This window comes from Bradyrhizobium sp. NP1 (assembly GCF_030378205.1).
Classification (GTDB): Bacteria; Pseudomonadota; Alphaproteobacteria; order Rhizobiales; family Xanthobacteraceae; genus Bradyrhizobium.
In genome coordinates, this window is record NZ_CP127385.1 from 6403948 (window position 1) to 6461618 (window position 57671).

The 57671-nt window shown below is 65.2% G+C and carries 43 protein-coding genes (2 of these 43 only partly in view); 26 read left to right on the top strand and 17 right to left on the bottom strand.

All coding sequences use genetic code 11. The annotated features are described in order from the left end of the window. Positions 1-612, bottom strand: partial view of a mandelate racemase/muconate lactonizing enzyme family protein gene (locus QOU61_RS31055; RefSeq protein WP_289655006.1) — the 5' portion only. The gene continues 558 nt to the left of window position 1, outside the view; 612 of the gene's 1170 nt are visible here — the first part of the coding sequence; it begins with the start codon at positions 610-612; the stop codon falls past the left edge of the window. Between the two features lie 267 nt (positions 613-879). Here QOU61_RS31055 and QOU61_RS31060 point away from each other — a divergent pair, with 267 nt between their 5' ends. After that, positions 880-1641, top strand: a complete 762-nt coding sequence (locus QOU61_RS31060) for a bestrophin-like domain (protein ID WP_289655007.1) — start codon at positions 880-882, stop codon at positions 1639-1641. 109 nt (positions 1642-1750) lie between these two features. On the opposite strand, the gene QOU61_RS31065 is transcribed toward QOU61_RS31060, so the two are convergent. The 6 genes from QOU61_RS31065 to QOU61_RS31090 all read right to left on the bottom strand — a co-directional run bounded on the left by QOU61_RS31065 (position 1751) and on the right by QOU61_RS31090 (position 6568). Then, positions 1751-2011: a DUF3297 family protein gene (locus QOU61_RS31065; RefSeq protein ID WP_289655008.1), complete on the bottom strand. Its 261-nt coding sequence runs from the start codon at positions 2009-2011 to the stop codon at positions 1751-1753. Further along, positions 2008-2484, bottom strand: a complete 477-nt coding sequence (locus tag QOU61_RS31070; protein WP_289655009.1) for a glutathione peroxidase — start codon at positions 2482-2484, stop codon at positions 2008-2010. Before QOU61_RS31070 ends, QOU61_RS31065 begins: the two co-directional genes overlap by 4 nt. A gap of 11 nt (positions 2485-2495) precedes the next feature. Next, complete coding sequence (locus tag QOU61_RS31075) at positions 2496-3896, bottom strand: amidase family protein (protein WP_289655010.1); 1401 nt, start codon at positions 3894-3896, stop codon at positions 2496-2498. A gap of 66 nt (positions 3897-3962) precedes the next feature. Further along, complete coding sequence (locus QOU61_RS31080; protein WP_289655011.1) at positions 3963-4532, bottom strand: c-type cytochrome; 570 nt, start codon at positions 4530-4532, stop codon at positions 3963-3965. 167 nt (positions 4533-4699) lie between these two features. After that, complete coding sequence (locus QOU61_RS31085) at positions 4700-6136, bottom strand: PQQ-dependent sugar dehydrogenase (RefSeq protein WP_502876842.1); 1437 nt, start codon at positions 6134-6136, stop codon at positions 4700-4702. Between the two features lie 174 nt (positions 6137-6310). Beyond that, positions 6311-6568, bottom strand: a complete 258-nt coding sequence (locus QOU61_RS31090) for a DUF6894 family protein (RefSeq protein ID WP_289655012.1) — start codon at positions 6566-6568, stop codon at positions 6311-6313. Positions 6569-6873: 305 nt separating this feature from the next. Between QOU61_RS31090 and pqqA the strand changes: the two genes are divergently transcribed. The 11 genes from pqqA to QOU61_RS31145 all read left to right on the top strand — a co-directional run bounded on the left by pqqA (position 6874) and on the right by QOU61_RS31145 (position 17409). After that, a complete protein-coding gene (gene pqqA / locus QOU61_RS31095; protein ID WP_012029362.1) occupies positions 6874-6954 on the top strand; it encodes a pyrroloquinoline quinone precursor peptide PqqA in 81 nt (26 codons plus the stop codon). 305 nt (positions 6955-7259) lie between these two features. After that, positions 7260-8189 (top strand): pyrroloquinoline quinone biosynthesis protein PqqB, encoded by a 930-nt coding sequence (pqqB, locus tag QOU61_RS31100; protein ID WP_289655013.1) that lies wholly within the window; start codon positions 7260-7262, stop codon positions 8187-8189. Between the two features lie 20 nt (positions 8190-8209). Then, positions 8210-8977, top strand: a complete 768-nt coding sequence (gene pqqC, locus QOU61_RS31105; protein WP_289661937.1) for a pyrroloquinoline-quinone synthase PqqC — start codon at positions 8210-8212, stop codon at positions 8975-8977. Positions 8978-8981: 4 nt separating this feature from the next. Continuing rightward, positions 8982-9290, top strand: a complete 309-nt coding sequence (gene pqqD / locus QOU61_RS31110; RefSeq protein ID WP_289655014.1) for a pyrroloquinoline quinone biosynthesis peptide chaperone PqqD — start codon at positions 8982-8984, stop codon at positions 9288-9290. Then, entirely contained in the window at positions 9287-10453 is a 1167-nt protein-coding gene (gene pqqE / locus QOU61_RS31115) for a pyrroloquinoline quinone biosynthesis protein PqqE (protein WP_289655015.1), read from the top strand. Before pqqD ends, pqqE begins: the two co-directional genes overlap by 4 nt. After that, positions 10443-11423 carry a prolyl aminopeptidase gene (gene pip, locus QOU61_RS31120; protein WP_289655016.1) on the top strand — a complete coding sequence of 327 codons (981 nt, stop codon included), beginning with the start codon at positions 10443-10445 and terminating at the stop codon, positions 11421-11423. The genes pqqE and pip overlap by 11 nt, the downstream gene beginning before the upstream one ends. 80 nt (positions 11424-11503) lie before the next feature. Continuing rightward, entirely contained in the window at positions 11504-12157 is a 654-nt protein-coding gene (locus tag QOU61_RS31125) for a DUF4286 family protein (protein ID WP_289655017.1), read from the top strand. 85 nt (positions 12158-12242) lie between these two features. Then, entirely contained in the window at positions 12243-12608 is a 366-nt protein-coding gene (locus QOU61_RS31130; protein ID WP_289655018.1) for a hypothetical protein, read from the top strand. A 132-nt stretch (positions 12609-12740) separates the two neighbouring features. Then, on the top strand, positions 12741-14540 hold the full coding sequence (locus QOU61_RS31135; protein ID WP_289655019.1) for an FAD-dependent oxidoreductase: 1800 nt from the start codon (positions 12741-12743) through the stop codon (positions 14538-14540). Continuing rightward, positions 14510-16357, top strand: coding sequence for a 2-oxoacid:acceptor oxidoreductase subunit alpha (locus QOU61_RS31140; RefSeq protein ID WP_289655020.1), 1848 nt, complete (start codon positions 14510-14512; stop codon positions 16355-16357). The genes QOU61_RS31135 and QOU61_RS31140 overlap by 31 nt, the downstream gene beginning before the upstream one ends. Continuing rightward, positions 16354-17409 (top strand): 2-oxoacid:ferredoxin oxidoreductase subunit beta, encoded by a 1056-nt coding sequence (locus QOU61_RS31145; protein ID WP_289655021.1) that lies wholly within the window; start codon positions 16354-16356, stop codon positions 17407-17409. The genes QOU61_RS31140 and QOU61_RS31145 overlap by 4 nt, the downstream gene beginning before the upstream one ends. A gap of 108 nt (positions 17410-17517) precedes the next feature. On the opposite strand, the gene QOU61_RS31150 is transcribed toward QOU61_RS31145, so the two are convergent. From QOU61_RS31150 to QOU61_RS31160, 3 genes are read right to left on the bottom strand one after another with little or no spacing between them, the layout of a single operon-like run. After that, a complete protein-coding gene (locus QOU61_RS31150; protein WP_289655022.1) occupies positions 17518-19062 on the bottom strand; it encodes a SpoVR family protein in 1545 nt (514 codons plus the stop codon). Then, the gene (locus tag QOU61_RS31155) at positions 19059-20336 is read right to left on the bottom strand and encodes a YeaH/YhbH family protein (RefSeq protein ID WP_289661939.1); all 1278 of its coding nucleotides are present in this window, start codon (positions 20334-20336) and stop codon (positions 19059-19061) included. The genes QOU61_RS31150 and QOU61_RS31155 overlap by 4 nt, the downstream gene beginning before the upstream one ends. 19 nt (positions 20337-20355) lie before the next feature. Beyond that, positions 20356-22299 carry a PrkA family serine protein kinase gene (locus QOU61_RS31160; protein WP_289655023.1) on the bottom strand — a complete coding sequence of 648 codons (1944 nt, stop codon included), beginning with the start codon at positions 22297-22299 and terminating at the stop codon, positions 20356-20358. A 1042-nt stretch (positions 22300-23341) separates the two neighbouring features. On the opposite strand from QOU61_RS31160, the gene QOU61_RS31165 reads away from it, so the two are divergent. The 6 genes from QOU61_RS31165 to QOU61_RS31190 are packed head-to-tail and all read left to right on the top strand — an operon-like array spanning position 23342 to position 30815. Beyond that, positions 23342-26188 (top strand): bifunctional transaldolase/phosoglucose isomerase, encoded by a 2847-nt coding sequence (locus tag QOU61_RS31165; protein WP_289655024.1) that lies wholly within the window; start codon positions 23342-23344, stop codon positions 26186-26188. A gap of 11 nt (positions 26189-26199) precedes the next feature. Further along, positions 26200-27183, top strand: coding sequence for a phosphogluconate dehydrogenase (NAD(+)-dependent, decarboxylating) (gene gnd, locus QOU61_RS31170; RefSeq protein ID WP_289655025.1), 984 nt, complete (start codon positions 26200-26202; stop codon positions 27181-27183). A gap of 30 nt (positions 27184-27213) precedes the next feature. Then, a complete protein-coding gene (gene zwf / locus QOU61_RS31175; protein WP_289655026.1) occupies positions 27214-28722 on the top strand; it encodes a glucose-6-phosphate dehydrogenase in 1509 nt (502 codons plus the stop codon). 2 nt (positions 28723-28724) lie between these two features. Then, positions 28725-29468, top strand: a complete 744-nt coding sequence (gene pgl, locus QOU61_RS31180) for a 6-phosphogluconolactonase (protein WP_289655027.1) — start codon at positions 28725-28727, stop codon at positions 29466-29468. 34 nt (positions 29469-29502) lie between these two features. After that, positions 29503-30009 carry a gluconokinase gene (locus tag QOU61_RS31185; RefSeq protein ID WP_289661942.1) on the top strand — a complete coding sequence of 169 codons (507 nt, stop codon included), beginning with the start codon at positions 29503-29505 and terminating at the stop codon, positions 30007-30009. Then, positions 30006-30815, top strand: coding sequence for a Cof-type HAD-IIB family hydrolase (locus tag QOU61_RS31190; RefSeq protein ID WP_289655028.1), 810 nt, complete (start codon positions 30006-30008; stop codon positions 30813-30815). Before QOU61_RS31185 ends, QOU61_RS31190 begins: the two co-directional genes overlap by 4 nt. Positions 30816-30866: 51 nt before the next feature. On the opposite strand, the gene QOU61_RS31195 is transcribed toward QOU61_RS31190, so the two are convergent. Then, positions 30867-31859 (bottom strand): L,D-transpeptidase family protein, encoded by a 993-nt coding sequence (locus QOU61_RS31195; protein ID WP_289655029.1) that lies wholly within the window; start codon positions 31857-31859, stop codon positions 30867-30869. A 259-nt stretch (positions 31860-32118) separates the two neighbouring features. Here QOU61_RS31195 and QOU61_RS31200 point away from each other — a divergent pair, with 259 nt between their 5' ends. Continuing rightward, on the top strand, positions 32119-33861 hold the full coding sequence (locus QOU61_RS31200; RefSeq protein ID WP_289655030.1) for an adenylate/guanylate cyclase domain-containing protein: 1743 nt from the start codon (positions 32119-32121) through the stop codon (positions 33859-33861). 31 nt (positions 33862-33892) lie between these two features. Here QOU61_RS31200 and QOU61_RS31205 read toward each other — a convergent pair whose 3' ends face one another. Both QOU61_RS31205 and malQ read right to left on the bottom strand, forming a co-directional pair. Further along, positions 33893-35698: a glycoside hydrolase family 15 protein gene (locus tag QOU61_RS31205; RefSeq protein WP_289655031.1), complete on the bottom strand. Its 1806-nt coding sequence runs from the start codon at positions 35696-35698 to the stop codon at positions 33893-33895. Between the two features lie 25 nt (positions 35699-35723). Further along, positions 35724-37682, bottom strand: coding sequence for a 4-alpha-glucanotransferase (malQ, locus tag QOU61_RS31210; protein WP_289655032.1), 1959 nt, complete (start codon positions 37680-37682; stop codon positions 35724-35726). Positions 37683-38036: 354 nt separating this feature from the next. Between malQ and treS the strand changes: the two genes are divergently transcribed. From treS to treY, 5 genes are all read left to right on the top strand, one after another. After that, entirely contained in the window at positions 38037-41339 is a 3303-nt protein-coding gene (treS, locus tag QOU61_RS31215) for a maltose alpha-D-glucosyltransferase (RefSeq protein WP_289655033.1), read from the top strand. After that, complete coding sequence (glgB, locus tag QOU61_RS31220) at positions 41336-43483, top strand: 1,4-alpha-glucan branching protein GlgB (protein ID WP_289655034.1); 2148 nt, start codon at positions 41336-41338, stop codon at positions 43481-43483. The genes treS and glgB overlap by 4 nt, the downstream gene beginning before the upstream one ends. A gap of 166 nt (positions 43484-43649) precedes the next feature. Further along, entirely contained in the window at positions 43650-45725 is a 2076-nt protein-coding gene (glgX, locus tag QOU61_RS31225; RefSeq protein ID WP_289655035.1) for a glycogen debranching protein GlgX, read from the top strand. After that, on the top strand, positions 45722-47482 hold the full coding sequence (treZ, locus tag QOU61_RS31230) for a malto-oligosyltrehalose trehalohydrolase (RefSeq protein ID WP_289655036.1): 1761 nt from the start codon (positions 45722-45724) through the stop codon (positions 47480-47482). The genes glgX and treZ overlap by 4 nt, the downstream gene beginning before the upstream one ends. A gap of 1 nt (position 47483) precedes the next feature. Next, positions 47484-50270 (top strand): malto-oligosyltrehalose synthase, encoded by a 2787-nt coding sequence (treY, locus tag QOU61_RS31235; RefSeq protein WP_289655037.1) that lies wholly within the window; start codon positions 47484-47486, stop codon positions 50268-50270. Between the two features lie 187 nt (positions 50271-50457). Here treY and QOU61_RS31240 read toward each other — a convergent pair whose 3' ends face one another. Continuing rightward, complete coding sequence (locus QOU61_RS31240; RefSeq protein WP_289655038.1) at positions 50458-50769, bottom strand: polyhydroxyalkanoic acid system family protein; 312 nt, start codon at positions 50767-50769, stop codon at positions 50458-50460. Between the two features lie 167 nt (positions 50770-50936). Here QOU61_RS31240 and QOU61_RS31245 point away from each other — a divergent pair, with 167 nt between their 5' ends. Further along, positions 50937-51101 carry a DUF3309 family protein gene (locus tag QOU61_RS31245; protein WP_289655039.1) on the top strand — a complete coding sequence of 55 codons (165 nt, stop codon included), beginning with the start codon at positions 50937-50939 and terminating at the stop codon, positions 51099-51101. Between the two features lie 76 nt (positions 51102-51177). Here the strand turns inward: QOU61_RS31245 and ligD are convergent, their stop codons facing one another. Beyond that, positions 51178-53826, bottom strand: a complete 2649-nt coding sequence (gene ligD / locus QOU61_RS31250) for a DNA ligase D (RefSeq protein ID WP_502876988.1) — start codon at positions 53824-53826, stop codon at positions 51178-51180. 137 nt (positions 53827-53963) lie between these two features. Between ligD and ku the strand changes: the two genes are divergently transcribed. After that, on the top strand, positions 53964-54851 hold the full coding sequence (ku, locus tag QOU61_RS31255; protein ID WP_289655041.1) for a non-homologous end joining protein Ku: 888 nt from the start codon (positions 53964-53966) through the stop codon (positions 54849-54851). A gap of 12 nt (positions 54852-54863) precedes the next feature. Here the strand turns inward: ku and QOU61_RS31260 are convergent, their stop codons facing one another. Together QOU61_RS31260 and QOU61_RS31265 are read right to left on the bottom strand one after the other, a co-directional pair. Next, positions 54864-55550 carry a response regulator gene (locus QOU61_RS31260; RefSeq protein WP_289655042.1) on the bottom strand — a complete coding sequence of 229 codons (687 nt, stop codon included), beginning with the start codon at positions 55548-55550 and terminating at the stop codon, positions 54864-54866. Next, positions 55547-57671, bottom strand: the 3' portion of a protein-coding gene (locus QOU61_RS31265) for a DUF4118 domain-containing protein (RefSeq protein ID WP_289655043.1). It continues 593 nt past the right edge of the window; 2125 of the gene's 2718 nt are visible here — the last part of the coding sequence; its start codon lies off the right edge, out of view; the stop codon is at positions 55547-55549. The genes QOU61_RS31260 and QOU61_RS31265 overlap by 4 nt, the downstream gene beginning before the upstream one ends.

Sequence of the window (57671 nt, forward strand, 5' to 3'; positions counted from 1 at the left end):
GATCTCCTTCAGCACCGCCTCGATGCGCGTGCGATCCTCCTCGATTGCTGCGCCGCCGATCTTCATCTTCACGACGTTGTAGCCGCGGTCGAGGTAGGAGCGCATCTCGCCGCGCAGCATCGAAAGATCCTTGCCGGGATAGTAGTAGCCGCCGGCGGCATAGACGAAGACGCGCGGATCGGCGACGCGGCCATGACGCTCCGCCAGCAGGCGGAACAGCGGCTTGTTCGCGATCTTGGCGACCGCGTCCCACACCGCCATGTCGATGGTGCCGACCGCGACCGAGCGCTCGCCGTGGCCGCCCGGCTTCTCGTTCGCCATCATCGCCGCCCAGACCTTGTCCGGATCGAGATTGTCGCCGGCCGCGTTGAGCAGCGCCTTCGGATCGGCCTCCGCGAGACGTGGCGCAAAGCGCTCGCGTATCAGGCCGCCCTGCCCGTAGCGGCCGTTGGAATTGAAGCCGTAGCCGACCACGCGCCTGCCGTCGACGACCGCGTCGGTGACGACGGCGACGAGACTCGTCGTCATCTTCGAGAAATCGATGTAGGCGTTGCGGATCGCGGACGCGATCGGCTTGGTCACTTCCCTGATGTCCACGATGCGGACGGACATGGGCTTTGGTCCTCTTGTCTTGTCATTATCGCCGGCAACAGCGCCAACAGCTTCAGGCAAAGCGCGGCGCGGGAGTCGACTTTTATGCCGGCTGTAAAAGGTCTTAGCAGCCAATGGCGGCGAGGGAAATATCGCCTGCGCCAAATCGAGGGCATGTACTGATAAATGCGCGATTTCTGGCGTGGTCCCAAGAACGGGTCTTTAGACAAGCACGCATAATCGGAGCTAGGATCAGCATGGTCACCGAGAGGTGGAGCATTCGCAAACATGATGAATCTATTGATTTCGTTGCTTGTGTTCGCGCTGATATTTGGCGGCGCCCTGGCTGGGATGGCCGTTCGGCCGTTGTTGTCGGAACATCACCTGCACTCGGACTCCAGGGACGTCGTCAAGCTGACCGCGGGCCTGATTGGCACACTGACCGCACTCGTGCTGGGCCTGCTGATCGCATCCGCAAAGACCACATTCGACCAGAAGGCAAACCAGGTCAGGGAGATGACGGCAACGATCATCCTTCTGGACGATCTGGTCACGCAATACGGACCGGAAGCGGCTTCTCTGCGAAAACTCCTGCGGCAGAGCATACCACCGATGGCCGATCGCATTTGGCATGAGCAAGCGAACGAAAGCGGGAAACCCGCACGCTTCGAGTCCAGTGTGGAGGCGTGGGCCTTCTATAATGCGCTCGAACGGCTGTCGCCGAACAACGACATGCAACGGTCCCTGCAGTCTCGCGCGATTGCCGCCTTCACGGAAGGCGCGCAGATGCGATTGCGGTTGTTTACGCAGGCCGGCGGTTCAATTCCGACGCCGTTTCTGGTGATCATGGTATTCTGGCTGAGCGCGATCTTTGTAAGCGCCACCCTGTTCGTGCGGGCGAATACGGTCATCACGATCTCGCTGTTTGTGTGCGCACTGTCGTTTGCCGGCGCGATCTTTCTGGTTTTCGAGCTGGATGATCCCTTCAGCGGACTCATGGGGATTTCAAGCTCGATACTGCGGAATGCACTGTTGCCGCTGAACTCGTAAGCTCTGATGGTTGTGACATAAGAAGCGATGACGGGAGAGTCGTGGATGCCCGGGTCAAGCCCGGGCATGGCGAGGCATCACCGATACCCGTCGCGACGCTCGATCCCGTCTACTTCTTGTCGCGAAAATAAGGCTCGACGGGCCCGTGGACCTTGATGGTGAGCGGATTGCCGTGGCGGTCCTTGGCATTGCCCGCGGTCACGCGCACCCAGCCCTCGCTGACGCAATATTCCTCGACATTGGTCTTCTCGACGCCCTTGAAGCGGATGCCGACGTCGCGCGCCAGGACGTCCGCATTGTAATAGGGGCTGGCCGGGTCGACCGACAGGCGGTCGGGCAGTTGCTCGGTCTCGGTTTTCTTGTCGTTCACAATAGCGCCTCGATATCACGTCGCAGACTCTCGGGGGTAGCGGTCGGCGGATAGCGCCCGACCACCTTGCCTCCCCGATCGACCAGGAACTTGGTGAAATTCCACTTGATCGAGGAGCCGAGCAGGCCCGATTTCGCAGCTTTGAGGTAGCTGTACAAGGGGTGGGCCTTCGTCCCGTTGACGTCGATCTTGGCGAACATCGGAAAGCTGACGTCGTATTTGCTCTCGCAGAAATTGGCGATTTGCCTGGCGTCGCCCGGCTCCTGGTGGCCGAACTGGTTGCAGGGAAAGCCGAGCACGGCAAAGCCGCGCGGGCCGAGGTCGCGATAAAGCGCTTCCAGCCCCTTGTATTGCGGCGTGAACCCGCAGGCGCTCGCCGTGTTGACGATCAGGAGCACCTTTCCTTCGTATTGCTTCAGCGCCACCTCCTCGCCTGACAGCGACGCGGCATTGAAATCGTAGATGCTCGCCATGGCGCGACCCGTCAGCTTGCGGGATCGACAGGCGACGGCGCCGTCCCGCCCGCCTCGATCGCCTCGCCCGCGAGCAGGCAGAGGTCTTCGCGGTAGCGGCCGGAGACGACCTGCACGCCGACGGGCACGCGTCCGACGAGTCCGGTGGAGACGGTCAGGCCCGGCAGGCCCAGGAAGGGGATCGCGACCTGGGGCAGCTGCGCCCGCCAGACCCGCGCAAAGGACGCCTCGTCCTTGCGGTCGAGCCCATCCGGAAACGGCAGCTCGCCCGACACCGGCATCACGACGACGGCGTATTTCTCAAGAAATTCCAGCCACTGCCGCGCCAGGGTCGCGCGGCGCGTCAAGGCGTGCGAGAACGCCGCCGCATCGAACGGAAAGACTTTTGCGCGGTTGCCGCGCAGGCAGACCAGCGCGCCCGGATCGCCCTCGCGCTCGGCGGCCGCAAGCTGCGCCTCATAATTATCACCGAGCCAGAGCTTCGTCTGATGCTCGGCCGCCTCCTGCAGCGGCGGCGTGGTCGCCACCTGCTCCACGATCCAGCCGGCGCGCTCCAGCCGCTTGCCGGCATCGACCAGCGCGGCCTTCACCTCGCTCGCGATCTCCAGCCCGTCGGGGTTGAGGCACAGCGCCGCGCGCTTCTCGCGCTTCGGGCCCTCCAGCGGCGCCGGCACCCACCAGGGATCGCGGGGATCGCGCGCGGACATCGCAGCAAGCGCCATCCGCAGGTCGCCGATGGTGCGGGCGAGCGGGCCCGACACCGCGCCGAGCTGCGGGCCGATGCTGCGCTCCGGCAGGCCCGGATTGTAGGCGGCGATCCGCCCGAGCGTCGGCCGCAAGCCGTGCACGCCGCAGGCATAGGCCGGATAGCGGATCGATCCGGCGATGTCGGTGCCGTGGGCGATATGCCCGATGCCGGCCGCGACCGCCGCCCCCGCCCCGCCGGACGAGCCGCCCGGGGTGATCGAGGGATCGTGCGGGTTCTTGGTGTCGCCATGGATCAGGTTGGTGGTGAACCAGCGATAGGAGAAGGCCGGGCAGTTGGTGCGCCCGAGAATGACGGCGCCGGCTTTCAGGAGGTTGTCGACCACCGGATTGTTCGCAGGTGCGATCGCGTCGCGCTGCGCCTTCAGGCCGTTGGTGGTGGCATAGCCCTCTTGATCGACATTGACCTTCACCGTGACCGGCACGCCGGCAAGCGGGCCGACATCATCGCCGCGGCCGATCGCGGCGTCGATTGCGGCCGCCTGCCGCAAGGCGTCATCCGGCCGGTGGTCGACCACCGCGTTGATCCTGGGATTGACCGCGTCGAGCCGCGAAAGCCCGGCCGTGGCGGCCTCTTTGGCCGAAATCTTCTTCTGCCTGATGAGGGCGGCGACCTCGGTGGCCGGCAAACGCCAGATGTCCTGCATGATGAGCTCCAGATGATGGCCGCCTTGTAGCGCGCCGCCCGCGGCAAGGCCATACGGACTAAGTCGTTAGCGGACGCGGGCGATGTAATAGGCGAGATCGGCGATCTGCTCTGCCGTGACCGGCTGCATCACGTCGGCCATGGTGGCGTCGTAGCCGTGGCGGGTGTTGTTCTTGTATTCGGCGAGCGTCTTGGCGAGGTAGTCCTCGCGCTGGTTGGCGATGCGCGGAACGTTGTCGCCGCCGGAAAAGTCCGCCTTGTGGCAGGCGTTGCAGTGGTTCTGGGAGACGATCGCCTGCGCGCGCTGCACGCGCGCAGGATCGCCTGCGTCCGCCGGCGGCTGCGGCTTCGGCAGCGTGCCTATGAAATCAGAAAAGGTGCGCAAGTCGTCGTCGGTGAACGACTTCGCCACCTCGTTCATCGGCTCGAAGGTCCTCAACTTCTCGCGAAACATGAAGAGCTGGATCAGCGCGTAGGGCGGCTGCTGGCCGCCGAGCGAGGGCGTGTTCTCGGTTTCCGACGTGCCGTGCTCGCCGTGGCAGGCGAAGCAGGCGGCTGCGCGCTCGGCAACGGTTTCGGCGCGGGCGGAAAAGGCGAGCAGCGCGAGCGCGAAGGCCGCGATTGTTGTTTTGTGCATTTCTTCTCGCATTTTGCCGTCATTGCGCGGAGCGAAAGCGACGAAGCAATCCAGCGCCCAACCATGACTCTGGATTGCTTCCGTCTACGCGCTCACGCGCTTCGCCGGACTCATCCCCGGCGAAGCGGGTCGCTTGCGCTCGCAATGACGTCGTTACAACGACGACGTTACTGGTTCGCTACCTTCTGCTTGCCGTAAGTGACGCGATAGACCGCGCCGTTCCAGTCGTCCGAGACGAGCAGCGAGCCGTCCTTGAGCTGCAGCACGTCGACCGGCCGGCCGATATAGCTGTTGTTCTCCAGGAAGCCGGTGATGAAGGGCTCGACGTTCTTCACCGTGCCGTCCTTGTTGAGGTGGACGACGACGAGGTCCCCGCCGAACTTCTTCGACCGGTTCCACGAGCCGTGGCGCGCCACGATGATCGCGTTCTTGAAGCCCTTCGGGAACATGTTGCCGGTGTAGAAGCGCATGCCGAGCGAGGCCGAGTGCGGGCCCATCAGCGTGACCGGCGGGGTGAACTCGCTGCAGGAATGGCCCCAGCCGAATTCCGGATCCGGAATGTTGCCCTGATAGCAATAGGGTGCGCCGAAATCCTCGCCGACCTTGGTGACGCGGTTCAGCTCGTCCTCCGGCACGTCTTCGGAGAGCCAGTCGCGGCCGTTGTCGGTGAAATAGAGCTCCTTGCTCACCGGATGCCAGTCGAAGCCGACCGAGTGGCGAACGCCATAGGCGACCACTTCCGCGCCTGTGCCATCAAGATTGATGCGACGGATCTGGCCGTGATCCTTGTCATGCAGCACGTTGTTGCCGGGCTGCCCAACCTCGACATAGAGCTTGTTGTCCGGCCCGACGGCGATGAACTTCCAGCCATGCGCCTCGTCCTTCGGCAAATTGTCGTAGATGACGGTCGGCTTCGGCGGATTGTCCAGCACGTCCTCGACATGCTCGATCTTGGAGATCTTCGACAGCTCGGCGATGTAGAGCGTGCCGTCGCGGAAGGCGACGCCGTTCGGCCGGTAGAGGCCCGAGACCAGCACCTTGACCGAGCGCTTGCCGTCCTTGTTGACGATCGCATAGACCTTGTCGACGAGGCGCGAGCCCACGAACACCGTGCCCTTGTCGCCGACCGCCATCTCGCGGGCATTGGCCATCCCTGCGGCATAGACCTCGATGTTGAAGCCGGCCGGCACTTTCAGCTTGCCGACCGGAACCTTGTCGGGCGCGGCCGCGAGCGGCGGCGGCGCCACCGGCGCGAGCTTTTGCGCGGCTTCGTTGTCGGGGCGGCCGATCAGCGGCGAGCCGGGCGGCAGCGGCGGCGTGGCGGCCGCGGTCGTCGCGGCTGGTGCGGGCGGCGCCGCAGGCGCGGCCGATGCCGCGGGCGCCGGCGCGGCGGAGGGCGCGGCTGCCGACGGCGCTGGCGCGGCCGGCGGCGGTGAAGCGGCTGGTGCTTCGGAAGGCGCGGGTGCCGGTGCGGCCGCCGCCGGCGCCGCCTGTTGCGCTGCAGCGGGCGTGTCGCCCTGCTGCTGCGCCGCGGCGCCAAGTGTAAATGCGCCGAAGAAAGCGCCGGCGAGCAACAGGCCGCGCGGCGAGGACCCAATCATCATGACGTTCTCCCCTGTGGTGGAGGCCTTGGTCTTGCGCGCGGGCAACATCCGCTGCGGGCGGCCTTCCGGACGGGAAGTCTCAATATTTTTGTCGTCGGCGCAATCGGAAAGAGGGCGCAAAGGCCGTCAAGCCACGGCATGGAACAGAAGCGGCCGGCCGGTGTCGGGATCAGATCAATGCTTCGTGACCGACCGGTCCGGCGTATCGAACATCGCCTCGGTGAAGGGAAACTCGAGCACGATCTCGCCCTCGTCGTCGGTCACCTCGATCACCGCCGACAAAAGCCCCGGCTGGGCGCCCTCGCTGCGCAGGATCTCGCGGATCATGCTCCGCGCGACTTCCCAGGCGCGGTCGGGATCGCGCAGTTCCTCGCCCTCGGGATCGTCGATCAGCTCGTCGCCAATCCGGGTGTTGAAAAAATATCGCGGCATGGTCGAATCCAGTGGGGGCCGGCTCAGCGAAAGGGAAGGCTCCTCCCTCTCACAAGTTCTTTATCCCAATTGGCGACGCGCTTGCCAATCCGGATCGCGCGGGGCCGTCTCGCCAGGCGCCCGGCAAGCCCTTGACGGCGCATGGCTTTGCCGGCCCTCGGCAAGCCATCGCGGAAACTGCTTTTGCGCCGCAATAGGGCAGACCGAAGGCCGCCGGAAAAGATTTTGCTGGCGAACTTTTCGTTCCGCGATACCTTATTGTGCAGGACAGTCTGTTCGTCCGCTTCTTCAACAAGGAGAGCCTAATGGCCTGGAAAGCACCAAAGATCGTCGAAGTGCCGGTCGGCATGGAAATCAATATGTATGCGTGCGCCGCCCGCAAGTAAGCGACGCATCACCGTTCGAGCTTTGACGTAAGGTGGACCTTCGGCTGTGACGTGTTCCCGCTCAAGAGGGGGACGCGTCGGAACCGGCGTCCACCTTCGAGCTATCTGGGTCCAGGCAAGGACTGGCCCCACGTTCTGGTCCCAAGTCTTGACCGCAAGTCTTGGCTCCAAGTCTTGGGTCCAAATCTTGATCCCAGTCTTGGCCCCAAAATCCTGACGCCAAGTTCTGACGCCAAGTCCAAGCGGCGGCCTCAAGTCAGGCGGCCTCAAGTAAAGACCGAAGATCGCGTTCCAGGAGACGGATCATGCTTCGCATCGTCGTCCTGGGTGCCGCAGCCGGTGGCGGCGTTCCGCAATGGAATTGCGGGTGCGAGGTGTGCCGCGCCGCGCGAGGCAACCATCCCGAGCTGCAGTCGACGCAGACCTCGATCGCGGTGAGCCGCGACGGCGAGCACTGGTTCCTGATCAACGCCTCGCCCGACCTGCGCCAGCAACTGACGGCGACGCCGCAATTGCACCCGAGAGCGGGTGCGCTGCGGCAAAGCCCGATCGCGGGCGTCATCCTCACCAATGGCGAGATCGACGCCATCGCGGGCCTGTTGTCGATGCGCGAGGGCGCGCGCTTTGCGATCTACGCCCATCCCAAGGTGCTCGCGATCCTCAAGGCCAACAGCATCTTTGATGTATTGAACGAGAAGAACGTCGCGCGCGTCGCGATCGAGACCGACTGCGCCTTCGAGCCCACCCTGCCCGACGGGACGCCGAGCGGGCTGGAGATCCTGCCCTTTGCCGTATCAGGCAAGGCGGCCTGGTATCTCGAAGGCAAGGCGCATCCCGGCGGCAATGCGGGAACCGGCGACACCCTGGGCCTGCGCATCCTGGACAGGACAAGCGGCAAGTTCCTCTATTTCATCGCCGCCTGCGCTCATGTCGACGACGCGCTGAAGGCGCGGCTCGACGGCGCGCCGCTGCTGCTGTTCGACGGCACGGTGTGGCGCGACGACGAATTGATCGCGGCGGGGCTTGCCGGCAAGACCGGCCAGGCGATGGGCCATATCGCGATGTCGGGCGAGGCCGGCGCGATCGCGGCGCTGTCGGGCCTTGATATCGGCCGGCGGGTGTTCTTGCATATCAACAATTCCAACCCGGCGCTGCTCAAAGCCTCCGACCAGCGCAAACTCGCGGAGCGCGCGGGCTGGCAGATTCCCGCTGACGGAACGGAGATCGTGCTGTGAACGCCCCTCCCCTCAAGGGCATGACCGCGCTTTCGATCGGCAAGGGCGTGTCGCTGAACAGCGCGGCCGAGCTGGAGGCCGCATTGCGCCAGATCGGCGCCACCCGCTATCACAGCCTGCATCCGTTCCATCGGCTGCTGCACGGCGGCAAGCTGAACAAGGGCCAGGTGCAGGCCTGGGCGCTGAACCGCTACTATTACCAGAGCACGATCCCGATCAAGGACGCGGTCGTGATCTCGCGCTTCCGCGACCGCGCCATCCGCCAGGAGTGGCGCCACCGCATCGAGGACCATGACGGCGAGGCGGGCAGCGAAGGCGGCATCGAGCGCTGGCTGAAGCTCACCGAGGGGCTCGGGCTCGACACGGCCTACGTGGAATCGACCGAAGGCATTCTGCCGGCGACGCGCTTTGCGGTGGAGGCCTACGTGCATTTCTGCCGCGACCGCACGCCGCTGGAGGCGATCGCGTCTTCGCTGACGGAGCTATTCGCGCCGAACCTGCATGAAGAGCGCATCAGCGGCATGCTGAAGCACTATGATTTCGTCAACCCCGACATCATGAGCTATTTCAGCCGCCGCCTGCAGCAGGCGCCGCGTGACGCCGGCTTCGCGCTCGCCTATGTCAGGGAGCATGCGACGACGCCCGCCGAGCGCGAGGCGGTATGCAACGCGCTGATCTTCAAGACCAACGTGCTGTGGGTGCAGCTCGACGCGCTGTACCATGCCTATGTCGAGGGCCATGTCCCACCCGGCGCCTTCGTGCCCAAGGAAAGCCGGGAGGAAGGTTGAAGCGATGGCGAGCCGCAACATCAGCGTCGGCGAGGCGAGCTGCCCGGTGCTGCCGCGGCACACCAGGCTGAAATTCGACGAGACCCGCCAGGTGTGGGTGATCCTCGCGCCCGAGCGCGTGCTGGCGCCGGACGACATCTCGGTCGAGGTCTTGCAGCTCTGCGACGGCGCGCGCAGCGTCGGCGCGATCGCCGACCTGTTGGCAGAGAAATACGCCGCGCCACGCGAGACCATCCTGGCCGACGTGATCGCGATGCTGCAGGATCTCGCCGACAAGGGCTTTCTCACCGAAGCGCGCGAGAAGATGTCATGAGCGACAATGACGCGCTGAGCATACTGGAGCAGCAGAGGTCGAAGGCGGAGACCTTCGGCATTCCGCTGGCGGTGCTTCTCGAGCTCACCCATCGCTGCCCGCTGCAATGCCCCTATTGCTCGAACCCGGTCGAGCTCGACCGCGCCGGCAGCGAGCTCACCACGGAGGAATGGAAGAAGGTGCTTTCGGAGCTCGCCGAGATCGGCGTGCTGCAGGTCCATTTCTCCGGCGGCGAGCCGACCGCGCGCAAAGACCTGGTCGAGCTGGCGCAGCACGCGACCACCGTCGGGCTCTACACCAACCTGATCACCTCGGCCGTATTGCTGACCCGCGAAAAATTGGCGGCGCTGGCGCAAGCCGGCCTCTGCCATGTCCAGATCAGCTTTCAGGGCAACGAGCCAGATGTCGCCGACCGCGTCGCCGGGCTGAAGCAATCGCACAACAAGAAGATCGAGGTTGCGAAGTGGACGCGCGAGGCCGGCCTGCCGCTCACGGTGAACGCGGTGATGCACCGGCAGAACCTGCATCAGCTCGCCGACATCATTCAGATGGCGGTTGATCTCGACGCCGACCGGCTCGAGGTCGCCAACGTGCAGTATTACGGCTGGGCGCTGAAGAACCGCGCCGCGCTGATGCCGACGCTGGCCCAGATCGAGGAGGCGAGCCGGATCGTCGAGGAAGCGCAGGCGCGGCTGAAAGGCGTTCTCGCCATCGACTATGTCGTGCCCGACTACTACGCGCTGCGGCCGAAGAAATGCATGGGCGGCTGGGGGCGGCAGTTCTTCAACATCTCGCCGGCTGGCAAGGTGCTGCCCTGCCACGCCGCCGAAAGCATCACCGGGCTGCAATTCGAATCGGTGCGCTCGAACCATTCGATCGCCTGGATCTGGCAGAACTCGGAGGCCTTCAACCGTTATCGCGGCACAAGCTGGATGAAGGAGCCGTGCAGGAGTTGCGAATTCCGCGAGATCGATTTCGGCGGCTGCCGCTGCCAGGCCTTCGCGCTGACGGGGGACGCGGCCAACACCGACCCTGCCTGCACGCTGTCGCCGAAGCACGAGGAAATCTTCCGCCAGGCCGAGCGCGAGGCGGCCGAGGGCGGCGATCTCTTCCTCTATCGCAATTTCGCCGGCGGCACGCGCGAGAGAGATCATGGCGCCTGAGGCCGACAGCGGCAAGACAAGACGCATCGACGCTTCGGGCCCGGTGACGTCGGAATGGCTCGATGCCGGCGACGGCCACGAGATCTATGTCGAGAGCGTCGGGCGTAAAGACGGCATTCCCGCCGTCTACCTGCATGGCGGCCCCGGCAGCGGCTGCCAGGCGGATCACCGCCGGCTGTTCGATCCCGAGCGCTTCCACGCCGTGCTGTTCGACCAGCGTGGCGCCGGCCGCAGCCGTCCCAGAGGCGGCCGCGAGCATAACACGCTGCCGCATCTGATCGCCGACATGGAGATGATCCGCGAGAAGTTCGGCTTTGCGCGCTGGATGGTGATCGGCGGCTCCTGGGGCGCGACGCTGGCGCTTGCTTATGCGCAAGCGCATCCCGACCGCGTCTCGGGGCTGGTGCTGCGCGCGGCCTTTCTCGGCACCCGCGCCGAGATCAAGGCCGCCTTCACCGAGACGCTTCCGCGCTTCTACCCCGACCTCAATCGCGATTTCCTGGATGCGCTGCCGCCGGACGAACGCGCACAACCGCTGGACGCGTATTGGCGCCGCATTCTCGATCCCGATCCCGCCCGCCACATCCCGGCCGCGCGGGCCTGGGGCGAGACCGAGCAGATCCTGTCGACCCACGCACCACCCCGCACGCGCATCGAGCGGGCGACGCTGAACGCGCCGCCGCTCCCCACAACTCCCTTCATGGAAGCGCACTACTTCCAGAACGACTGCTTCATGCGGCCGAACCAGCTTCTCGATGAGGCGGCAAGGCTTGCCGGCATTCCCGGGATCATCGTGCAGGGCCGCTACGACCTGCTCTGCCCGCCCGCGACCTCGCATGCGCTTGCGGACGCGTGGCCGGGAAGCGAAATTCGCATCGTCGAGGGCGCGGGCCACCTGCTGTACGATCACGGCGTCCGCGATGCCGTGATGAAGGCCATCGCCGACATGGCGACAGGGATCACGAAATGACCTGCCTCGCTGCCGCCCGGCGTGCTCGGGTGCACGCGCGCCTCGCCATGAGGAATTGAGAGCACAATAAGGAGAAGAAAATGCCGATCGCCGGAAAGGGCATGCTGCTGACGTCGATGGATATCGATCCCGCCGATGAGGCCGAGTTCAACCGCTGGTACGACCGCGAGCATATCGAGGAGCGCGTGGCGATCGACGGCTTTGTGGAAGCGCGGCGCTACGTCGCCCATGCGGCGAGCCCGAAATATCTCGGCCTCTACTCCACGGCAAGCTTCGAGGTGCTCGACAGCCCCGCTTATCGGGAGAAGCTGAAGCACCAGACCGACTGGTCCAACAAGGTGATGGCGCGGTTCAAGAACATGATCCGCAGCGTTGCACGCATCACCATCAGCCACGGTACCGGCCGTGGCGGCGCGCTCGGCCTGATCAGGCTGCGCCCCGCCGCTGGCGACGCCGAGAAGCTGCGTGCGACGCTGCGCGAAAAACTCGATCCCGCGCAGCGCGACGGCATCATCTCGATGCACCTGCTCGAAGGCGATCCGCAACTGTCCAAGGCGATCGGCAGCGACACGCCGGGTCCCGGCGCCGGCGACTGGTTCGTGCTGATCGACGGCACCGGGATGGAAGCGGTCACCGCCGCCGTCGCCGGATTGAAGGACGTTGGCCCGCAAGTCTCGAGCGGTACCTATCGCCTGATGTGGGATCTCGCCAAGAGCGACATCCCGCGGCCTTGAGGCTCCGCCGCGTCCGGACCGCCGCCATCATCACGCCGTGGCCGCCGGGCTGCTTCCATCTCCCAATCAAACATGCGGAGCGCTTATGGCAGTTTCGCTGGTTCGGACCTGGACGAAAGAGACTTCGGCTCGGACACTGATGACGCCGGGCTGCATCAGCACACAAAACTATGTGAATCGGATCGGAGCTCAGCGCCGGAATAACGGCATCAGCATCATCGCGAGTCATCAACCGGTCGCGCGACTGCGCGGCCCGTCGCGCATCAGCGTGTTCCTCGACGACGCGGTCGAAACGCACGAGCTTGCGCCACCGCTTCGTCGGCACCGCCGACACGTTTCATCACACGAAAGAAATCATGCTGCACTGCCGCATCACCCGCGCGTTGCGTGCAGGATGCGGCGTTTTGGCATGCGAAAGCTGAAGATCGCGCAAATTTGCCTTTGTGCGTGATCTTGAATGGCTCTAATAAGATAAGCCTATGATCCAATTAAAAAACCAGAAGATCAGCGGCCAAAGCGGGCGCCAGCAAAACCAACCAAAACAAGGCTGCGCTATCATGGGCTGGCCGCGCGGAAAGCAAGAATGAAACCGACCGATATTTCGGCGCCCGACTACTTCCACAAGGTGGTCGACTGCCAATGGGCTTGTCCCGCACATACCCCGGTTCCCGAATATATCCGACTGATCGCGCAGGGGCGTTACAGCGACGCCTACATGATCAATTGGCAGTCCAACGTATTCCCTGGCATTCTCGGCCGCACCTGCGACCGTCCCTGCGAGCCGGCCTGCCGGCGCGGCCGCGTCGAGGAAAATCCGGTCGCGATCTGCCGCCTGAAGCGCGTCGCAGCCGATTTCAAGGACGACATCAGACAACGCCTGCCGAGGCCGAGCGCCAGGAACGGCAAGCGCATCGCGCTGGTCGGCGGCGGCCCCGCCTCGCTCGCGGTGGCGCGCGATCTCGCCCCGCTCGGCTATCACTGCACCGTGTTCGATGCTGATCCGAAGGCGGGCGGCATGATGCGGTCGCAGATTCCGAAGTTCCGCCTGCCCGACTCCGTGATCGACGAGGAGACCGACTACATCCTGAACCTCGGCATCGAGTTCAAGGGCGGCACGCGCATCGACAGCATGAAGAAGCTGCTCGCCGACAAGTACGATGCGATCTTCGTCGGAAGTGGCGCGCCGCGCGGCCGCGAGCTCGACATTCCCGGCCGGAAAGAGGCGGCCAAGAACATCCATATCGGCATCGACTGGCTTTCCAGCGTCTCGTTCGGCCACATCGACAAGATCGGCAAGCGCGTGATCGTGCTCGGCGGCGGCAACACCGCGATGGACTGCTGCCGCACCGCGCGCCGCCTCGGCGGCGAGGACGTCAAGGTGATCGTGCGTTCCGGCTTCGAGGAGATGAAGGCCAGCCCGTGGGAAAAAGAAGACGCCATGCACGAGGATATCCCGATCCTCAACTTCATGGTGCCGGTCGCCTTTGTCCACGACAACGGCAAGCTGACGGGCGTCACCTTCCAGAAGGTGCGCGCCGAATACGACGCCAAGGGCAAGCGCAGCCTGGTGCCCGCCGGCGAGCCGGACCAGACGATCCCCTGCGACGACGTGCTGGTCGCGGTCGGCCAGGAAAATGCCTTCCCCTGGATCGAGCGCGACTGCGGCATCGAATTCGACAAATGGAACATGCCGAAGGTCGATCCCAAGACCATGGGCTCGACCCATCCGAAGGTCTTCTTCGGCGGCGACGCCGCGTTCGGGCCGAAAAACATCATCTGGGCGGTCGCGCACGGCCATGACGCCGCGCTCTCGATCCACAAGCTCGTCTCAGGCGAGGATATCAGCGAGCGGCCGCTGCCCGAGGTGCACATCTCCTCGCAGAAGATGGGCATCCACGAGTGGAGCTACGACAACGACATTTCCGCCGACATGCGCTTCAAGGTGCCGCATCGCGACAAGGTGGTGGCGCTCAAGGACATCAGGGCCGAGGTCGAGCTCGGCTATGACGTCAAGCTCGCGCTCGGCGAGGCGCAGCGCTGCCTGAACTGCGACGTGCAGACGGTGTTCGCCCCGAACCTCTGCATTGAATGCGACGCCTGCGTCGACATCTGCCCGATGGATTGCATCACCTTCACGGAGAACGGCGAGGAAGGCGATCTTCGCCAGCGGCTGAAGGCCCCCTCACCCCACCACGACCAGGCGCTATACGTCGCCGACGGCCTGAAGACCGGCCGCGTGATGGTGAAGGACGAAGACGTCTGCTTGCACTGCGGCCTGTGCGCCGAGCGCTGCCCCACCGGCGCGTGGGACATGCAGAAATACCTTATCGATATGGTTCACGCAGGTTCATCATGCCCGACAAAAAGCCGCTCAGCAGCGTAAACGACTTCGTCGTCCGCTTTGCCAACGTCAACGGTTCGGGTTCCGCCAGCGCCAACGAGCTGTTCGCGCGCGCGGTGCTGCGCCACGGCGTGCCGGTCTCGCCGCGCAACATCTTCCCCTCCAACATCCAGGGCCTGCCGACCTGGTACGAGGTGCGGGTGACCGAGGAAGGCCATCTCGGCGCCCGCGGCGGCGTCGACATGATGGTGGCGATGAACCCGCAGACCTGGGACAAGGACGTCGCCGGAATCGAGCCCGGCGGCTATTTGTTCTACGACTCGACCAAGCCGATGCCGTCCTCGAAATTCCGCGACGACATCACCGTGATCGGCGTGCCGCTGACCGCGATCGCCAACTCCACCTACACCGATCCGCGGCAGCGCCAGCTCTTCAAGAACATCATCTATCTGGGCGCGCTGTGCGCGCTGTTCGACATGGACCCGAAGCTGATCGAGCAGCTGATCGGCGAGCAGTACAAGGGCAAGGAGAAGCTGTTGTCGTCCAACGTCCATGCGCTGCATCTCGGCCGCGACTGGGCGCTGCAGAACCTGAAATGCCCGATCGGGCTTCGCATCAAGAAGGCGGACAAGGTCGGCGACCGCATCTTCATCGAGGGCAACAGCGCCGCCGCGCTCGGGGCCGTCTATGGCGGCGCCACGGTGTGCGCCTGGTATCCGATCACGCCGTCCTCGTCGGTGGCGGAGGCATTCACCAGCCACTGCCAGAAGCTGCGCCACGATCCCGAGACCGGCAAGGCGAAATACGCCATCGTGCAGGGCGAGGACGAGCTCGCCTCGATCGGCATCGTGATCGGCGCGTCCTGGAACGGCGCCCGCGCCTTCACCGCGACCTCCGGCCCCGGCATCTCGCTGATGACGGAGTTCATCGGCCTGTCCTATTTCGCCGAAATTCCCGCCGTCATCATGAACATCCAGCGCGCCGGTCCCTCGACCGGCATGCCGACGCGCACCCAGCAATGCGACATCATCGCCTGCGCCTACGCCTCGCATGGCGACACCAAGCATGTGCTGCTGTTCCCGGAAGATCCGGCGGAAGCCTTCGAATTCGCCGCCGCCGCCTTCGACCTCGCCGAGCGGCTGCAGACCGTGATCTTCCTGATGCTCGACCTCGACATCGGCATGAACCACCGGCTCAGCCGTCCGCTGAAGTGGGACGATTCGCGGCAATATGACCGCGGCAAGATCATGACCGCGGAAATGCTCGACGAGGGCCGCGACTTCGGCCGCTATCTCGACGTCGATGGCGACGGCATCCCGTACCGCACCTATCCCGGAACGCACCCGACCAAGGGCTCGTTCTTCACCCGCGGCACGTCGCGCGACCGCTATGCGCGCTATTCCGAGGAAGGCTCGGTCTACGCCGACAACATGCAGCGCCTGGTGCGCAAGTTCGAGACCGCGCAGGATCTGGTGCCGCGGCCGCTGCAGGCCAATGCGGCAAAGCCCACCAAATATGGCGTGATCTATTTCGGCTCGACGGCCCCCGCGATGGACGAGGCGATCGGGCTACTGGAAGCGCGCGGCCACCAGCTCGACCGCATGCGCATCCGGGCCTTCCCGTTCCACTCCTCGGTCGCGAGCTTCATCGCCGACCACGATTTCGTCTACGTCGTCGAGCAGAACCGCGACGGCCAGCTCAGACAGCTGATCGTCAACGAGAACGGCATCGATCCGGTGCGGCTGGTGCCGATCCTGCACTATGACGGCACCCCGATCACCGCCCGCTTCATCGCCAACGCGATCGGCGACCACCAGGATCACCTCAAGGTGACCCCGCTCCGCAAGGCCGTGTCATGACCTATATTGCAAAGCCCAAATTCCATCATCCCGGCCTCGAAAAGAACGCGCTTGGCTTCATCCACCGCGACTACGAGGGCAAGATATCGACCTTGTGCGCCGGCTGCGGCCACGACTCGATCACCGCCTCGATCATCGAGGCCTGTTTCGAGCTGTCGATCGAGCCGCACCGGGTCGCCAAGATCTCCGGCATCGGCTGCTCGTCGAAGACGCCGGACTATTTCCTCGGCAATTCGCACGGCTTCAACTCGGTGCACGGCCGCATGCCGTCGGTCTTGACCGGCGCCAATCTCGCCAACCGCGACCTGATCTATCTCGGCGTTTCCGGCGACGGCGATTCCGCCTCCATCGGCTTCGGCCAGTTCGCGCATTCGATCCGGCGCGGCGTCAACATGGCCTACATCGTCGAAAACAACGGCGTGTACGGCCTGACCAAGGGCCAGTTCTCGGCGACCGCCGATCGCGGCTCGAAATCCAAGAAGGGCGTCGTCAACACCGACAACGCCATCGACCTCGTCGCGATCGCGCTGCAGTTAGGGGCGACCTATGTGGCGCGCAGCTTTTCCGGCGACAAGAGCCAGCTCGTGCCGCTGATCGCCGGCGCGATCCAGCACCGGGGCGCGGCCTTCATCGACGTGATCAGCCCCTGCATCGCCTTCAACAACCACGCCGGCTCGACCAAGAGCTTCGACTACGTCCGCGAGCACAATGACGCGGTCAATCGCCTCGACGTCATCACCGGGCGCGATCCGATCACGGTCGATTACGCGCCGGGAACGGTGCAGATCGTGGAGCAGCACGACGGCACCAAGCTGGCGCTGCGCAAGATCGACGCGGACTACGATCCGCATGACCGGCTCGGCGCAATGACGTTCCTGCAGAAGCACGCCGCCAAGGGCCAGATCGTCACCGGCCTGCTCTATGTCGACCCGGATGCGGAAGACCTGCACACCCACCTCAACACGGTGGAAGCGCCGCTGAACCGGCTCGACGCCGACGCGCTCTGCCCGGGCTCGGCCGCGCTGGAAAAGATCAACGCGAGCCTGCGCTGACCTTTGCTGTCATTGCCGGGCTAGACCCGGCAATGCATCGGAACCTGAAGACGCCTTTGCCGCAATTGATGGATGCGCGGGTCAAGCCCGCGGCATGACGAGTTTGCCTCACGCCGCGGCAGGCACAAGGCGCGGGCTCAGCACATAATCCTTCAGCACCTTGCCGGTCGCGTCCTCCTCGACCAGCGACACGTCGTAGCTCCAGAGGTCGGCGAGGTGCTGCAGGACGCGCTTGGCGTCCGCCTCGTTGAGCTGGGCGCCGTTCACCACCGAATGCCGCAGCATCAGGCGCCGGTCGCCGGCAAGATCGACATCGACCACCTCGATATTGGCGTCGATGAAGCCGACGTCGTATTGCCGCGAAAGCTCGCGGCGCACGCGGCGATAGCCGCGCTCGTTGTGAATGGCGTCGACGCGGATGCCGGCGCGCTCCTCCGGATCGTCGTGCAGGTGGAACATGCGGAAATGCCGCATCAGCCGCGGGCTCAGGAACTGGCTGATGAAGCTCTCGTCGCGGTAATTGGCCCAGATATCACGCAGCACGCCCATCACGTCGTTGCGGCCGGCGATGTCGGGGAACCATTCGCGATCCTCCTCATCGGGGCTTGCGACGATGCGCTCGATGTCCTGCATCATCGCAAAGCCGAGCGCGTAAGGATTGAATCCGGAATAGCGCTGATCGTCGAACTCCGGCTGGAACACCACATTGGTGTGGGAGCGCAGGAATTCCAGGAAATTGCCGTCGGTTATCCGCTCCTGCTGGTGCAGGCGGTTCATGATGCGGTAGTGCACGTAGGTCGCGGTGCCCTCGTTCATCACCTTGGTCTGGCTCTGCGGATAGAAATACTGCGCGATGTGGCGCACGATGCGCAGCAATTCGCGCTGCCAGGGCGCAAGACGCGGCGCCGACTTTTCCAGGAAATAAAGGATGTTCTCCTGCGGCAGCCCGAGCAGCTTGCGGCGGCGCTCGACGGAAAGCGTCGCGCTGCTCTTGGCGGGTCCGGTCGGCACCGTCCGCCACAGATCGTTGAACGCGGCCTCCTCATGCATGCGCCGCAGACCGGCGCGCTTCTCCTCGGCGCGCAGGTCGATGTTCTTCTTGCCGGGATAGCGGTCGATGCCGTGCGACATCAGCGCATGCGCGGCGTCGAGCGTATGCTCGACCGCGAGCGAGCCGTGGCGTTCCTCGCATTGCGCGACATAGCGCTTGGCGAATTCGAGATAGTCGAGGATGCCATCGGCATCGGTCCACTGCTTGAACAGGTAGTTGTTCTTGAAGAAGTGATTGTGGCCGAACGCGGCATGGGCGATCACCAGCGCCTGCATGGTCGCCGTGTTCTCCTCCATCAGGTAGGAGATGCAGGGCGAGGAGTTGATGACGATCTCGTAGGCGAGGCCCATCAGGCCCTTGCGGTAGGACGCCTCGTGGAACGCGAAATGCTTGCCGAACGACCAGTGCTTGTAGAACAGCGGCATGCCGACGGAGGAATAGGCGTCCAGCATCTGCTCGGCGGTGATCACCTCGATCTGGTTCGGATAGACGTCGAGCCCGAGCTCGCCGCAACCGATCTCGTCGCAGGCATCGTGGATGCGCTGGAGAATATGGAAATCCCAGTCCGCTTCCTGGAACAGCAGCCCCTTCGAAGCAGTCATGGCGCGACCTTCTCCTGCTTCGCCCGGCGCTGGAACAGCTCGTGGAACACCGGGAAGATTTCACTGCGGTCGGAGACCTTGCGCATCGAGAGCGGCGCACCGTCGGCGCGCAGCCGCTCGTACAGCGTCCACAGCGAGGAGTTCGGCATCTCGAACGAGTAGCCGCCGGCCTCCCCGACCTCGAGATAGGCGAAGAACTGGCAGATCGGCAGGATCGACTGGGTCAGGATCCGCCCGGTGAGCTCGGAGTCCGAGGTCAAATTGTCGCCGTCGGACGCCTGCGCGGCATAGATGTTCCAGTCGGAGGGGCGGAAACGCGCCCGCACGATCTCGGTCATCGCCTGCAGCGCGCTCGACACCAGCGTGCCGCCCGACGCCGGCCCATAGAAGAAGGTCTGCTCGTCGACCTCCTCGGCGCGGTCGGTGTGGCGGATGAAGACGATCTCGACGTGGCGGTAGCGGCGCTTCAGGAACACGTAGAGCAGCATGTAGAACCGCTTGGCGAGATCCTTCATGTGCTCGGACATCGAGCCGGAAACGTCCATCAGGCAGAACATCACCGCCTGTGCCATCGGCTTGGGCACCGGCTCGAAACGGCGGTAGCGGATGTCGATCGGGTCGATGAAGGGAATGCGCTTCGCCTTTGCCTTCAGCGCCTCGATCTCGGCGATCAGCTCGGCGCGCCGCTCGCGGTCGTCGCACTCGGCAAGCTCGGCCTCGAGCTGGGCGATGGTTTCCGGCCGCGGCCGCCGCAACGCGACGCGCCGCGCCAGCGCGCGGCTTACGGTGCGGCTGATCGAGATATTGGCGGGCGAGCCGGACACGGAGTAGCCGGCGCGGTGCAGTCCCTCGCTCTCCGCCTCCGTCAGGCGGCGCTTGGCGAGATCGGGCAGTTCGAGGTCGTCGAGAAACAGGTTGACGAACTCGTCCCGGCTCAGCACGAAGCGGAACGCGTCCTCGCCGTCGCCCTCGCCCGGATCGGTCGGCTTGCCGCCGCCGCCCTGGCTGGAGCGCGGCAGCATGTCGCCCTCGACGAACTTCTTGTTGCCGGGCAGCACCATGTCGCGCGTGCCGCCCTCGCGGCGGAGGCGCGGCTCGTGCATGCCATCGAGCGGGATAGATACCTCGCCGCCTTCCAGGACGTCCTTGATGTCGCGGTCTTGCGAAGACTTCTTGACCGCTCCCTGAACCAGAGCCTTGGCCCGACGCAAGAACCGCTGCCGGTTCTCCAGACTCTTGCTGCCCGGATTCAGACGCCGGTCGACGATGTGAATGACCACTTGCTCATCCGCCTCAGCCGGCTTGTTTCACACGCATATACCACTCGACGAGCCGCCGGACTTGCCGCTCGGTGTAGCCACGCGCCACCATCCGCGCGACGAACTCGCCGTGCTTCTTCTCGGTGTCGGTGTCCTTCTTCGAGCCGAAGGAGATCACCGGAAGCAGATCCTCGACCTGCGAGAATATACGCTTCTCGATCACCTCGCGAATCTTCTCGTAGGAGGTCCAGTTCGGATTCTTGCCGCCATTCTGCGCCCGCGAACGCAGCGAGAACTTGACCACCTCGTTGCGGAAATCCTTCGGGTTGGCGATGCCGGCCGGCTTCTCGATCTTGGTCAGCTCCTGGTTCAAGAGCTCGCGATCCATCAGCTGGCCGGTGTCGGGGTCCTTGAAGTCCTGATCCTCGATCCAGGCGTCGGCATAGTCGACGTAGCGGTCGAACAGGTTCTGGCCGTAATCGGCATAGGATTCCAGATAGGCCTTCTGGATCTCGTGGCCGATGAACTCGGCGTAGCGCGGCGCCAGCTCGGCCTTGATGAATTCGAGGTAGCGCTTCTCGATCTCCTCGGAAAGCTGCTCGCGCCGGATCGACTGCTCCAGCGTGTACATCAAATGCACAGCGTCGGCCGCGACCTCCGAGGTGTCGTGGTTGAAGGTCGCGGCCAGCACCTTGAACGCGAAGCGCGTCGAGGCGCCGTCCATGCCTTCGTCGACGCCGGCGGCGTCCTTGTATTCCTGGACGCTGCGCGCCTTCGGATCGGATTCCTTCAGGGTTTCGCCGTCATACACCCGCATCTTGGCGAACACGGTCGAATTCTCGTGCTTGCGCAGCCGCGACATCACCGAGAAGCGGGCCATCGTCTCCAGCGTCGCCGGCGCGCAAGGCGCGGAGGCAAGCTCGGAGCCCTGGATCAGCTTCTCGTAGATCTTCTGCTCCTCGGTGACGCGCAGCACGTACGGCACCTTGATGACGCAGATGCGGTCGATGAAGGCCTCGTTGTTCTTGTTGGCCTTGAAGCTCTGCCACTCGGCCTCGTTCGAGTGCGCCAGGATGATGCCGGTGAACGGGATCGCGCCGATATTCTCGGTGCCGATGTAGTTGCCTTCCTGCGTCGCCGTCAAAAGCGGATGCAGCATCTTGATCGGCGCCTTGAACATCTCGACGAATTCGAGAATGCCCTGGTTGGCGCGGTTCAGCCCGCCCGAATAGCTGTAGGCGTCGGGGTCGTTCTGGGCGTAGGTCTCGAGCTTGCGGATGTCGACCTTGCCGACCAGCGAGGAGATATCCTGGTTGTTCTCGTCGCCGGGCTCGGTCTTGGCGACCGCGATCTGGCGCAGCCGCGACGGCTGGAGCTTGGCGACGCGGAATTGCGAGATGTCGCCGCCGAACGCTTCCAGCCGCTTGTAGCACCACGGGCTCATCAGCCCGGTGAGGCGGCGCCGCGGAATGCCGTACTTCTCCTCGATCATCGGCCCGAGCGTCTCGGGATCGAACAGGCTGAGCGGCGACTCGAACACCGGGCTCAACTCGTCGCCGGCCTTCAGCACGTAGATCGGGTGCACTTCCATCAGCGACTTCAGCCGCTCGGCGAGCGACGATTTGCCGCCGCCGACCGGGCCGAGCAGGTAGAGGATCTGCTTGCGCTCTTCCAGCCCCTGCGCGGCGTGGCGGAAGAAGCCGACGATGCGCTCGATGGTTTCCTCCATGCCGTAGAAGCCGGAGAACGCTGGATAGGTGCGCACCGTTCGGTTCAAAAAGATACGGCCAAGGCGGGGGTCCTTGGCCGTGTCGATCATCTGGGGCTCGCCAATGGCAGCTAGGAGTCGTTCGGCCGCATTCGCATATCGCATCGGATCACTTCGACACGACTCCAGATATTCAGCCATCGACATATCGCTCTGGCTTCGCGCCTCGAAGGATCGAGCGAAAGCGTTGAACAGAGAATCGTTGTACATGATCCCTCTCCGCATATGTTCGGCCGCATTACTGAAACGAGTCCGGCAGTCGAAGCGTTCCGTGAATTCCGATCCCGAAGTTCCTTTTATTCTTCCGCTCTTCTTCTTCGATTTCGAAGTAGTGCTTCCTATTCCGATGTCGAATCAGCATCAGCACAATGGGTCAATTGGACACTCGGTCGAGTTTGTTGCGCAACGCACCACGCAGGCACTCACTGAGTTACGAACAGGCAATTGCCCAGTTTTTATGCGAAAGGCTCCCTGCCTGCTCCGATTATTAGACAATGTAGCGATGCCGCCACATCCGGACAGCTACGGGAACCTTCCAGTTCCGCTAGAATTGTAAATCCGTTACTTCGCGGCAGAAGCTGTGCGGTCTTTCCCGAACGCACTCTTCGATCGATGCCGGCACCATGATCAACAGATGAGATGAACGGGACCACAACACCATTGTCCCGAGATATCGCGCGATCACACGCCGGTATAATCAAACTAGGCAGCAAGTCGTAGCCGCAACCGCCCGGGACGGAGCAGGCCGCGCAATCACAGCTCGCATAGCCGTGATGCCGGGAGGGCAAGCCGCGCGTCGCGATGCCGCATCGCGCGTGAGCGACGCCATGGCCGGCTACGCGCGCGACGCTCATGTCCGGGATCGCGGTGACAGCGATAGCGACGCGGCCGCGTCGCGCACGCGCCTGCTTGGAACGCGTCTCGGCGTTACGCATGTCAGGCCCCCTCGTCGCGCTTGCGCGACCCCTGCTCCAGGCCATCCTGCCAATCCAATGTGGAATCTACGTGATTCGTCGCCATTCCGAGATGCCTAGTTTTGGTGTCAATCGGTCTTATTTTCGGACCCACAGGCTTGTTAGCCTATGCAAAATCCGGTCCGGACGGCGGCAGGATCGAACCTTCGCCATATGCGTTACCGCTCTGGGGCCGCATGTGTTTCTGCTGCCGGCCGTCTCGACCCCGATGGTTGACAAATCCGCGTCCCGCCGGATGCTGGAACCCGCCGACGCCCGCTTGAAGAGAAACAGGCATCATGAATCCCGTCAAAGCACTCGAAAACCACGGCCAATCCGTCTGGCTGGACTTCCTCGCCCGCGGCTTCGTCGCCAACGGCGACCTGCAGCACCTGATCGACAGCGACGGGGTCAAAGGGGTGACATCCAACCCCTCGATCTTCGAGAAGGCGATCGCGAGCTCAGACGAGTATGACAGCGCGATCGGCAAGGCGCTCAAGGGCGGCGACCGCCCGGTGGCGGCCCTGTTCGAGCAGCTCGCGGTTGCGGACATCCAGCATGCGGCGGACGTGCTGCGGCCGGTCTACGACCGCCTCCACGGCAAGGACGGCTTCGTCAGCCTCGAAGTCTCGCCCTACCTCGCCACGGACACCAAGGGCACGATCGCGGAGGCAAGACACCTCTGGAAGGCGGTCAGGCGCAAGAACCTGATGATCAAGGTGCCGGCCACACCCGAGGGCCTGCCGGCGATCGAGCAGCTGATCGGCGAAGGCATCAGCGTCAACATCACGCTTTTGTTCTCGCAGAAGGTCTACCTGCAGGTCGCGGAAGCCTACCTGGCCGGCCTGGAAAAATATGTCGCAGGCGGCGGCGACCCCTCCCACGTCGCGAGCGTGGCGAGCTTCTTCGTCAGCCGCATCGATACCGCTGCCGACAAGCAGCTCGACGACAAGATCGCCAAGGCCAATGACCCGAGCGAAAAGGAGCGTCTCGCCGCGCTCAAGGGCAAGGTCGCGATCGCCAACGCCAAGCTGGCCTATCAGGACTACAAGCGCCTGATCGCCGGGCCGCGCTGGGAGAAGCTGGCGGCCAGCGGCGCCAGGCCGCAGCGGCTGCTGTGGGCCTCGACCGGCACCAAGAACAAGGACTACAGCGACGTTCTCTATGTCGAGGAGCTGATCGGCCCCGACACCGTCAACACCATTCCGCCGGCGACGCTCGACGCCTTCCGCGATCACGGCAAGGTGCGCGACAGCCTGGAGGAGGACATCGACGGCGCCCGCCACGTGCTCGACGAGCTGGCGCGCTCCGGCATCTCGCTCGACGCCATCACCGCCGAACTGGTCAAGGACGGCGTCAAGCTGTTCGCCGACGCCGCGGACAAGCTCTACGGCGCGGTGGCGCACAAGCGGGCGACCGTGCTCGGCGCCGCGATCGACCGGCAACAGCTCGGGCTCGGCGCCACCATCGAAAAGGCGGTCGAGAGGAGCGAGGAGGAATGGCGCGCGGCCGCCAAGGTCCGAAGGCTCTGGCACAAGGACAAGACGGTCTGGACCGGCGACGACGAGAACAAGTGGCTCGGCTGGCTCGACAGTCCGGCCAAGGCCGACATCGCCGACTACGAGGATTTCGCCAGCCGCGTGAAGGGCCAGAATTTCTCCGATGCCGTGGTGCTCGGCATGGGCGGATCGAGCCTTGGGCCCGAGGTGCTGGCCGAGACGTTCCCGAAGCAGGCCGGCTTCCCCAAACTGCATGTGCTCGACTCCACCGATCCGGCCCAGGTGCGGGCGATGGAGAAAGCCGTCAATCTCGCCAGGACGCTGTTCATCGTCTCGTCGAAGTCGGGCGGCACCACCGAGCCGAACGTGATGAAGGATTACTTCTTCGATCGCGTGGCCAGGACCATCGGCAAGGACAAGGCCGGCCACCGCTTCATCGCGGTCACCGATCCCGGCTCCTCGCTGGAGAAGGTCGCGGGCACGCAGGGCTTTGCCCGCGTCTTCCACGGCGACCCCTCGATCGGCGGCCGCTACTCGGTGCTTTCCCCGTTCGGCCTGGTGCCGGCGGCAGCCGCCGGCATCGACGTGCGCACGCTGATCAGCCATGCCCTTGCCATGGTGCGTTCCTGCGGCGCCGATGTGCCGCCGCAGGAAAATCCGGGCGTGCAGCTCGGGCTTGCGCTTGGCGCGGCCGGCCTCGAGGGCCGCGACAAGGTGACGATCCTGTCCTCGCCGAAAGTCGCCGATTTCGGCGCCTGGGCCGAGCAGCTCATCGCAGAATCGACCGGCAAGGAAGGCAAGGGCCTGATCCCGGTCGACGGCGAGCCTTTGGGCGACCCTGCCGTTTACGGCAACGACCGCTTCTTCATCGACCTCAGGACCGAAGGGGAGCACGACGAGGCCCATGAGGAAAGGCTCGCAGCACTCGAGGCCGCCGGCCATCCCGTGGTGCGCATCGTGATGAAATCGATCGATCATCTCGGGCAGGAATTCTTCCGCTTCGAGATGGCGACGGCGGTCGCAGGCAGCGTGCTTGGCCTCAACCCGTTCAACCAGCCCGACGTCGAGGCCGCCAAGGTCAAGACGCGCGAACTGACGGCGGCGTTCGAGAAGACCGGCGCGCTGCCCGAGGAGACGCCCGTCGTGACCTCGGCGGAAGCCGATCTCTACACCGACGAGCACAACGCGGCCGAGCTGCGCCGGGCCGGCGCCAACGGCGACCTCGGCTCCTGGCTGAAGGCCCATCTCGGCCGCTCCGGCGCGTCGGACTATGTGGCGCTGCTCGCCTATATCGACCGCAGCAAGGAGCATATCGAGGCGCTGCAGGACATCCGGCTGAAGGTCCGCGACAGCCGGCATGTCGCGACCTGCGCCGAGTTCGGCCCGCGCTTCCTGCATTCGACCGGCCAGGCCTACAAGGGCGGGCCCGACTCGGGCGTGTTCCTGCAGATCACCGCCGACAACGCCAAGGATCTGCCCGTGCCCGGCCACAAGGCGAGCTTCGGCGTGATCGAGGCGGCGCAGGCGCGCGGCGATTTCGACGTGCTGACCGAGCGCGGCCGGCGCGCGCTGCGCGTGCATCTGAAGGGCGACCTCAGGGCAGCACTGAAGACGCTGGATGCCGCGATCACCGAAGCGCTGAACTAGAGGAGGCCGCGATGCAGCTCGGCATGATCGGCCTCGGGCGGATGGGCGGCAACATCGTCCGCCGGCTCTTGCGCGCGGGCCACTCGGCGGTGGTCTACGACAAGGACGAGAAGGCGGTTGCCAGCCTTGCCGCTGACGGCGCGGCCGGCACCACGGCGCTGGAAGACTTCGTCGCCAAACTCGAAAGGCCGCGCACCGTCTGGGTAATGCTGCCCGCCGGCCGCATCACCGAAACCACCATCGAGGCGCTGGCAAAGCTGATGGGCGAAGGTGACGTCATCATCGACGGCGGCAACACCTTCTGGCAGGACGACGTTCGCCGCGGCAGGGCGCTCAAGCCCCGCGGCATCCACTATCTCGACGTCGGCACGTCCGGCGGCGTCTGGGGCATCGAGCGCGGCTATTGCATGATGATCGGCGGCGAAAAAGCCGTGGTCGACCGCCTCGATCCGATCTTCAAGGCGCTGGCGCCCGGGGTCGGCGATATCGAGCGCACGCCGCATCGCGAGGGCCGCGATCCCAGGATCGAACAGGGCTATATCCATGCCGGCCCGGTCGGCGCCGGGCATTTCGTCAAGATGGTGCATAACGGCATCGAATACGGCCTGATGCAGGCCTATGCGGAAGGGTTCGACATCCTGAAGAACGCCGCGATCGAGGCGCTGCCGCCAGAGCACCGCTTCAACTTCGACATTGCCGATATCGCGGAGGTGTGGCGGCGCGGCAGCGTGATCCCGTCCTGGCTGCTCGATCTCACGGCGTCCGCGCTGGCGCAAAGTCCAGCGCTCGACAACTACTCCGGCTTCGTCGAGGACTCCGGCGAGGGCCGCTGGACCATCAACGCGGCGATCGACGAGGCGGTGCCCGCCGAGGTTCTCACCGCCGCGCTGTTCGCGCGTTTCCGATCCCGCAAGGACCACACCTTCGCGGAAAAGATCCTGTCCGCGATGCGCGCGGGCTTCGGCGGTCACAAGGAACCGCCCAGGAAAGCTTAACCGAGGCAAGCGCAACAGGACGCGAGAAGCATGACGAACGGTCAAAAGCAAAAGAAGCCCGATCCCTGCTCCTTCGTCATCTTCGGCGTGACCGGCGACCTGACGCACCGGCTGATCATTCCCGCGCTCTACAATCTCGCGGCATCGGATCTTTTGCCGGACAAGTTCTGCGTCGTCGGCGTGGCGCGCAAGCGCATGACCAATGACGAACTGACCGACAGCCTCTTGAAGGGCCTGAAGCAATTTGCGACCCGGCGCGTCGACGATGCGATCGCCAGACGACTGCTCGAATGCGTCACCGCCATCGAGGCCGACCCCAGCGATCCCGCCTCGTTCGACGCGATGCGCGAGCGGCTCGACAAGCTCGAGGCCAAGCGCGAAACCGGCGGCAACAGGCTGTTCTATCTCGCCACCCCGCCGAGCGGCTTCCTGCCGATCAGCCAGCAACTCGCCCGCACCGGCATGTTCACGGAGAACGGCGCCTGGCGACGGCTCGTGATCGAGAAGCCGTTCGGCACCGACCTGAAATCAGCCAAGGCGCTGAATGCGGCGCTTCTGAAGCTGGTCGACGAGCACCAGATCTACCGGATCGATCATTATCTCGGCAAGGAAACGGTGCAGAACATCCTGGTGCTGCGCTTCGCCAACGGCATGTTCGAGCCGATCTGGAACCGCTATCACATCGACCATGTTCAGATCACCGTCGACGAGAAGCTTGGCGTCGGCCATCGCGGCAGCTTCTACGATTCGACCGGCGCGCTGCGCGACATGGTGCCGAACCACCTGTTCCAGCTGCTGTCGCTGGTCGCGATGGAGCCGCCGGCGCGTTTCGACGCCCACGCGGTGCGTACCGAGAAGGGGGAAGTGCTGTCGGCGATCCAGATCCAGAGCGAAGAGGAAGCGCTGAGGAATTCCGTCCGCGGCCAATACGTCACCGGCCGGATCGGCGACGTCGAGATCGAGGACTACCGCAAGACGCCCGAGGTCAGGCTGGACAGCACCACCGAGACCTATGCCGCGCTGAGGCTTGTCATCGACAACTGGCGCTGGGCCGGCGTGCCGTTCTACCTGCGCACCGGCAAGGCGCTCGGCGTCAAGCGCACCGAGATCGCCATCAAGTTCAAGCAGGCGCCGTTTGCGATGTTCCGCGACATGGCGGTGGATCAGCTCTCGCAGAACTATCTGGTGATCTCGACCGAGCCGGCCGAAGGCATCGATCTGCAGTTCAACACCAAGGTGCCGGGGCCGGCGATCGACATCGAGGGCGTCGAGATGAAGTTCCGCTACAAGGATTACTTCAAGGCCGAGCCCTCCACCGGCTACGAGACGCTGATCTATGACTGCATGATCGGTGACAACATCCTGTTCCAGCGCGCCGACAGCGTCGAAGCCGGCTGGCAGGCGGTGCAGCCGTTCCTCGATGCCTGGAAGAAGGCCGGCGCCAGGGGGCTGAAGACCTACCGCGCCGGCAGCGAGGGCCCGGAGGAAGCCGAGGCGCTGCTCACCCGCGACGGCCGCAGCTGGCGCAAGCTCGCCTGAGCATGGGATTTTTCGACCAGCGCACGCTGATCACGGTCGCCGATCCCGAAGCACTCGCGGCCGCCGCCGCCGAACGCCTGCTGGCGCGGATCGCGGCCAACAGCGGCCGCATCGCGATCTGCCTCACCGGCGGATCGAGCCCGAAGAAGCTCTATGCGCTGCTGGCGAGCGATGCCTATCGCGGCCGGATTCCCTGGCAGCGCACGCATTGGTTCATCGGCGACGAGCGCTTCGTGCCGCCCGATGATCCCTTGCACAACATGGGCATGGCGCGCGCGCTGTTCCTGGATCGCCTGGCGCCGGCGGCCAACATCCACCCCATTCCGACCGATGCGGCGAGCCCGGATGACGCCGCCGGACGCTATCAGCGCCTGCTGCAATCCTTCTACGGCGCGGATGCGCTGTCGCCGGCGCGCCCGCTGTTCGACCTGGTGCTGATGGGCGCCGGACCCGACGGCCATACCGCGTCGATCTTCCCGGGCTATCCGGCCGAGCGGGAGAGCGCGCGCTGGGTCGTCGGCGTGCCCGAGGCGAATGTCGCCCCGCTGGTGCCGCGGGTGACGCTGACCTTTCCGGCGCTGGCCTCCTGCCGCGAAATGCTGTTCGAGGCCGCAGGCTCCGACAAGCGGGCGATCTTGACGCGCCTGTTCGACGGCGAGAACCTGCCGGCTTCCCGCGCGCGCTCGGTCGACCAGACGGTCTGGCTGGTCGATCAGGCGGCGCTTCCGGAGAATTTTCGTGGCTGACCAACCCGAGCAAATTGCCTGCGCGCTCGTCGTCATGGGGGTGTCGGGCTCGGGCAAGAGCACGGTCGCGGAGGCGCTGGCGATGCGGCTCGGCTGGCGCTACGAGGACGGCGACAAGTTTCACCCGCCGGGCAACATCGCCAAGATGCACGCGGGTCAGCCCCTCACGGATGAAGACCGCTGGCCCTGGCTCAAGGCGATCGCCGACGAGATCGACCGCGCCTGCATCGCCCGCGAGCGCGCCGTGATCGCCTGCTCGGCCTTGAAGCGCGCCTATCGCGAGATCCTGGTGCATGGCCGCGAGGACGTGGGCATCATTTTTCTCAGAGGCCCGCAAGCGCTGATCGCCGAACGCCTGTCGCACCGCAAGGACCATTTCATGCCGCCGGGCCTTCTCGACAGCCAATTCAGGACGCTGGAGCCGCCGGCGCCATCCGAACACGCCATAACGGTCTCGATCGACGCCCCGGTCGAGGCGATCGTCGCTGATATCGTGCTGCAGCTCGGCATCGGCGGGGCCGAACACGGGAAATCCTCATGAGCCGCATTGCACTTGTCGTGTCCGACGTCGACGGCACGCTTCTGACCAGGGACAAGACCCTGACCGAACCGGCCACGGCCGCGGTGCGGCGCCTGCACGCCGCCGGCATCGGCTTCACCATCGTATCGAGCCGGCCGACCATCGGCATGCAGTTCCTGGTCGCGCCGCTCGCGATCACCCTGCCGATCGGCGCTTTCAACGGCAGCTCGATCGTCGGTCCCGACATGCGCCCGATCGAGCAGCACCTGATCCCGCCGGAGGTGGCACGACGCAGCATCGACGTCCTGATCGACTTCGATGTCGACGTCTGGCTGTTCACCAATGAAAGCTGGCTGACACGCAACCCCGACGGCGAATATGTCGCGCATGAGAAGCGCGCGATCCGGCACGATCCGGTCATCGTCGCCGACTTCGCCCCGTATCTCGGCAGCGCCTGCAAGATCGTCGGCGCAAGCTCCGACCCCGACCTGCTCAGGCATTGCGAGGCGGCGATGCAGCAGGCGGTCGGCAGCGAGGCGACCGCGGTGCGCTCGCAGAGCTACTATCTCGACGTCACCCCGCCGGGCCATGACAAAGGCACCTTCGTGCAGGCGATGGCGGCCCGGCTCGGCATTCCGACCGACGCGGTCGCGACCATCGGCGACATGCAGAACGACCTTCCGATGTTTCGCAACAGCGGTTTCTCGGTCGCGATGGGCAACGCCACCGACGACGTCAAGAAGCTGGCCTCCCGCGTCACGACTTCAAACGAGCAGGACGGCTTCGCCAAGGCGATCGACATCATCCTGCAGGCACAATCCGTCTAGCCGGGCATGCCGGGCCGGCTGCCACAGCCTGACTTCCGTTGCGGCCCGCTCTCAGCTCCTGCCGTCCGCGACCTTGCCCTCGACGAAGTCGACCGGTGTCCCCTTCCTGACGCCTGCGGCGAGCAGGGCCACGTCCCAATTGGTGAGCCGGACGCAGCCATGGGATTCGGACTTGCTGATCTTGGACGGCGTCGGCGTGCCGTGAATGCCATAACCCTCCGCTGACAGGCCGATCCAGTACAACCCCACCGGATTGTTCGGTCCGGGGTTGATGGTGAACGCGCTTTTCGACCGGACGCCCTTGAACCGGTACGCGGGATTGTAGCGATAGGTGGGGTTCGCATCGATCGAGACGACCTTGAGCGAGCCGGTCGGGGTCGGCTTTTCCTCGCTGCCGACGGTCGCCGGAAAATACGCGAGCAGTGCGCCGTCACGATCGAGCGCCTTGACCGTCTGCCGCGCCTTGTCGACCTCGATGCGGGCGATCGCGAGCTTCGGCCGCTGGACCGCGACGTTGGCGACGCTGATGACTTCGCCGGCGCGATCGAACCTGCTGCGCGGATTGAGCGCGGCGAGCAGCGCCTCGCTCATATGGAATTTCTCGGCGATCGCCTCGCGCGGGCTGGTATAGGCGAGCACCTTGATGCCTTTCATATCGTCCATGCGCGCCGGCAGCTTCTTCAGGAAGGGGCCCTTCACGTCGCCCTCGGCGACCGTGTACTGGACGATGACCGGATCCTGGCTGGCGCCGGCGAGCCTGTCCCAGAGCTCCTGCGTCAGGGATTTCTGAAACGTCAAACCGTTGGCCTCGGCGAAGGCCGTCAGCGCCTTCTGCGTGTTCTCGGCGAGCTTGCCATCGATCTCGCCCGGCGAGAACCGGGCGCGGTCGAGCAGCACCTGGACCTTGACCACGCCGGCGTCGATTCCGTTCGAGGTCCTTGCGTGGAATTCGGCGCTGTTGATCGACGCGGGGTCGAGCGAGGCCGCAAAGGCGGCACAGACCATCAGGCCCAGCAAGGCGGCCGCAGTGAACAGGCGGACCATTCGATCACCTCCAACCTCTAGCCGACAATGACTGGAAAGGTCATAAGTTCCTGGCGCGCGCGCCGGCCGGCACTGCAGAGCGCGGCGCCCCGCCTTCCCCCGAAGCTCGTTCGCAACGCACAGATCGGGCCGCCCGGCGGCGCCCGCACAGCTCCCCTGTCCCCGGCTATTCGGCGATAGCCGGCACGATCCGTTGGCTAAACGGCCGAGATTCGGGCATTGTGGCGGCCGCCACCCGCCTCACCTCTCTAGCAGACCCATGCACTGGATTATCCGTCCATCGATCCGAAGAAAGATCGTCGGCATCGCCGTCGGGCTGATCGTGCTGATGGTGCTGACCTCGCTCGTCTCGGTGTACATGGCGAGCACCGTCGGCCACCTGCTCGACGAGCTCAATGGCAAATACTTTCCCGCCTACAACCATCTGGCGCAGGCGAACATCAGATCGCTGGAGCGAGCGATCGCGCTGCGCCGGATGATGATCATGAAAATGCAGGCACCGCCCGACGAGGAGGGTTATGCCGCCCGCCTGAAAAACTACCAGGAGGCGGACGCCGAGGTCGAGCAGGAAGCGCAGGCGGCGCGCAAGCTCATCAATTCCATCATCGACGATGTGACGACGCCGTCCGACAACGCCGCGCTGGCACGGATCGACGACCGGATCGAGAACGCCATCGAGGATACCCGCAAGCAGCTTGGCGAGGAAGCTGCGCGGCTGCTTCGCCTGCTGGACGCCAAGAATTTCGCCGAGGCGCGGCAGTCGATGGAGCATGTGGACGCGCTGCGCGACGACTTCACCCTGAAGATCGATGCGATCCGCGCCGACATGCTGAAGCAGGTCTATGCCTCCAGCGCCGTCGTCACCCGCAACCAGCGGCAGGCCATGATGATCTCCACGCTCGTGACCGCGCTTGCCGCGGCGATCGGGCTGGGCTTTGCGCTGATCGTCTCGAGCGGCATCACCCGCCCGGTCCGGCAGCTCCTCGAGGGCGCACGCGAGATCGAGGCGGGACGCCTCGATAGATCGGTGAGCGTTTCCACCGCCGACGAGATCGGCCAGCTCACGGCGGCGTTCAACCGGATGGTCGACCGGCTGCGGCGCAACGAGCAGGTCCGCGCGACCTTCGGCCGATATTTCGATCCGAAGGTCATCGAAGGGATGATCGACGAGCCGGCGCAGGCCGCGAGCATGGGACAGCGCCGCGTGATGACGGTCCTGTTTTGCGACATGAAGGGCTTTACGGCGATGAGCGAAGACGTGACGCCGCAGGGCCTCGTCAAGATCATCAACCACTATCTGTCGACGATGTCGTCCCCGATCCGGAACCACAAGGGAATCCTCGACAAATATATCGGCGACGCGATCATGGCCTATTGGGGCCCGCCCTTCGTGGTCGAGGACGAGCAGGCCGACCTCGCATGTCTCGCCGCGATCGACATGATCGACAGCGTCGCAACCCTGCGCAAGGAGCTGCCGGAGCTTCTCGACGTCCGCTCGATCCCGATGGATTGCGACATCCGGCTGGGCATCGCCACCGGCGAGGTGCTCGCCGGCAGCATCGGCTCCGAATTCATGATGAGCTTCACCGTCATGGGCGACGCGGTGAACCTGGCATCGCGGCTGGAGGCCGCGAACAAGGAATACGGCACTCGCTCGCTGGTGTCGGAGGCGACCGTCGCAGCGCTCGATGCCGCGATCGAGCTGCGCGAGATCGACCGGCTGGTCGTGCTGGGCCAGAGCCGGCCGCAGGCGGTGTTCGAGATCCTGGGGAAGCAGGGAGCACTGGCGCCGCGGCTGATGACCCTGCGGGACCGCTACGCCGAAGGGCTTGCCGCCTACAGGGACCGACGCTGGGCCGACGCCCGCAAGGCTCTCCGTGCCGCGCTCGAGGCGGTCGACGATGACGGGCCGTCACTGACGCTTCTGAAGCGCATCGACGCGTTCGAAGCCAGCCCGCCCGCCCCCGGCTGGGATGGCGCCTGGTACATGGACCACAAATAGCGCAACGGAAGAGAGCTTCCGAACCGCCACATCATGTCGACCTTTGCACCGCCGGCTTGTCGCAGGCCTTCCGCGCGTCGTCGAGATTGTGCACGGTGTTGACCAGCGCGATATGGGTCAACGCCTGCGGGAAGTTGCCGGTCTGCCGCCGCGCGATCGGATCGTACTCCTCGGCGAGCAGGCCAAGATCATTGGCAATTGCGGTCACGCGGTCGAGCAGCGCCTGCGCCTTTGCCAGATTGCCCGCCAGAACATGGGCGTCCGCAAGCCACAGCGTGCAGGCGAGAAAGGCCCCCTCGATCGGCTGGATTTCCTCGGAGATTTCGCGCGGATCGTGCCGCAGCACGAAGCCGCCACGCATCATGGATTTCTCGATTGCCGCGATCGTGCCCTGGATCCGCGGATCGGAAGCCGGCAGGAATCCCACCGCCGGCAGCAGCAGCAGGCTGGCATCGAGCAGGCCGGAGCCGTAGGATTCGACGAAGCTGTTCAGGGTGCGATCGAAACCCCGCTCGCAAACGTCGCGGCAAATTTCCTCGCGCAAGGTGCGCCACCGCTCGAGCGGCGCGCGGAAGCCGAATTTTTCCGCGCTCTTGATGCCGCGGTCGAACGCCACCCATGTCATCACCTTCGAGAAGACATAGTGCCTGGGCTCACCGCGGCGCTCCCAGATGCCGTGGTCCGGCTCGTGCCAGACTTCGGCGACGTGATCGAGCACGACGCATTCCAGCGCCCAGGACTCCTCGTCGAGCTTGAGCTCGGTCATGCGCGACTGGTGGAAGGCGTCGATCAATTCGCCGTAGACGTCGAGCTGCAACTGGGCATGTGCTGCATTGCCGACCCGCACCGGCCGCGAACCCTCGTAGCCGGGCAGCCAGCCGGCCTCCCATTCCAGGAGCCGGCGCTGACCCATGATGCCGTACATGATCTGCATGTTGCCGGGCGCGCCTGCAACCGCGCGCAACAGCCAGCTGTGCCAGGCCGCCGCCTCCTCGGTATAGCCCGAATTGAGCAGCGCCAGCAGCGTGAAGGTCGCATCGCGCAGCCAGCAGAAGCGATAGTCCCAGTTCCTCGCCCCACCGAGCTTTTCAGGCAGCGACGTGGTCGGCGCCGCGACGATGCCGCCACTCGGCGCATAGGTCAGCGCCTTCAGCGTGATCAGCGATCGCGTCACGAGGCCACGATGCTCGCCCCGATAGGTCGAACGGCCGCACCATTCGCGCCAGAAATCCTCGGTGTCCTTCAGCGCCTGAACCGGGTCGATCGGCTTGGGCAGCGGCAGATGCGACGGGCCATAGGTGAGCACGAACGGGATGCTGTCGCCCTCGCTCACCTCGAACTCGGCGACCGTGGTCATGTTCTCGCCGCGCGTCTCGACCGGCGTGCGCAGCACCGTCATGTCAGGGCCCGCGATCGCCAGCAGCGCCGAGCGATCCTCGGCGCGCCTGACCCAGGGGATGTCGATGCCGAAGCCGAAGCGGATCACGAGCTCCATTCTCAGCTTCACCGTGCCGGCGACGCCGCGCACCAGGCGCACGATGTCGGATGCCTGCCCGCGCGGCGGCATGAAATCGATCAGCGCCACCGTGCCGCTTTTCGTCTCGAACCGCGTTTCCAGGATCAGGCTGTCGTCCCAGTAGCGGCGCGAGCGGCGCTCGACGCGTTGCTCCGGCGCGATCAGCCAGCGGCCATTCCCGGGCGTGCCGAGGATCGCCGCGAAACAGGCGTCGGAATCGAAGGCCGGCCAGCACAGCCAGTCGATCGATCCGTCGGGGCCGACGAGCGCTGCGGTCTCGCAGTCGCCGATCAGCGCGTAGTCTTCGATTCTGCAGGGCAATGGCTGCGACCCTGAAAAGGCCGCCTCAATCGACCGCACGCGCCCTTTCCGCGGTTGCGGCCTTGAAGGCGGCGATATCGATCGTCTCCGCGATCTCGTCGATCGCGACCGGCAGCCGCTGCCGCCAGTTCGGATGCTCGTTGATGGTGCCGGGAATGTTGGGCTGGTCGATCACGCCGAGCAGATCCTCCAGCGAGATCGCGAGCAGGCGCGATCTGGTCCGCGCCAGGAAACGGATGACGGCATTGATGTCGTGGCGTTCGATGCCGTAGTGCCGCAACACCTCGCTCAGCATGGAAAGCGCATGCCAGCGCGCATCGTCGCTCTCGCCCGGATCGATGCCGAGCGAACGCTTCAATTTCAAATCGCTGAAGGAGCGCCAGCCGGCATAGGTCGACAGGTCGTGCGTGTTGAAGGTGACGAGCGCGTTCGCCATGTAGTGCTCGAGCTCGCGGAAACGGCCGCGATCGTCGCGCTCGAACATCATCACGAGATAGGACCAGATGCCCCAATCGGCCATCTGCTCGCGGAATCCTTCCGGCACCGTGCCGAGGTCCTCGCCGATGACGACGCAGCGGCTGGCGACGCTTTCGAGCGCGGTGACGGCGAGCAGCGCCTCGAACGGCATCTGCACATAGACGCCGTTGTCGGGCGTGAATCCCTGCGGCACGAGGTAGAGCCGTTTCAGCCCGAGCACGTGGTCGAGCCGGATCGCGCCGGCATGGCGCATCGCGGCCCTCAGCATCTGGCGGAACGGCTCGAACGACTGCCGCTCGAGGCCCGCGGCATTGAAGCCGGCAAGGCCCCAGCTCTGGCCCGCGGTGTTCAGCGTGTCCGGCGGCGCTCCGACGCCGAGCTGGCGGGAGATCGCCTCCTGCTCGTTCCAGGCATCGAAGCCATCGGCCTGCACGCCCACGGCGACGTCCAGATAGAGCCCGACGCGCATGCCGCGCTGCTTCGCAAGCGCCTGGCAGGCGCGCACCTGCTCGTCCGCCACCCATTGCACGAACTCGATGAGCTCGATCTCGCGGCCGTCGGGTCCGGCGCGCAGTTCGGCGCATCTGGCGTCGTCCGGATGCCGCCATTCCAGCGGCCATTCCCACCACGGCCGGTCGAACCTGTGCCGCAGCACCTCGAAGCAGGCGAAGCGCGCGAGCAGCGGGGCGCGCTCGGCGCGGAATTTCTCGAACTCCTTCCGCCTCGCCGATTTCGGGTTGGCGGCGAACGCCTTGAACGCCGCGCGCAGCCCCCGCCACTTCAGGCCCGCAATCGCGACATAATCGACAACCGGACTTTGCCGCAGCCGTGGCGTGAGATCGGCCGCTTCGGGGAAGGCGTCGGATGAAAACTCCGGCAGCTTCTCGACGTCGATATAGAGTGCGTTGAGGAACAGCCGGCTGTTCGGCGAATAGGGGCTGCAATCGGCGGGCCGGTCGTCGAACAGCGCATGCAGCGGATTGAGGCCGATGCCGTCGGCGCCGAGGTCGCTGGCCAGCTCGATCAGATCGGCGAGATCGGTGAAGTCGCCCATGCCCCAGTTGCGCACCGAGCGGATGCCGTAGAGCTGGATCGCCAGCAGCCAGCCACGGTCGAACTCGCCGCCAAAGGCCCGCGGCGGCGATACGATCAGCGGCGCCTCCTCGGCCGCCCCGGACGCATCGGTCAGATGCAGCCGATAGATGCCGTTCGGCAGCCCGTCGGGCCAGGCGATGCCATGCTCGCGGGCCTCGCCTTCCGCGACAAGCTCCTCGCCTGAAAGGATTTTCCAGCGCAGCGGCAGGCGCGCGCCCGAATTGACGGGGGTCTGCGACGGATGGCCGCAACGCAACACAATGGGGCCGCCGACCAAGCGGTAGGCCACCTTGGCCGGCAGTGCCTCCATAATGAGCTTCAGCGCGTCACCCCCGGTGACGCGGTGACGACCCTGGCCGTCAATGAATTCGGGTTGAATTCCAAGGTGCTTGGCTTGGGTCAGAAGGTCCATTTCGGCACGCGGCTTGCAACGACGCGGGGAGCGCCGCAAAATTCTCTAGATAAGCGAAAAGGATAGCCCTGCATAACTCATGGGCGGCTCAGGTGTTCCCGGGGAACCAAAGGCGAGGAAGCGGATTCTTGGTTAGAAGGGCCCGGCGTCTCCTTCCATCTCACGACAAGGGGACGTCATTTCCATGTCAATGGCATCACCGTGAACAACTCAATTCAAACTGTCGCGAGCGACGACATCAGCGCCCCTCTGCGCATTGAAGCCCGCGACAGACAGGTCTATGGCGGCCACTTTCCACCACGCCGCAATGAGCCCATCTTGCTCCTGTGCCGTGCAGGGTAGGAGCGTGTCCGCATGAATCTGATGTCATCCATCGATACCCAGGAACTGCCGGCCGCCGAAATCGCCGACGAACTCTGGTACAAGGATGCCGTCGTCTATCAGCTTCATGTCAAAGCATTTGCCGACAGCAACAATGACGGCATGGGCGATTTCGCCGGCCTGACCGAAAAGCTCGGCTATCTGCAGGATCTCGGCGTCACCGTCCTGTGGCTGTTGCCGTTCTACCCCTCCCCCGGCCGCGACGACGGCTACGACATTTCCGATTACGGCGACATCAATCCCGACTTCGGAACGATGAAGGATTTCAAGCGCTTCATCCAGGAGGCGAAGAAGCGCGGCTTGCGGGTCATCACCGAGCTCGTCATCAACCACACCTCCGACCAGCACGACTGGTTCAAGCGCGCCCGCCGCAGCGACCCGAAGTCCAGCGCCCGCAACTGGTATGTCTGGAGCGACACCGACCAGAAATACCTGGGCACGCGCATCATCTTCACCGATACCGAGAAGTCGAACTGGACCTGGGATCCGGAGGCCGGCGCGTTCTACTGGCACCGCTTCTTCTCGCACCAGCCGGACCTCAACTTCGACAATCCGCGCGTGGTCAGCGCGCTGATCCAGGTGATGAAGCGCTGGCTGGACGCCGGCGTCGACGGCTTCCGGCTCGACGCCATCCCCTATCTGTGCGAGCGCGAGGGCACCAGCAACGAGAACCTGCCCGAGACCCACGCCATCATCAAGAAGCTGCGCGGCGAGCTCGACCACTATGCCAAGGGCAAGGTGCTGCTCGCGGAGGCCAACCAGTGGCCGGAGGACGTCCAGGAATATTTCGGCCAGGGCGACGAATGCCACATGGCCTATCACTTCCCGCTGATGCCGCGCATCTACATGGCGATCGCGCAGGAAGACCGCTTTCCGATCACCGACATCCTGCGCCAGACGCCCGACATTCCCGCCAACTGCCAGTGGGCGCTGTTCCTGCGCAACCATGACGAGCTGACGCTGGAAATGGTTACCGACGTCGAGCGCGATTATCTGTGGTCGACCTACGCCAATGATCCGCGCGCGCGCATCAATCTCGGCATTCGCCGCCGCCTGGCGCCGCTGATGGACAACGACCGGCGCAAGATCGAACTGATGAACTCGCTCCTGATGTCGTTCCCGGGCACGCCGATCATCTACTATGGCGACGAGATCGGGATGGGCGACAACATCTATCTCGGCGACCGCAACGGCGTGCGCACGCCGATGCAGTGGACGCCGGACCGCAATGGCGGCTTCTCGCGCGCCGATCCCGCGCGGCTCTATGCGCCGCCGATCATGGACCCGGTCTACGGCTACGAGGCGGTCAACGTCGAGGCGCAGTCGCGGAGCCTGTCCTCGCTCTTGAATGCGATGCGGCGGCTGATCTCGGTGCGCAAGTCGACGCTCGCCTTCGGCCGCGGCACCATGAGCTTCATCCGCCCGGCCAATCGCGCCGTGCTCGCCTATGTCCGGCAGTACAAGGACGAGATCATCCTGTGCGTCGCCAACCTGTCGCGTTCGGCGCAGGCGGCCCAGCTCGACCTCTCGGCGTTCAAGGAACGGATTCCGCTGGAGATGCTCGGCCGCACCTTCTTCCCGCCGATCGGCGAGCTGCCCTACATGATCACGCTCGGCCCCTACGGCTTCTACTGGTTCCAGCTCAAGGAACGCGACAAGTCCGAAACCTCGACACCCGCCATGGTGCCGGAATTCGAGACACTTGTCGTGCCGCTCAATTCGACCTGGGTTTCGCTGGCGCGCACCCGCGGCGTGTTCGAGCGCGACGTGCTGCCCGGCCACCTGGCGCGCACCCGCTGGTATCCCGAGCGTTCGCCCGAGGCGATCCGACCGACGCTGACTGCGGCGATCCCGTTCTGCGACATCGGCGACAACCGGCCCTGGCTTGCCTTTTTCGACACCGAACAGAGCGGCGTCGCCGCGCGCTACGTGCTGCCGATGCAGATCGAATGGGTGCGCTTCGACCGCGAGCACTATAATCCACGCGCGCTGGCCGCGGTGCGCCAGGGCGCGCGCGAGGGAACGCTGCTCGACGTGGCGAGCGATCACATCTTCATCGCGCTGTTGATGCGAAACCTGCGCGAGCACCTGACGGTCGAGGAAAACGGCCTGCGGCTCGCATTCACGCCGACCAGCAAGTTCTCCGAAAGGCTGGTCCGGCATCCCGACCGGATTCGCCTGGTCGAAAGCGAGCAGCCAAACAGCACCGCGCTGGTGGACAACGACTATGTCGTCAAGATCTATCGCAAGATCGAGCCGGGCATCAATCCGGAGATCGAAATTGGCCGCTACCTCACCGACGTCGCCGGCTATGTCAATGCGCCGGCGCTGCTCGGCAGCGTCGAGCTGGAGCTGCTCGGAAGCGGCAAGCGCTTTGCGATCGGCTCGGTCCATGCCTTCGTCGAGAACCAGGGCGACGGCTCGGCCGTGACCGCGGCCTATCTCGACCGCTTCGTCGACGAGCAGCGGCTGCTGCCGGGCTCGGCGCCGCACGTCGACGGCGAAGAGCATGGGCTCTATCTGCGCTTCATGGCGCAGGCCGGACGCCGGCTCGCCGAACTGCACCTGGCGCTCGCCGCGGGAAAAGAGCCCGATTTCATGCCCGAGCCGATCCAGCGCGACCATGCTGGCAGCCTCGTCGACGAGGTCGTGGCGAGCGCGGAGCGGGCCTGCGACGCGCTGAAGGAACGCCGCAGCATGCTCAAGGACAGCGAGCGCACGCTTGCCGATCACCTGCTGCAACAGCGCGCCAGCCTGTGTCAGCGCCTGAGCGCGCTGCTGCCCGCCGCCTTCGACGAGCTTGCCATCCGTCAGCACGGGGATTTCCGCCTCGAACATTGCCTGATCGTGAAGGACGACATCTTCATCATCGATTTCGAGGGCGATCCGTCGCGGCCGCTGGCGGAGCGGCGGCGCAAGGCGCTGGCAGCGCGCGATGTGGCCGGCCTGATCCGCTCGATCGACGATGCGGTTACTGCGGCGCTCGATCGCGCGCTGAAGGTCGCATCCGACGATCACGGCCGGCTTGCGGTTGCGCTTGCGCGCTGGCGCGAGCGCGCAAGCGACGCGTTCCTCGCGGCCTATCGCGAGGTCATGACCCTGCCGCAGATATGGCCGGCCGATCCGCACGCCAGCGCCGACCTCATCAGATTCTTCGTGCTGGAGAAGGCGTTCCGTCAGCTCGAGCACGAGCTGGCCCATCGGCCCGAATGGCTGCGCGCGCCGCTCGGCGCCATCCTGCGCCTGTTATCGGGTCCTGCGAGCGAGGCGTCATGACCAAGCTGCCTGCGGAAGCCTACGCCATCATCGAAGGCCGCCATTCCGATCCGTTCCACTATCTCGGCCCGCATGAGGAAGGCGGCAAGAAGGTGGTGCGCGCGTTCCTGCCCGAAGCCACCAATGTCGAAGCGGTCGGCGAGCACGGCGCGACGGCCAAGCTCCAGCGCATCCACGCCGCCGGCCTGTTCGCGGGCGCTGCACCGAACGGCTCGCCGCGCTATCAGCTCCGCGCCAGGTTCGGCGACAACGTCGTCGAGCTCGACGATCCCTACCGCTTTCCGCCGGTGCTGACCGATTTCGACCTCTATCTGCTCGGCGAAGGCAACCACCAGCGCCTCTATGACAAGCTCGGCGCCCACCCCATGACCCTCGACGGCGTCGAGGGCGTGGCCTTCGTCGTGCTGGCGCCGAATGCGCGCCGCGTCAGCGTGGTCGGCGACTTCAACTTCTGGAACGCGCGACGGCACCCGATGCGGGTGCGCGGGCTCGGCTATTGGGAATTGTTCGTGCCGCATGCCAGCGCGGGCGATCACTACAAGTTCGACATCATCGGTCCGCGCGGCGAGCACCTGCCGCTGAAATCCGACCCGCTGGCGTTTGCGGCGGAGGTGCGGCCGAAGAGCGCATCCATCGTCATCGACGAGCGGGCCATACCGCATCCGCAGCCGGCCTCGGCGGACATCAACGCGCGCCACGCACCGATCTCGATCTACGAGGTCCATCTCGGCTCCTGGCGGCGCAAGGGCCACAATGAATGGCTCAGCTATCGCGACCTTGCCGCTGAGCTTCCGGCCTATGCGCGCGACATGGGCTTTACCCATGTCGAATTCCTGCCCGTGAGCGAGCACCCGTTCGACGGCTCCTGGGGCTACCAGCCGACCGGCCTGTTCGCCCCGACCAGCCGGTTCGGGCCGCCGGCCGATTTCGCCGCGCTGGTCGATGCCTGTCATGCGCAGGGCCTCGGCGTGCTGCTCGACTGGGTGCCCGGGCATTTTCCCGACGATCCGCACGGGCTCGCCCATTTCGACGGCACCGCGCTCTATGAGCACGCCAATCCGCTGCAGGGCCGCCACCTCGACTGGGGCACGCTGATCTACAACTACGGCCGCACCGAGGTGGTGAACTTCCTCGTCTCCAACGCGCTGTTCTGGCTCGAACGCTATGGCGTCGACGGCCTGCGCGTCGATGCGGTCGCCTCCATGCTCTATCTCGACTACAGCCGCCCCGCTGGCGGCTGGATTCCGAACCGCTATGGCGGACGCGAGAACATCGAGGCGATCGAATTCCTGCGCCGCTTCAACCGCGAGGTCTTCGACAAATTTCCCCATGCCACCACCGCCGCGGAAGAATCCACCGCCTGGCCGCAGGTGTCACGCCCGATCGAATGGGGCGGGCTCGGCTTCGGCTACAAGTGGAACATGGGCTGGATGCACGACACACTGAAATATATCGGCAAGGATCCGATCCATCGCCAATATCACCACGGCGACATCCTGTTCGGCTTGCACTACGCCTTTTCCGAGAACTTCATCCTGCCGCTCTCGCATGACGAGGTCGTGCACGGCAAGCGCTCGATCCTCGGACGGATGCCGGGCGATCAGTGGCAGCGCTTTGCGAACCTGCGTGCCTATTACAGCTTCATGTTCGGCCATCCCGGCAAGAAGCTGCTGTTCATGGGCTGCGAGTTCGGCCAGGAGCGCGAATGGAACCACGATCATTCGCTGGACTGGGACCTGCTCGGGCAGCCGCGGCATGCCGGCATCCAGGCGCTGGTGCGCGACCTCAACCGCCTTTACCGCACGACGCCCGCGCTCCACGAGCTCGACTGCGAAGCCGAGGGTTTCGAATGGCTGGTCGACCACGACGCCGGCAACAACGTATTCGCCTGGCTGCGCAAGGGCCGCGACGCCAAGGCGCGCTGCGTCGTCGTCGTGAATTTTTCACCGAACGTGTACTACAACTACCGCGTCCCCGTGCCCTTCGCCGGCACCTGGCGCGAGGTCTTGAACTCCGATTCCGCGCATTATGGCGGCAGCAATGCCGGAAATGTCGGCGCGGTGCACACGCTGGACGATGCCGCGCCCGCGCTTTCCCTGACTATCCCGCCGCTCGCCGCCATCTTCCTCGTACCGGATCGCTAGTGCCGCCGATTTGAAGTTCCTTCACATTTGCCGCGAGTCCGAATCAGGAACTTCAACATCGAAAGCGGCACCATTTTCTTTTGGTTGCCAGTGCTCCCTTGTTTCCGAAGTTCGTGCAGGGGGCGCCGCGATAGATCACGAACTTCGGAAACGGAGCACTGGTTGCATGCGACTGACTGCCGGAAGCCCTGCGCGGCTCGGCGCAAGCTGGGACGGCCGAGGCACGAACTTCGCGCTGTTCTCAGCCAATGCCGAGAAGGTCGAGCTCTGCCTGTTCGACGGCCAGGGCCGCCGCGAGCTTGAACGGGTCGAGCTGCCGGAGCGCACGGAGGATGTCTGGCACGGCTATCTCAACGACGTCTCGCCGGGCCAGCTCTACGGCTATCGCGTGCACGGCCCTTACGCGCCGGAACGCGGCCACCGCTTCAACTGCAACAAGCTGCTGCTCGACCCCTATGCCAAGCGGCTCGCAGGCCGGCTGGTCTGGAGCGACGCGCATTTTGCCTTCCGCATCGGCAGCCCGCGCGAGGATCTTTCATTCGACCGCCGCGACAATGCCCGCGGCATGCTGAAGGCCGTCGTGGTCGACGAGACCTTCAACTGGGGCCGCCGCGAGATGCGGCCCACCATCCCCTGGGAAGACACCATCATCTATGAAGCCCACGTCAAGGGACTGACCCAGAAGCGGGGCGATGTTCCGCCGGGCCTGCGCGGCACCTATGGCGGGCTGTCGTCGCCGGCCATGATCGCGCATCTGAAGCGGCTCGGGGTCACGACCATTGAGCTGTTGCCGATCCACGCCTTCATCGACGACCGCCTGTTGGTGGAGAAGAAGCTCGGGAATTACTGGGGTTACAACACGCTGTCCTATTTCGCGCCGGAGCCGCGCTATGCGCAGGACAACGCGCTCGATTCCTTCCGTACCACGGTGGCCCGCCTGCACGACGCCGGCATCGAGGTGATGCTCGACGTCGTCTACAACCACACCTGCGAAGGCAATCACCTCGGCCCCACGCTGTCGCTGCGCGGCATCGACAACGCATCGTATTACTGGCTGAAACCAGACAACCCCCGCTTTTACGACGACTTCACGGGCTGCGGCTCGTCCGTCAACCTCGCCCATCCGCGCGTGCTGCAGATGGTGATGGACTCGCTGCGCTACTGGGTCGAGGTCTGTCACGTCGACGGCTTCCGCCTGGATCTGGCGACGACGCTGGCGCGCGGGCCGAACGGATTCGACCGCAACGCGCCATTCCTCACCGCGGTGCGTCAGGACCCGGTGCTGGCGTCGGTGAAACTCGTCGCCGAACCCTGGGATCTCGGACTTGGCGGCTACCAGGTCGGCGGCTTTCCCTCGCAATGGTCGGAGTGGAACGACCGCTATCGCTCGGCGATGCGGCGCTACTGGAGCGGCGAAGGCAGCCTGATCGGCGAAATCTCGAGCCGGATGACCGCCTCCTCCGACCTGTTCCACCATGACGGCCGCTCGCCGCGCGCCAGCGTCAACCACATCACCGTGCATGACGGTTTCACGCTCGCCGACCTCTTCAGCTACAACGAAAAACACAACGAAGCCAACGGCGAGGACAACCGTGACGGCTCCAACGACAATCACAGCAACAATTGCGGCCACGAGGGGCCGACCGACGACCCCGAGATAACGACGCTGCGACGCCAGCTTCGCAAGAACCAGCTCGCCTGCCTGCTGCTCGCGCAGGGTACGCCGCTCATCCTCGCCGGCGACGAGGTCGGCAACTCGCAGGGCGGCAACAACAACGCCTATTGCCAGGACAACGAGATCGGCTGGGTCGGCTGGGACAATCTCGGCAGCGAGGGCGAGGATCTCATCGATTTCGTCGCCCAGATGACCGAGCTGCGGCGGCGCTTTCCGCAGATCCGCTCGCAACGCTGGCTCGACGGCCGCCGGCCCGACGGCTCCTACGGCGCGGTCTGGCTGACGCCCACGGCGGAAGAAATGAAGGAATCCGACTGGCAGTTTCCGGAAGGCAGGTTCCTGTCCTATGTGCTGGGCCCGGTGGAACCCGAGGGGGCGCCGATCTTTATCGTGTTGAATGCCGCGCCGCAGGAGATCGCCTTCACCTTGCCGAAGCTCACCGAATACAAAAGCTGGCAGCAGGTGCTCAACACCGCCGACGCCTCGCGCGCGAGTGGCGGCTTTGCCGCGGGCGCCGAGACCCAAGCGCCGCCCCGTTCGGTGCTTGCCTTTGCAGGCTCGCGATGAGCGCGCGCCAGTTCGGCCCACGTTTGATCAGGGATGGCATCTCGTTCCGGCTGTGGGCGCCGGCGGCAAAGCGCGTCGACCTGATCATGGAACGGCCTCATGCCATGCAGCGCGGCGAAGGCGGCTGGTTCACCGCCGACGTGGCCGGCGCGGCCGCCGGTGCGCGCTACAAATTCCGCATCGACGGCGAGATCGACGTGCCCGATCCGGCTTCCGCCTTCCAGCCCGACGATGTGTTCGGGGAAAGCGAGGCGATCGATCACGCAGGCTATGCGTGGAAGGCGCGGGATTGGCGCGGCCGCCCGTGGGAAGAGACCGTGCTGATCGAAGCCCATGTCGGCACCTTCACGCCTGAAGGCACCTATCGCGCCATGATCGATAAGCTCGATCATCTCGTCGCGACCGGGATCACCGCGCTCGAGCTGATGCCGCTCGCGGACTTCGCCGGCAAACGCAACTGGGGCTATGACGGCGTCTTGTGGTACGCGCCCGACAGCGCCTATGGCCGGCCGGAAGACCTGAAAGCCCTGATCGACGCGGCGCATCAGCGCGGACTGATGATGTTCCTCGACGTGGTCTACAATCACTTCGGGCCCGAAGGAAACTATCTCGGCCGCTATGCGCCGGGCTTCTTCACCGAGGCGCACACCCCCTGGGGCAGCGCGATCGATTATCGTGTACCGGAAGTGCGCGCGTTCGCGATCGAGAACGCGCTGACCTGGCTTTCCGATTATCGCTTCGACGGCCTGCGCTTCGATGCGGTCAACACCATCATCGAGACCGGCGCGCCGCCGATCCTGCACGACATCAGCCGCGCCATGGGCCGGCTCGCGGCCGAGACCGGACGGCACATTCATCTCGTGCTTGAAAACGGCGACAACCGCGCCAGCCTGCTCGACCCGACGCAGGAGCCGCCGGCCGGAAAATATCGCGGCCAGTGGAACGACGACTATCACCATGTCTGGCATGTGATGCTGACCGGCGAGGCGCAGGGATACTACGGCGACTATCAGCGCTTGCCTCGCGGCAGCCTCGCACGCGCATTGTCGTCGGGCTATGTCTATCAGGGCGAGCCGGCGCCGTTCTGGGGCAACAAGCTGCGCGGCGAGCCGAGCGGCGACCTCGCGCCAACCGCTTTCGTCAACTTCCTGCAGAACCACGATCAGATCGGCAACCGGGCCTTTGGCGACCGCCTGGAAAGCCTCGCGACGGCTGACGGGATCGAGGCCGCGCTTGCGGTGACGCTGCTCGCACCGACGACGCCGATGTTGTTCATGGGCGAGGAATGGGGCTCGAAGGCTCCGTTCCCCTTCTTCTGCGACTTCAAGGGCGGCCTTGCGGAGGCCGTGCGGAAGGGCCGCAAGCACGAATATGCCTGGGCCTATGCCAGATATGGCGACGAGGTGCCCGACCCGCTCGATGCCGCGACGTTTCAGTCCGCCGTTCTCGACTGGGAGAGGCGCGATGCGCCTGACGGCGCGAAACGGTTGAGGCTGGTGCGCGAACTGCTCGCCATCCGGCGGCGCGAGATCGCGCCGAGGCTCAAGGGCGCCCGTTTCGGCGAAGCCAGCGCCGAAGAGAGTGGGCTTCTCACCGCGAGCTGGCAGATGGGCGATGGCACGACGCTGCTTCTGGCCGCAAACCTGTCAGGCGCCAAGATCGCCTATGAGACCGACCGCGCCGGTGTGCCGATCTGGGGCGTAAATGCCGGCAACAGCTTGCCGCCCTGGTCGGTGTCCTGGCGCCTCGGAGGCTAAAATGCCCCCGGACATTCCGCTTGCGACCTATCGCGTGCAACTCACGGCCGATTTCGACTTCGACAAGGCCGCCGAGATCATTCCCTACCTGAAGGCGTTGGGGATCACGCATCTCTATGCCTCGCCCTTCATGAAGGCGCGCAAGGGCTCGATGCATGGCTACGACATTGTCGATCACACCCGCATCAGTCCCGAGCTCGGTGACGAAGCCGGCTTCGAGCGCCTGAGCGAGGCCTTGCGGCGGCATGATCTCGGCCTGATCCTCGATTTCGTGCCCAACCATGTCGGCGTGCACTATGCCGACAATCCCTATTGGCTCGACGTGCTGGAATGGGGCGAGGCATCCCCGCATGCGATTTCCTTCGACATCGACTGGGATCAACTGCCCTATCGCGCGCGTGGCGGCGTGCTGCTGCCGATCCTGGGCGTCCCCTATGGCGAGGCGCTCGAGGGCGGGGAGATCACGCTGCGCTACGATGCGGACGAAGCCAGCTTCTCCGCCTGGTATTACGACCACCGGCTGCCGGTCGCGCCGGAGCGCTATGGCGAGATCCTGCGCGTGATCGTCAAGGAAGCCGGCGCCGAGGACAGCGAGCCTGGCCGGCGTATTCTCGCGCTCGCCTCGCGCTACCTCGGCTTGCGCCACCCGAACCGCAAGGAAGCTCCGACGTTCAAGACGGCGCTGAAGGAGATCGCCGGAAGCGCCGAACTCATCGTGCGGGGGCTCGAGGCCTATCGTGCCGGCCGCGATCGCCCCGCGCAGACGCTGGCACTGCATCACCTGCTGGAGCGCCAGCACTACAAGCTCGGCCACTGGCGGCTCGCCTCGAGCGACATCAACTATCGCCGCTTCTTCGACGTCAACACGCTCGCGGGCTGGCGGGTCGAGGACCCCGGCACCTTCGCGATCACCCACCGCCTGGTCAAGAAGCTGATCGCGGACGGTCGGCTGCAGGGGCTGCGGCTCGACCATGTCGACGGCCTGCGCGACCCCGCGCAATATTTCCAGCGCCTGCGCCGCCTGGTGCGCGACGCCCAGGGGCGCCGACCGTTCTATGTCGCGATCGAAAAGATCCTCTGCGAGGAGGAGAAGATGCCGGCCTTTGCCGGCGTCCACGGCACGACCGGCTATGAATGGATGAACGTGCTCACCCACATGCTGATCGACGAAAAGGGGCTTGATCCGCTCGACGAGATATGGCGGCAGATCAGCAACCGCAGCCCAAGGCTCGCGCCCATGCTGATCGAGGCCAAGCGCCGCGTGCTGGAAACCCTGCTGACCAGCGAATTCATCGTGCTGGTGCGCCTCCTCACCCGCATCGCCAACGGGCACTATTCCACCCGCGACTATTCGGCCGACAGCTTGCGGCAGGCGCTCGAGCTCTACGTGCTGCATTTCCCGGTGTATCGCACCTACATCACGCCAGCCGGGCCGACCGACCACGATCGCGCACTGATCGCGCGGACCATCGCGCGGGCGCGCGCCGAATGGTTCGCGGCCGACGACGGCATCTTCGACTTCCTGCAGGACGCGTTGACCATGGACATGGTCAAGCCGGGCCGGCCGCCGCACAGCAAGCCGCGCGTGCGCCGCTTCGCGCTCAAGGTGCAGCAGTTCACCGGACCCTTGATGGCGAAATCGCTCGAGGACACCGCGTTCTACCGCTACCATCGCCTGCTCGCGCTGAACGAGGTCGGCGGCGATCCGGCCGCGCGGGCGCCCTCGATCCAACGCTTTCACGGCCTGATGCAGCAGCGCGGCCGCGAATGGCCGCACGGCCTCACCGCGACCGCGACCCACGACACCAAGCGCGGCGAGGATGCGCGGGCGCGTCTGGCGGCCCTTTCCGAACTGCCCGGCGAATGGACCAGCGCGGTGGCGCGCTGGAAGGTTTTCAATGCGCCGCATCTCGTCACCAGCGGAAGCACGCGTGCGCCATCGGCGACCGCCGAATACATGCTGTACCAGTCGCTGCTCGGTGCATGGCCTGCTGGCGAGATCGATGCAGCCTTCGTCGACCGGATCCAGGCCTACGCCCTGAAGGCCGCGCGCGAGGGCAAGGAGGAGACGAGCTGGCTCAATCCGAGCCAGGCCTACGAAGAAGGGCTGAAGACCTTCATCGCGCGCATCCTGGATCGCTCGCGCGCCGGCGAATTCCTGGATGGGCTTGAAGTCTTCGCCCGCCGCCTCGCGCTGCTCGGCGCGCTGAATTCGCTGAGCCAGATCACGCTGAAGGCGACGCTGCCCGGCGTGCCCGATTTCTACCAGGGAACGGAATTGTGGGACCTGTCGCTGGTCGACCCCGACAACCGCAGGCCGGTTGATTTCGCGGAGCGCGTGGGCCTGCTTGCGGCGCTGGAAACGCCGGACTGGCAGGCGCTCGCACGGGACTGGCCGGATGGCCGACTCAAATTCGCCTGGACCCGCCATCTCCTCAGACTGCGCGCCGAACGTGCCGAGGTCTTCATCCATGGCGACTATCAGCCGCTCGACGTCACCGGCCCGCACCGCGACCATGTGATCGCGTTCGCCCGGCGGCGCGGCCGCGACGCCATGATCACCGTGGTGGCGCGAAAGTTTGCGCCCTTCACCGAAGGCGGCCGCGCCTGGCCGAAGCCCGCCGCCTTCGAAGGCGCAGTGCAGTTGCAAGGATATTCGCTGGAGGCGGCGGCAGCCAACAGCGCTGAGCTGCCGCTCGCGGTTGCGTTTGCGCAGCTACCCGTCGCAGTGCTGAAAGCGACGGTTCGGGCCGCCGCCACGCCTGCCCGAAAGCGCGTTCCCGCCTGAGGCCCGGAAAATGCGAAGGCCGTCCGGGATCTTGGCCGGACGGCCCCGGCGGATTCGTGCCGATTCGAAGATCGGTTCCCTCCCCGCACGCCCGTACATAGTCGGCAAACTGACCCGACAGCAAGCTGACGGAATCCTGCCACGCGGCTTTTTCACAATTTTGTCGTGAGCGCGCTAGAGATCGCGATCAACTGCGCTTGGTGAGCAACAGCGCGCCGCGGCTGCGAATCGCCGCCTGGGCTGCTTCCGCAAACCGCTGCAACAGCCACGGCAGCACGACTTCGAGACGGACGTGATCGTCCGCGACATCGATACGGCCACTCGCGATTTGTCCGAGCGCGCGCACGCGGAAATCCATGCGGTTGTCCTCCCAGCGCTCCTGCTCGATGGCGAGCACCGGAATGCTTGCGGCCGCGCGCGTCAGCCCGTCCTTGAGACGGCGAATCGCTTCCTCGCGGCCGAGCCTGTGCGGAATGGAAACAACGAGCGGCGCGGGCATCGCAAATCCTCTCTGGCTTCAACGCATGTAGTCGATCCGCGTTGCAAGGGAAGGCCAAGTGCACGAATTATCGCGTCGCAAAATCGGGAACTTTTCGATGCACCCGCAAGTTGCTCTGCCGGTCGCAGGGTTCACGAGCGCCCACAGGGACGGGCTGAGGAGGTTAAATGTCGATTGGCACAATCATCCTGATCATTCTGATCATCGCCTTGCTGGGCGGATTCAGCGGCATCGGTGGTGGCCCGTTCTACGGCACCGGTTACTATGGCGGCGGCGGCCTCGGCCTCATCATCATCATTATTCTGATCCTCGTGCTGCTCGGGAGGATCTGAACCCGTCGCTGCGAGCTGTCATTTGCGGGTCCGCGCCTGGCGCGGCCCGCATCTGTTTGATCGGGCCCTTTGACACTCAGAGCTCCTTGGCAAGACGGGTGATCGCGGGCTTGATGGAAGTTGCCGCGTCGTCATAGCCCGCCCACGCCTTGGTCTTCGAAAGCAAAGCCGGCACGGAGCGGATGGTGTATCGCTTCGGATCGAGATCGCTTTTGAGCTGCGTCCAGGTCAGCGGCATCGAGACCGTCGCGCCGGGCCGCGCACGCGGCGAGAGCACCGCGACCGCCGTCGACATCCGGTCGTTGCGCAGATAGTCGAGGAAAATCTTCCCCTTGCGCTTCTGCTTCGACATGTTGAGCAGGTAGTCCTCGGGCTTGTCGTTGGCCATCCACTGGCAGATGCCTTGCGCGAAGGCCTTCGCTTCCTTCCACGTCACCTTCTCGCGGGCCCCATGCAGCAGCGGCGTCACGACGTGCAGGCCCTTGCCGCCCGTGGTCTTGCAGAAGCTTTCGAGGCCGACCGCCGCAAGCCGCTGGCGCATCTCCCTCGCGGCCTCGATCACCTCGGTGAACGCGACATCCGGCGCGGGATCGAGATCGAACACCAGCCGGCCCGGCGTATCATAGGCATAAGGCGCGCAATTCCACGGATGCAGCTCGAGCCCGCCGATCTGCGCCACTGCGGCGAGCCCCTCGACCCGGTCGATCTGCAAATACGGCTTGCGGTCGCCGGAGACCTTGGCGAGCTCCAGATATTTCGACGTGCCCTGCATCGCGTGGCGCTGGAAGAACGTTTCGCCGTCGATGCCGTCGGGACCGCGGACGATCGAGCAGGGCCGGCCCTTGAGATGGCCGATCATCCATTCGCCGACCGCCTCGAAATAGCGCGCGAGGTCGAGCTTGGTGACGCCTTCGCCGTCGCCCCCGTCAGGCCACAGCTCCTTGTCGGGCTTCGAGATCACGACCCCCATCACCTCGGCGGATTTTCCCTTGGCGGGCGACGATTTGACGAAGGCCGATTTCTTCGCCTCGGCGGCCAGCGCGGGCACCGGGTCGGCGAGCTCGCCCGCGCTCGGCATCTCCGCCTTCACCTCACGGGCCGGCTTGTCCTGGCGCAATCCCTTGAAGGCGGCCTGCCTGATGTTTCCACCCTCGGTCCAGCCGGCGAATTCGATCTCCGCCACGAGCTCGGGCTTCAGCCAATGCATATCGCGGGTCTTGCGCGGCGCATTCTCGCCGCCGAACGGGCTCTGGTCGGAGGCTGCCTTCTTCAGCGCCGGCATCAGCCGCCGTACCGTGTCCTGGCCAAAGCCGGTGCCGATCACGCCGACATAGGCGAGATGGTCGTCGCGATAGACGCCGGCGAGCAGCGAACGGAATTTGCCGTTCGTCGTCTTCCAGCCGCCGAGCACCACCTCATGCCCGGCGCGGCACTTCGCCTTGGTCCAGCTCTCGCTGCGGCCGGAGCGGTAGGGCGCGCTGAGCTTTTTCGAGATGATGCCTTCGAGCGACAGCTTGCGCACCGATTCCAGCATGGCTTCGCCATCGACCTCGAAATGCTCGACGTAACGAATCTGCTCGGAGCGATGCGCCTCGAGCAGCGCCTTCAGCCGCGCCTTGCGCTCGCGCAGCGGCAGGCGGCGCAGGTCCTCGCCCTCGGCAAACAGCAGGTCGAACGCGAAAAAGATCAGCGCATTGGTCTTGCCGTCGGAGATCGCTGCCTGCAGCGCCGAAAAGTTCGGCGCTCCCTTGTCGTCGAGCGCGACGATCTCGCCATCGATCAGCGCATCCGGCAGCTTGAGCGCCTGCTTCGCGATGCTCTTGAACTTGTCGGTCCAGTCGAGCCCCTTGCGGGTCTTCAGCGTCGCCTCGCCGTCTTCGACGCGCAACTGCACGCGGTAGCCGTCGAACTTGATTTCGTGGCCCCAGGCCTCGCCGCTCGGCGGGAGATCGACCAGCGTGCAGAGCTCGGGCGCGACGAAATCCGGCATCGCCGCGACTTTTTTCGGCGCGACCGCCTTTGGCGCTGCAGCGCCCGCCCTGGTTTTCGCACGCGCCTCGGCCGCCTCACCACGGTTGGACTGCCACACCGCGTCGGCCCGGGCGCGGCCGTTCTTGGCCAGCATGAAGGGCTTTGGTGCGCGCCCCTTGCCCGCGGCGATCTCTTCCATGGTGCGGCCGGAAGCGACGGAACGATCCTCGTCGAGGATGTCGTTGGCCTTGCCCTCGCGGGCGAACTCGTCGCGATGCTTGATCAGGAGCCAGTTCGTTCGCTTGCCGCCGTCGCGATCGCGGCGCATCCGCACCAGCACCCAGCTGCCGTGCAGCTTCTCGCCATCAAGCGTGAATTTGAGGTCACCCTTCTTGTAGCCGCGCTCGGGATCGTCCGATTCCCAGTAGCCGCGGTCCCAGAGCTGCACCGTGCCGCCGCCATACTGGCCCTTCGGGATCGTGCCTTCGAAATCGCCGTAGTCGAGCGGATGGTCCTCGACCTCGACCGCGAGCCGCTTGTCGCGCGGATCGAGCGAGGGCCCGCGCGTCACCGCCCAGGACTTGAAGACGCCGTCGAATTCGAGCCGGAAATCGTAGTGCAGCCGGGTCGCTGCATGTTTCTGGATGACAAAGCGTCGATGCTTCGCGGACGCGACGCGGACCTCGCCGGTCGGCTCGTCGGTCTTCTCGAAATCGCGCTTCTTCCGGTAGGTGGAAAGATTCCTCAGCGACACAATCGATCCCGCCAATCCTTGCGATCCCGCCAATTCTTGCCTCGGGCCGCAGCCTAACAGCAGAAATGCCCACCCGGAACCAAAACCCGTCACACCGGTTGGGGTTCCGAAACTATCTGATAATGCTGGAGATTGGCATGGCTCCCCGCGCCTATTGGAAGGGTACGCTCAAGCTGTCGCTCGTGAGCTGCCCGGTGCGACTTTACCCTGCGTCCACCTCGGTCGAGAAAACCCGCTTCCACATGATCAACAGGGAGACCGGCAACCGGCTCAAGCAGCAGATGATCGATTCGGAGACGGGCGATGTGGTGGAAGGCGATCACAAGGCGCGCGGCTACGAACTGACCAAAGGCAAATATGTCGAGATCGACAAGGACGAGCTGGAAGCCGTCCAGATCGAGAGCACCCATACGATCGAGATCGACAGCTTCGTGCCAAAGGATGAGATCGACAAGCGCTACCTCGATCATCCCTATTACATCGTTCCCGACGGCAAGGCGGGCGCCGATGCCTTCGCCGTCATTCGCGACGCCATGAAGAAGAGTGATCGGGTGGCGCTGGCGCGCATCGTGCTGACGAACCGCGAGCACGTGATGGCGATCGAGCCGCTCGGCAAGGGCCTTGTCGGCACCACGCTGCGCTACCCTTACGAGCTGCGCGACGAAAGCGAGTATTTCGACGACATCAGGACCGCGAAGATCACAAAGGACATGGTCGAGCTTGCCGGCCATATCCTCCAGAGCAAGGCCGCGCATTTCGATCCGTCGAAATTCAGGGACGAATATGAGGACGCGTTGAAGGCGCTGGTCCGGCGCAAGGCCGCGGGCAAGCCGATCAAGATGCCTGCGCGCGAAGAGCGGCCGGACAACGTGGTCAGCCTGATGGACGCGTTGAAGCAGAGCCTGAAGCATCGGCGCGGCGCCGCGCGACGGCCGGGCGCCTCGCACGGGCGGCGCCGGACCGCGCAACGCCGTTCGGCGCGGCGGCCGCATCGCGGGGCGGCACGGCATCGCAAGGCGGGCTGAAGTTCGGTCCGATCAATCCGCGCGCAGGCGATAGCCGATCCCGGTCTCGGTCAGCACGAAATGCGGGCGTTCCGGATCGGCCTCGATCTTCTGGCGGAGCTGGCGCACATAGACCCGCAAATATTGCGCGTCGGTCAATTCGTCCCACAGCTCCTTCAGGAGAAAGCGGTGGGTGAGCACCTTGCCGGCATGCTGCACCAGAACGCGCAGCAGGTCGTATTCCTTCGGCGACAGCCTGACCTCGCGCTCGCCGACCTTGACGATGCGGCGCACCAGGTCGACGGAAAGATCTCCTGAACGGAACACCGGGCGTTCGCCATGGGCCTGCAACTGGTGCCGCAGCGCGGCGCGCATGCGCGCAAGCAGCTCGTCCATGCCGAACGGCTTGGTCAGATAATCGTCGGCGCCGAGGTCGAGCGCCTCGACCTTGCCGGCCTCGTCGCCGCGGCTCGACAGCACCACGATCGGCACGGCATCGTTGCGGCCGCGGATCATGCGCAACAGCTCGAGCCCCTGGATGTCGGGCAGGCCGAGGTCGAGAATGATCAGCGCCGGGCTCTCGGCCAGCAGCTCCAGCGCGGTGCGGCCGTTGGCGGCTTCCAGGATTTCATAGCCCTGCGTGCTCAGGCCCATCCGCAACAATTTTCGGATCGGCGGCTCGTCATCGATGACCAGAACCTTGATCGACGGAGAGTTCATGCGGCGGTATCCAGCGTTTGCGTTTCGGCCGGCACCGGCAGGCGGATCATGATCACGGCACCGCTGCGGTCCGTGCGGTTGGCGGCGACGATCGTGCCATGCATGGCCTCGACGAAGCCGCGCGAGATGGCAAGTCCGAGCCCGGTGCCGGGCCGGACGTGGTCGCCCTTCTGTACACGATAGAACTTGTCGAACACGCTCTCCAGCTCGCCTTTCGGGATGCCCTCACCCTCATCGGCGATCTGCAGCGTCACCTGCCCGTCGTCGCGCCCGCTGCGGATCGCGATCGTGGTGTCGGGCGGCGAATATTTCGCCGCATTGTCGAGCAGGTTGAACACCACCTGCTCGAACAGCACCGCGTCCAGCCTGAGCATCGGCAGCTCCGCGGCCAACTCCAGCGACACCCTGTGGCGCGCCAGTATCTTGCCGGCCCGGCGCAACGCGCTGCCGACGATCTCGCCGATGTCGTGCAGCGCCAGATTCGGCGCGATCGCGCCGGATTCGATCCTCGTCATGTCGAGCAGATTGGCGATGAAGCGGTTGAGCCGCTCGGATTCGTCGATCACGGTCGCCAGCAGATCACGCTTCTCGGCATCGGACAGGCCGCTGGCGAGGTCGCGCATGGTCGAGGCTGCGCCCAGCACCGAGGCGAGCGGCGTCTTCAGGTCGTGCGAGATCGAGGTCAGGAGCGCCGAGCGCAGCCGCTCGGATTCCACGGTGCGCTTGACCCGGTCCATGTCCTCGACCAGCAGCACACGCTCGATCGCGAGAGCGCCCTGGTCGACCAGGGCGTCCAGCAGCCGGCGCTGGTCGGGCGTCAGCAGCGGGCCGGTACGGTCATTGTCGATGCCGATGACGCCGATCGGCCCGCGCCCGGTACGCATCGGCTGGAACAGCCGTTTTGCCCCCGGCAGCGTGTCGGAGCCGCGTCCGGCCGGACGGTCGTTGCCCCAGGCCCAGTTCGCCGCGGCGAGATCGGCCTGGTCGAGCTGGTCTTCCGGCGGATAGCCCGCCTTCACCGTCAGCACGCCGTTCTCCGGCAACAGCAGCACCACGCGCACCTTGAGCATCAGCGCGGTCTGGTAGGCGGTCGCCCACAGCACGTCGTCGAGCGTCGCGGTGCCGGCGAGCTTGCGGCTGAAGGCGTAAAGCTGCTCGGTGGTCCGCACCCGCCCGATTGCGGTATCAGCCTGTGTGCGCACGCGCGCGGCGACGTTTGACACCAGCACGGCAATCAGCATGAAGAAGAAGAATGCCGCGATATTGGTCGGATCGGTGATGGTGAAGGTATAGATCGGCGGCAGGAAGAAGAAATTGTAGCACAGCGAGGCGGCGACGCTGGCAAGCAGCGACGGCCACAGGCCGTAGCGCACGGCGACGACGACGACGGCGGTGAGAAACACCAGATCGACGTTCTCGATGCGGAACCACGGCTGGATCAGCTCGGCGGCGGCAAGGCCGACCGCCGCGATCACCAGCGCCATCAGATAGGGCCGCGGGTTGAACGGCTCCACGCCCGCCGCGGTCTGCACCTTGCCGGCCGGTCCGGGCGGCAAATCATCGCCGGCAATCACGTTGACGCTGATATTGCCGGCCCGCCGCACCAGATCGTGCACCACCGAGCCCTGCACGATCTCGAACCAGCGCGAGCGCGTCGACTTGCCGATGATGATCTGGGTGACGTTGTTGGCCTGCGCGAACTTGATGATGTCGTCGGCGATGCGGCGCCCGACCCCGGGGATGGTGAGGGCCTCGCCGCCGAGGGTCTCGGCAAGCCGCATGGTGTCGGCGAGCCGATCGCGCTGCTCGTCGGTGAGTTGCAGGCTGCGCCGGGTCTCGATCGAGATCGCAGTCCATGGCGCATGCACGCGATCGGCGATGCGCTTGGTGTAGCGCACGAGCCCGGCCGCACGCGGATCCTCGCTGACGCAGACCAGGATGCGTTCGCCGGCGGCCCAGGGCCCGGCGATTGCATTGGCCTGCATGTGGGTCAGGAGCTGCTCGTCGACCCGGTCGGCGGTCCGCCGCAGCGCCAGCTCACGCAGCGCCGTGAGGTTGCCGGGCGAAAAATAATGCTCGAGCGCGCGCTCGGCCTGCTTGGGAACGTAGACCTTTCCCTCT

Excerpts from the sequence above, each read along its gene's own strand:
- QOU61_RS31060 (WP_289655007.1), top strand. The coding sequence starts at position 880 with ATGATGAATCTATTGATTTCGTTGCTTGTGTTCGCGCTGATATTTGGC.
- QOU61_RS31070 (WP_289655009.1), bottom strand. The coding sequence starts at position 2,484 with ATGGCGAGCATCTACGATTTCAATGCCGCGTCGCTGTCAGGCGAGGAG.
- QOU61_RS31075 (WP_289655010.1), bottom strand. The coding sequence starts at position 3,896 with ATGCAGGACATCTGGCGTTTGCCGGCCACCGAGGTCGCCGCCCTCATC.
- QOU61_RS31080 (WP_289655011.1), bottom strand. The coding sequence starts at position 4,532 with ATGCACAAAACAACAATCGCGGCCTTCGCGCTCGCGCTGCTCGCCTTT.
- QOU61_RS31085 (WP_502876842.1), bottom strand. The coding sequence starts at position 6,136 with ATGATGATTGGGTCCTCGCCGCGCGGCCTGTTGCTCGCCGGCGCTTTC.
- QOU61_RS31090 (WP_289655012.1), bottom strand. The coding sequence starts at position 6,568 with ATGCCGCGATATTTTTTCAACACCCGGATTGGCGACGAGCTGATCGAC.
- pqqA (WP_012029362.1), top strand. The coding sequence starts at position 6,874 with ATGGCCTGGAAAGCACCAAAGATCGTCGAAGTGCCGGTCGGCATGGAA.
- pqqB (WP_289655013.1), top strand. The coding sequence starts at position 7,260 with ATGCTTCGCATCGTCGTCCTGGGTGCCGCAGCCGGTGGCGGCGTTCCG.
- pqqC (WP_289661937.1), top strand. The coding sequence starts at position 8,210 with ATGACCGCGCTTTCGATCGGCAAGGGCGTGTCGCTGAACAGCGCGGCC.
- pqqD (WP_289655014.1), top strand. The coding sequence starts at position 8,982 with ATGGCGAGCCGCAACATCAGCGTCGGCGAGGCGAGCTGCCCGGTGCTG.
- pqqE (WP_289655015.1), top strand. The coding sequence starts at position 9,287 with ATGAGCGACAATGACGCGCTGAGCATACTGGAGCAGCAGAGGTCGAAG.
- pip (WP_289655016.1), top strand. The coding sequence starts at position 10,443 with ATGGCGCCTGAGGCCGACAGCGGCAAGACAAGACGCATCGACGCTTCG.
- QOU61_RS31125 (WP_289655017.1), top strand. The coding sequence starts at position 11,504 with ATGCCGATCGCCGGAAAGGGCATGCTGCTGACGTCGATGGATATCGAT.
- QOU61_RS31130 (WP_289655018.1), top strand. The coding sequence starts at position 12,243 with ATGGCAGTTTCGCTGGTTCGGACCTGGACGAAAGAGACTTCGGCTCGG.
- QOU61_RS31135 (WP_289655019.1), top strand. The coding sequence starts at position 12,741 with ATGAAACCGACCGATATTTCGGCGCCCGACTACTTCCACAAGGTGGTC.
- QOU61_RS31140 (WP_289655020.1), top strand. The coding sequence starts at position 14,510 with ATGCCCGACAAAAAGCCGCTCAGCAGCGTAAACGACTTCGTCGTCCGC.
- QOU61_RS31145 (WP_289655021.1), top strand. The coding sequence starts at position 16,354 with ATGACCTATATTGCAAAGCCCAAATTCCATCATCCCGGCCTCGAAAAG.
- QOU61_RS31150 (WP_289655022.1), bottom strand. The coding sequence starts at position 19,062 with ATGACTGCTTCGAAGGGGCTGCTGTTCCAGGAAGCGGACTGGGATTTC.
- QOU61_RS31160 (WP_289655023.1), bottom strand. The coding sequence starts at position 22,299 with ATGTACAACGATTCTCTGTTCAACGCTTTCGCTCGATCCTTCGAGGCG.
- QOU61_RS31165 (WP_289655024.1), top strand. The coding sequence starts at position 23,342 with ATGAATCCCGTCAAAGCACTCGAAAACCACGGCCAATCCGTCTGGCTG.
- gnd (WP_289655025.1), top strand. The coding sequence starts at position 26,200 with ATGCAGCTCGGCATGATCGGCCTCGGGCGGATGGGCGGCAACATCGTC.
- zwf (WP_289655026.1), top strand. The coding sequence starts at position 27,214 with ATGACGAACGGTCAAAAGCAAAAGAAGCCCGATCCCTGCTCCTTCGTC.
- pgl (WP_289655027.1), top strand. The coding sequence starts at position 28,725 with ATGGGATTTTTCGACCAGCGCACGCTGATCACGGTCGCCGATCCCGAA.
- QOU61_RS31185 (WP_289661942.1), top strand. The coding sequence starts at position 29,503 with ATGGGGGTGTCGGGCTCGGGCAAGAGCACGGTCGCGGAGGCGCTGGCG.
- QOU61_RS31190 (WP_289655028.1), top strand. The coding sequence starts at position 30,006 with ATGAGCCGCATTGCACTTGTCGTGTCCGACGTCGACGGCACGCTTCTG.
- QOU61_RS31195 (WP_289655029.1), bottom strand. The coding sequence starts at position 31,859 with ATGGTCCGCCTGTTCACTGCGGCCGCCTTGCTGGGCCTGATGGTCTGT.
- QOU61_RS31200 (WP_289655030.1), top strand. The coding sequence starts at position 32,119 with ATGCACTGGATTATCCGTCCATCGATCCGAAGAAAGATCGTCGGCATC.
- malQ (WP_289655032.1), bottom strand. The coding sequence starts at position 37,682 with ATGGACCTTCTGACCCAAGCCAAGCACCTTGGAATTCAACCCGAATTC.
- treS (WP_289655033.1), top strand. The coding sequence starts at position 38,037 with ATGAATCTGATGTCATCCATCGATACCCAGGAACTGCCGGCCGCCGAA.
- glgB (WP_289655034.1), top strand. The coding sequence starts at position 41,336 with ATGACCAAGCTGCCTGCGGAAGCCTACGCCATCATCGAAGGCCGCCAT.
- glgX (WP_289655035.1), top strand. The coding sequence starts at position 43,650 with ATGCGACTGACTGCCGGAAGCCCTGCGCGGCTCGGCGCAAGCTGGGAC.
- treZ (WP_289655036.1), top strand. The coding sequence starts at position 45,722 with ATGAGCGCGCGCCAGTTCGGCCCACGTTTGATCAGGGATGGCATCTCG.
- treY (WP_289655037.1), top strand. The coding sequence starts at position 47,484 with ATGCCCCCGGACATTCCGCTTGCGACCTATCGCGTGCAACTCACGGCC.
- QOU61_RS31240 (WP_289655038.1), bottom strand. The coding sequence starts at position 50,769 with ATGCCCGCGCCGCTCGTTGTTTCCATTCCGCACAGGCTCGGCCGCGAG.
- QOU61_RS31245 (WP_289655039.1), top strand. The coding sequence starts at position 50,937 with ATGTCGATTGGCACAATCATCCTGATCATTCTGATCATCGCCTTGCTG.
- ku (WP_289655041.1), top strand. The coding sequence starts at position 53,964 with ATGGCTCCCCGCGCCTATTGGAAGGGTACGCTCAAGCTGTCGCTCGTG.
- QOU61_RS31260 (WP_289655042.1), bottom strand. The coding sequence starts at position 55,550 with ATGAACTCTCCGTCGATCAAGGTTCTGGTCATCGATGACGAGCCGCCG.